The sequence below is a fragment of the Alicyclobacillus sp. ALC3 genome (genome assembly GCF_028751195.1).
Classification (GTDB): Bacteria; Bacillota; Bacilli; order Alicyclobacillales; family Alicyclobacillaceae; genus Alicyclobacillus_L.
Map to the genome: position 1 here is coordinate 4146083 of NZ_CP066784.1, position 57671 is coordinate 4203753.

Here is a 57671-nt window from a genome sequence, read left to right on the forward strand (position 1 = left end):
TTTTCCACATGTCTTGGTGTAGCCGTGATTGCTTATGAAACTGTCTAGATACGTACCAATACAATAATGGTGTGGTGACCGCCAGAAGCCATGCAGAATGTACTACGTGTTCAAGAGCCCTGCGGGAATGCCACGCGGTACCAAATATATAGTTACCTAACCACTCGTAGACGACTACCTCGAAAACTATTTCTATCAATAGGAGACCCGCAAACATCTTAAATTGCCCTATGAAGTCGTTCGTCCATGACCTGGTCACAACGTGCTCTCCTCTCAATTCGACAACGATTGACAGAAGTCTAGCACAGTCGCGGTCGGTGCATTCGATTGCGGACGAGGGTAATGGGATAAAATTTTCACCCTAGTCAAGGAATAGGAAACAATTATAAGCTGAGCGCATTTAATGCCATGGGACTTTTTCCAACAGTGGATTCTGATGGGTACATGAGCTCTATTCCATCTGAGTCGCGATTTCAAGGTCTGTGTTCTTTGTTCTTCCACATCACATTTCGTTAGACTCTCGTCATGAGTACATCATGCAGTGCCAGAATCCTAATATTAGTGATCGCTGGGCTGCCAGCATACTCACCCATGTAGCAGTCGTCCGCACTCCCACGAACTTTTGGTTTAGTTCAATGGACAGATAGAGATGATGTAGAATATGCTTTGGAAGCGTTGAATGGGTGGTAGGGGTGACAGGGGTTCGTGGATGACTATAGATACATAGCTGGGAGCAGTCCGACGTTCTTTTGTGTGGCTGGGCACATTTGTCCTAGAAGTGAAGCGTGCAAAATATTTTCGACCGTTTATCATGTTGCGAGCGACGCAATCATTCCCTATGGAGTTTGTAAGATCCATGAAGACGACTCGAGACAATCGATGAACGACAGCTCAGTTTAGGACAAAAGTCCTATAGACACTCTAGCCGTGCCGTATCATTATGTTTCTATAGATAAATATTCCAGTTTCAAAATACTATCGGGGTAGGGGTATGTGATGGCAACAGACCAAGTCTGGTGCTTGTTTCGTTCTATGCTTGTGCAAGCATCTGAGTGTAAGTGGCACTTCACAACAGGGTATCGCAGAGTCGGGGACGTGGATTACCCTCTTGGGATGTGCAATTCAATCCGCGAATGCCCTTATATTGAGTTGAGTTCAAAGTGTCCCGAACGCAGAATGAACCCCGCAGGAGTTTCTCCCAATAGTCGAAAGCCAACTGTCGATTGAAGTCGTCCGGTATCCCCAGCACCAGGATCGAAAGCTAGTCGAAATGAAAAGTCTCCGGTTTGAATACTGTCAATGCGACGACGTCGTGGGATGCGTGGTCTATTCAATGAAGCAAGCGAATGCCAGCCACCACCACCACCAGCCGCCGTACCAACCGCCGTAGCCAGGGGCGCCGCGTCCGTAACCGCGCCCGTAGCCTCCGTAGCCGGACCAAGCTGCGAGTGCGATGTCGAGTTTACTGGTGTCGTCTGTTTCACCTGCCGTGGAGTGGCTCGTGAGCCCGACCGGAGCATACTGGCGCGGCATACGCACAAGCACCGCTCGCTGATTGACAGACTCAACGATTCCGCGGTGTACGCCCCATCGAGTTTGAAATCGGACCCACTGTCCCATGGCCTGTGAACAATCATCTCGGGAACACATTCACCGTCGCCCTCCCTTCAAGTTGACTTGTTTCAGGGTATTCGGCGAGACGAGCGACAGTGGCGGTATTTGGCCATACCTACGCATCCAATCAGCAGAACTACCGACACGAACCCATACACTGCATGGCTGGAGTGTGTATGTGACTGCAAGGAGTGGTCGGCTACTCAGTGCGAAGCTTCCGCATCGCCGCACGCGGCCATTGAACAAACCACTGGATGATAGCGGCGGCGTAGGTGGGGATGAATTCTATCGGCATGTACGGGAAAAACTCCCGGGGCGTCAATGAACCAAGAGTTTGAATGGACACGGAAAGGTAGAAAACGGATAAGTCGCCCGCGAGCGCTGCGAAGGGAATTAAAGGTATCGGATACCAAGGTCGGAGCATCGGTGATGACAAGAGGAAAGTCATGCCGAGGATAGTGACCTTCTGTTCAAACGTCAACGCGCGTCCACGCTTGGATAGCATATAGGTCCAAGCGAGCAACTCCATCACAGCCAAGATGACCGTCGCCCCGTGGCGTGTGTGTTGTATAAAGTGCCGCACTGGGAAGTAGAGACTTTCGTCAAAGAACAGGTCCTTATGATAGAACGCGAATACATGGCCGTGCCCCAGCAGCATAAAGGGTGCGAAACCAGCGACTAAGGTGACGCCTCCGCTCGCGATCATTAGAGTGTTTGGCTTTTTCTGCCCCCAGCGCCAGAATGCTGGGATAAGAACGATCGGCCATAGTTTAATCAGCGTCGCGAGGCCAATGGCTATGCCTACAACCAGCGGCCTGTCTTCGAGCCACATCCACCAAGCCAGCAGCAGCCACGGAACTGCGAAGGTGTCTACGTGTGAGGCTCCAATCAACTCGTTGATGACAGGGGGAAACAGGGCAAACAACGCAAACGCGAAGATATCCTTGCGCTGCAGTCCGTGCGGTCGCGCCCGCTTTTTTAGAACGATGAGGTACAAGACGAGAGAGATGCACTGGTTGGCAAACGCGATGGTGCGGTAGGGCCACAGAGCCCCATCCTTAATCGCCGCTGCTGCAACGAAGTAGATCTGACTGAGGGGCGGATAGGCGTCTGGTGTGGTCTTCCAACCCACGAGTGGCCAATAGCGGAAGTTACGGTATGCGTCTAGCACTGGGGAGAGTGGGACGGCCCGATAGGGGCTGACACCGTGGACGAGTAGATGCCCGTCCCACAAATAGCGATAGGTGTCTAAAGACAGTGTGAGGGGTCTGGAAATCACCCACAGGCTTACGCAAAACGAAATGACCCCAATCACGATGAGTTGCAGTTTCACCGACTTGAGTGCAGGCAACTGCAGGCAGAAGACAACGCACAACACAATCGCTAGGGTGAGGGGGAGAATATACGTCGAGAGCGCGACGTGTGATTGGTAGGTGGATGTGGTCGGAACCATGCCAATTCCAAGTGCCACTGCTCGCGAATAGGCATATCCGTAACTCGCGATATACGCGGCACCTGTCAAAAACAAAAGGAATATTCTAATTGGCTGCCTCATCATCTGTACTTTGAACCCCCAGGTAGCACGACTGTGTAGTGAAGCGTCGGTATGTAGCGTTGGCACGAGTCGGACGGCTGTGCCTATCCACAGACGTCGTCATCATACACCTCACTATAGACGAAGCAAAAGGGTAATCTGTTCGATCCCGGAGATGGACATCCATCGTCTGTGCACCTGTGGTATGTTGGACAGTAAGAAGGAGGGGACTTGGATCGACGTGACCACATCCACGCACGAAGGACGAGGGCAAGGAGACGAAACTCGTAAGTTGGGTTCGTCGATTTTGCTGGGACTCCTGTCATCACTCTTTTTCGCCGTGACATTTGTCCTCAACCAGCGCATGGCGCAGGCGGGGGGGAGTTGGCAGTGGAGTGCCTCCCTGCGTTACCTGTTCATGTTCCCAATGCTGCTTGTCGTGGTGTCTGTTCGCGGGACACTGCCGATTGTTGTGCGAGAGTTGGCACGTGCACCCATCCGCTGGTTGATTTGGAGCACAGTTGGTTTCGGATTGTTTTACATCCCGCTTTGCGTCAGTGCGAAGTATGCGCCTTCTTGGCTGGTAGCCGCGACTTGGCAGTTTACCATTGTCGCTGGTTCTCTTTTATCGCCCCTGTTTCGCCAGTCGAATGGTCACCCTGCTCCAGGACAGAGACATCGCATTCCGGTACGGGGACTTTTGATGTCTTTGGTGATTTTGGGCGGCATTGTGCTTGTTGAATTGGGACATACGAGTACAGTCAGTGCGCGTGTGTTGTGGCTGACACTAGTACTCATGGGGGTCGGCACGTTCGCTTATCCGCTTGGAAACCGCAAAATGATGGAGGTCTGCGGTAATCGGTTAGCTGCTCTTGAGCGCGTGTTTGGGATGACCTTGGCAAGCTTGCCCCTGTGGCTCGTTCTGTCTGTGTATGGCCTCCTGCGGACAGGACCGCCGACCCAAGCACAGGTCGTTCAGTGCGTAGTGGTTGCGCTCTCTTCTGGCGTCATCGCGACGGCGTTGTTTTTTGCCGCGACTGACCGGACGCGAGGGGATGTCCGTCACTTGGCCGTCGTTGAAGCGACTCAATCCGGTGAAGTTGTGTTCACAGTGTTGCTTGGGCTCCTGTTCACCAATACACACATGCCGTCATGGCTGTCCGTTTGCGGTATCATTCTAATTGTCCTTGGTATGGTCGGTCATAGCCTCTTTTCCAGGCGAAACCTATCGAAAGGTGGTAAGTACGGACAAGGCCACGGCGTAACGGGCTCGAATTCGGTGCAGTAGAGAGAAAAGGGGGGCGGCAGAGTGAGTTTTATAGAACAGCCGTTGGACGGATTTTTGGGCTTTACATATGAACGCGTAAGTTCCAGTCGAGTCAACGTCCGCTTGACTTTGCAACCACTTCACATGAACAGTGTCGGCGTTGTGCATGGTGGAATTATCTCTACACTTGCGGACGTCGCCATGTCTAATCTCGTAGAGTCAGACGAGGGCGTACAACGGGCTGTCACGATTGACCTCCATACTACCTATTTGCAGCCCGCGCGCGGACACCAGCTCGTTGCAGAAGCGCAAGTGGCGAAACAGGGCAAGACGTTGTTGTATGCTGACTGTCTTGTGTATGATGATGAATGGCAACTTGTGGCGAAGTCATCCGGGACGTTTTTTATGCGCGCAGCTACCTTCGTTCCAGAGCCAACCTTGTAACGCACATCCTTTTCGGATTGTGACGGAAAATTTGAAGGAGGGTCTGATGACATGACGCCACATCACTCAGATGGTCATCCACATCGCTTTGATCCCGCAAACAAGCACGTACTCGACTCTGCGGAGCGTCGACAAGCGCTGCCGCCAGAAGCAACACTCTCGTCAATCCCGGTTGGGCCACACGATACAGTGGTAGACCTGGGGGCCGGTACTGGGTATTTTTCCATTCCAGCTGCTGCGATGACGAACGAAACTGTGCACGCGGTCGATGTCTCGACAGAAATGCTGGATGAGTTGAAGCAGCGCCAAGATGCGGCTGGGGTTAAGAACATTGAACTCGTTCAGGGTACCATTGAAAACGTTCCACTCGATGACCAGCTAGCCGATGTCGTGATAGCGTCACTCGTCCTACATGAGGTGGAGCCGCTTGAACAAGGGATTCAAGAGATCCACCGTCTGTTGAAACAAGGTGGCAAATTGCTGTGCATTGACTGGGAAGCTGTAGACAGCCCGATGGGGCCTCCGCTTCACATTCGCATTGCCAGTGACAAAATGAGCGCCGCTCTTGAGTCGCAGGGTTTCTCCATCACCGCTCGGCACGTTCCGGCTCCGGCCCTATACACGTTGGTCGCTGAAAAACTGTAGTGCACCACATGGCCTCGAGTCAACGACTGCGAGCCGTACAGAAAAAAAGGGACCGCCGAGTCATCGGCGGCCTTAGTTATATTCAAAAGGGGGTCAAGGTGAAAAGGTCAGATTCAGCTGGCTGAGAGGCCCAACAATTAGTTTGTTAAGTACTACTTGTCCTTACATGGTTCTCACCCCTGACGTTTGAATTGCTGGCGGCCCCGGCCTGCGCCGGCCAGCACTGATGGCCCCAATTGCCACCCCGCCTGAGACATAGGTTACTCGACGTAGCTTGAATTTTGCTTAAAAGCATAGACAATGTTTTGGACAGCGTCAGACACGAGTTCCGTCGACGGTAGCGTTCACAGTTGCGATTCAGAAGCCCTGATGTGGAGGTCGATCACATGTTCTACCACAAAGTAGACGACGAAATTCATCTGAAATTGCTGGAACTGCGAGACGCAGAGCAGGTGTTTGGCCTCATTGACGCCGGCAGGTCCTACTTGCGGGAGTGGCTGCCGTGGGTGGATGCGAGCGTCTCTGCCGAGCAGACTCGGGAATTCATCTCGATGACACTGCAGCAGTTCGCATCGAACCACGGGTTTCAGGCCGGAATTACTTATCAGGGACAGTTGGCCGGCGTGATTGGCTTCCACCACGTCAATTGGGAGCACAACCAGGTGTCGATTGGCTACTGGTTAGGCGAGGACTTTCAGAGGCGTGGCATTATGACTCGCGCCTGCCGCGCGATGGTCAATATCGCCTTCTGGGAGTACGGCTTACATCGGATCGAGATTCGTGCGGGCGTCGGGAATCAAAAGAGCCGTGCCATTCCGGAACGGCTCGGGTTTACCTTGGAAGGCGTATGTCGCCAGGTGGAGCGCCACTCAAGCGGTTATATCGATCACGCAGTTTACGGCTTGCTCGCACAGGAGTGGAAGGGTCGTCGCTAGTTTCCCTGACTCCGGAATTGGGACGTCAGCGTGCTCTGCAGGGCGGGGGCGGAGCCACTGTTCAGCGTCGTTCCATGAATCGTCAATGTCCCGAAATACGGAGAAAACGTGGCACTGATAACTGTCCCGTTTTGCTCGTAAAATTTGGCCACGATGTTGACCAGCGGTGTCGTGATTGCAGTACCTCCAGCCTGGACAGACGGTGTTTCTACCTGCAGCGAGTTGATTTCGGAGATGACGTTGGCGATTAACTTTGCGTCTGTCATGGTCTTGGTCGTTTTGCCTTCGGTCAACACTACCCGTACTACATCTGTCGGGAGGTAGGAGTTCTTCGGACGGGGCGGCACAACGATGTAAGAGGCCATCAGTTTGAACACAGTGTCTCCGGATTGACGTTGAGCGAGGAAACCCACGTTGATCTCGGGAAACTGCGTCGGATTGCCGGGAATGGTCTTGTGCTTGGTAAAGTCAAAGTACTCTGATGTCGTTTTACCGTACTTGCTGGAACTGCCTTGGACGCCAATCGAGTACCCTAATCTGCCGAGTTGCTGCTTGTACCAGTTCAAAATTTTCGTCTGGGAGTTCTTTGAACGAAAGTATACGATTCCATCGACAAGGTCTGCGTCCATTGCTCTACCCACGTCTCCAATGCCGGAGACAGGCGCGGTGCTCACAGCACCGGGATAGATGGGCAAGTAGACCTGAACCCCTTTTGACGGAGGATGGACGTTTGAGAAACTACGCCCGACAAGCGGGTCAGGTTTTAGCGGAATTTCAATGGCTGGTGACGAACTGTTTTGAAAAAAAGTGACCGTATTGGCGGGGCGAACTCCGGCAGCGGGGGCGACTACGGTCGTTCCTACGGAATGAGTCTGGTTGTCCGTCGCTCCGCAACCACTGAGTGCCACAGTGAGCAATCCCGGGATGGCAAAAAACACGGCCTTCTTCATCTGAATCCACCTCCTAGTGCTTCAGACGAAGCGTAGTGGCTCGTTGTTGCACCTGTGTTGAAACATTCGCCAACGTTGTATGCGCGGCACCTCGTTTGTCTGGGCAGTTGACGCACGCCGTGCAAATTGGGCAGATGGCTTGACAGCCGTATCGAGTCATTCCCCGCTTTGATAAGATGAAGTTGGATGACTGTCCGGCACGTCAAGATTTGAGGGAGCGCGAGGTGGCGTCGGTGTACATACCAAAGTCATTTGCGATGAGCGAAGCCAGAATGAAGGAATTTATCGAAATCCACAGTTTTGGGTTGTTGATGAGTCAGCACGAAGGGCAACAGTGCGGAACACATTTACCGTTTCTGTTCGACAATGATGGAGGCGCTTTATACGGTCACGTAGCCAAAGCGAATCCGCAGTGGCAGGACATCGACGGGCAGGACGTCATGGCCGTGTTTTCTGGTGCACACAGTTACATTTCCCCTTCGTGGTACGGGATTGGCGAGTCGGTTCCCACGTGGAACTACGTGGCGGTGCACGTGTACGGGACTTGTCACGTGATGAACGATGTGGAGGAACTCGCGGCGGTTCTGGAGCGGATGGTGCGCTTTTACGACCCTGACTCGCCGGTATCGAGCGAGTCCGGAGAACCGTATTTTCGGCGCATGACACAAGCCATCGTGGGGTTCCGGATTGACATCGCGCGCATGGAAGGCGCCGCAAAGTTGAGCCAGAACAAGCCGGCTGAGGTACGAGAGCGCGTCATCGACCAACTGCAGCAGGCCGACGACTCTGATGCACAAACGATTGCTCGCTGGATGACGCAGGACTGGAACAAGTAGGAGGTGGGGCAAATCGCGCAGTCACATTCGTGTACTGTCGAAGCAGTGCTCATTGCCAATCAGGCAGAAAGCTTCATCACAAGCCGTCTGCCGCAGATTGACGTTACATACGGCGGCATTGCAGGCGACCGCCACTTCGGTCTGACGAAGCGAGCTGGTGTTCGCGAGTCGATGTACCCGCGTGGGATGGAGATTTTCAACCGTCGGCAGATCACGGTCGTGTCGATGGAAGAGTGTGCAGCCGTGGCTGAGGCCCTTGGCGTGCCAGAGATTCGACCAGAGTGGCTCGGCGCAAACGTTGTCGTCAGAGGCTTCCCGGACCTCACTCGACTGTCAAACGGAAGCCGCATTCTGTTCCCAAGCGGCGCGGGGCTCCTCTGTGAAGGAGAAAACCAACCCTGCCGCTATCCTGGCGACGTAATCCAGTCGCACTACCCGGACGTTGCGAAGCTGTCTGCACGCTTCGTGCAACACGCGCAAAGACGCCGTGGCATCATTTGCATCGTGGAACGTCCCGGGGCAATCGCGGCTGGCGAAGAGGCGACAGTGACAGTCTACGAAGATTGATGAATGGAAGGGAATGCTAGGCCACCGTGATCGACAGTCGACAAGAATTCACCTTTGCTAAGCTGGGCGAGCACGACCGAGCGGACTTGCAGCAACTTGCGGAGCGGGTCGGTTGGCACTTTGCGGACGAACAGGTTGCGCTGTTGATGGCTGCAGGTACGGTCTACGGCCTTCATGCTGCCGGCGCCGGCAGGCGGGAACTTATCGGAGCGTCCGCAATCTATCCGTACGGCCGCAACCTCGCGTCACTCGGAATTGTCATGGTCAGCCCGGAACACCAGCGTCAAGGCATTGGCACCGCTGTTGTTCGCCGCTGTCTTGCTGACGTGGACCCGCAGGCGCACGTGATGCTCATCGCCACACCGCAGGGTAGACCTGTCTATGAATCCCTCGGCTTTCGCATCGTAGAACAGGTTCACCGGTATGAACTTGATCTCGCATCTGTAGCGGATGGCCGACGCTCGCATGTCGCGACCGCTCTGCGGCAGGATGACCTGGCAGCTGTCGTCGCGCTCGACGAGACAGCGTCTGGTGGGAGGCGCGAGGCTGCGTATCAGGCGCTATGGCAAATTGCGCGGATTGGCGTTGCGGTGCGAGATGACGGTGGCCATGTGCGTGGCTTCACATTCGCCCTGCGCGGGACTGACCGCTGGCTGATGGGTCCGGTCATCGCGGACAGTGTCCACATGGCTGCCGAACTGGTTCAAGCCGTTGTGGAGAGACTGCACACGGAGGCCTTCGCCTGCAAACCTGAGCTTACCGGCGGAGGAACTGTCCGTCTCGACGTGCCAGGTCAGCAGGCGGAGTTTCAGGCGAGCCTGCAGGGGTTGGGGTTTCAGGAGACGCGCCAGTCGCCAGTAATGAGTTTCGGCGGCAAGACGCTGCCGGGCCACCGTGACCGGATGTTTGCCATGATTGACCCTGCATTAGGTTGAATGTGTCCGGCATGGAACGATTGACCACTGTGCCTCAGGGACGTGACGGAACCCGTCATCGACCGAGGTCTGAATCGCGAAGTGCCACCTACTGAGCGAGCTACGCTGCTGTCTTTCAACTCGACGGCTTTTTCGCTCTTTATGATTTTTGTGTTTCCACTGTTTGGGTTGGTTGCAAATCGTCTCGGCGTGTTACGGACTGCGGAAATCACGAGCATTGCCGGGGCGGTGACAATCCTGTTGTCTGCTAGTTGGTGGTACTTTGCGAGACGCGAGGCAATGCTCTCGCAGAGAAAGTTGATGTATCGTGAGCGTGCAGAGGTCCCGGCGCTGTTCAGGCGCCGGGAAAGAGCGCCAATAGCTCCTTAGCTTTGCCGCGGTGGTCACCGTCACAACTGATAAACCGCTGTACGTCAAATGAAGTGACGACTGCACCTTGGTAGACTTTGCGCGTAAATTCGTTGTCGTGGTTGGAGATGACGACTGGGACGCCGCGAGCTGCCGTTTCGGCGGCAACTCGCGCAAGGCGGACCTGTTCGGACTGAGAGAACCCGTCCGAGTTGTAGCCCGTAAAGTTGGCCGTTGCCGACAGAGGCACGTATGGCGGGTCGCAGTAAATCACGTCTCCAGGGCGGGCTCCTCGCATTACCACTTCAAAATCTATGGAGGAAAATTCAGCGGTTTGTGACTTGTGGTAGAACATCATCATTTCCTCGTATGGGAAATACGTTTTCTTGTATCGACCGAACGGCACGTTAAATCCGCCTATTTTGTTGTATCGACACAGCCCGTTGTACCCGTGTCGGTTCAAGTACAGAAAGAGTGCCGCCTTGCGGAAAGGGTCGACCGACGAGTTGAATTCTTCGCGCAAGGCATAATACGCATCGGCGTTATTGAACTCATTTCCAAACAGGCCTTTACACTCATCAATAAAGGTCGGTCCGTATTGTTTAAGCGTTACAAATACATGAATCAGGTCGGGGTTCGAGTCATTAATGACATTGTCTTGGTAGTCTGTGTTGAGAAACACGGCTGCAGCCCCAGCAAACGGTTCAATCAACCGATCCGCGGGTGGGAGCAGAGCGCGGATTTTTTCAATTAGGCGGTACTTGTTTCCGGCCCACTTCAGGAATGGTTTCATGTTTGCCTCCATTGTAAACTCTGGTCTATGATTCGACGGGAAAGGGGAAAATCCCTTGCCGCTGTTCGGAACCTGGTGTCAATTTGGTAACATAGGCTAGAGACAATCTAGGCTGTGCAAAGGGAGAGGTTGAAGGTGACAGAACACCATACAGCGTTGTTGGTAATGGACGTCCAAAATGGCATTGTGTCGCGTTTTGCGAAAGATGAGAGCACACTCACACCAATCGTGACCGCCGTCGCTGCAGCCCGGGCCGCGAACATTCCCGTGATGTTTGTGCGAGTGGCATTTCGCCCAGGGTTCGCAGAGGTCAGCCCGAACAACAAGTCGTTCTCAGCCATAGCGGGAGCAGGTGGAATGACTGCGGATGACGATTTGACTCAGGTCCACGCGTCCGTTGCACCGCGGGATGGCGAACCGGTCATCACCAAACGGCGAGTGAGCGCCTTCTCAGGTAGCGACCTCGAGGTCATTTTACGGGCACAGGGTATTGATACGTTGGTCCTGTGCGGAATCGCGACGAGCGGAGTCGTGCTGTCGACGTTGCGAGAGGCAGCTGACAAAGACTACCGAATCACGGTGTTAGCGGATGCCTGTCTCGATGCCGATCCGGAAGTTCACCGTGTGCTGACCGAGAAGGTCTTTCCGCGCCAAGCAGATGTGCTGTCAGCCGCGGACTGGATAAAGGGTTTAGCAAGCTCGAACCTGGCAAATTAAGCGCAGACTGATTTGGGGGAGAAGATGGTGGAGAGCGTGCGCGAGGCTGGGTTCATGCTGCTGTTTCGTTACCCGCGGTACGGCAGGTTGTGGCTCAGTAGGGTCGTGTCTGGTTTTGGTGACCAAGCAGGGTGGATTGCTTTCTTCCAGCAGTTGTACGGTAGCCATGGGGCTAGTCTCGTACGTCTGGCCAAGTTTTCGATCCGTTGACTCTGTGGAGGCGGCTGTCTGATCAGAATGCCGGTCCGCCTCAGTTTTGTCCTGCATAGGTTGTGAACGGGAATCAAGCGACCCAGGACGGATATGAGGAGACGGTTCTAGATGAAGATCGCGATTGTTGCGCCAGAGGACTTGCCGATTCCTCCCACGCGAGGCGGTTCGGTCCAAATCTATGTGCATGCGCTGGCGCGGGCTTTGACCGAGGTTGATGGGGTTCAACTCGTTCTCATCAGTCCTAAGCGCGGTAGGTCAGATGACAGTGCCAACACAGGCAGTCAGCTAAAGGGTGCACAACACCTGCGACTGGACGCGAGCACCCCCAAGGCATATCAGAAGGCAGTGCTCGCAACACTTTCCTCACTGCAGCCGGACATCATTCAAGTTGAAAACCGCCCACTGCTCGCAGCAGCAGTGAAACGCAGGCTGCGATGCCCAACACTGCTCAACCTCCACTCGCTCACCTTTTTGGGCCCTGCTCACACCACGCCACAAGGAGCTGTGAGTGCCTTGCGCACAGTTGATGGCGTGGTGTGTAATAGCCGCTATCTGCGGCGAGCCATCGTCCGACGGTTCACTTTACAGGGCGACCGACAACGATTCAATGTTATTTTCCCCGGTATTGACCTCGCACGGTTCAGGTATCACAGACGAACCGTCACTACCTTTTCTCGCCAACGTCCGCTGCGAATTCTGTTTGTCGGTCGGGTGATTCATCAAAAAGGCGTGCTCATTCTGATTCGGTCGATTCGTCAACTTCATGAGGCGGGCTACCCCGTCCGTCTGACTCTCGTCGGGCGGACTCCACCGTGGGAAAAAAACTATGGCGCTTTAGTCCGCCGCGAGGCCCGGTCCTGCCCAGTAAAGTGGGTTGGTTTCGTCTCCCCTGAGGCACTTCCTGGCTACTACCGCCGCCACGACGTGTTCGTCTGTCCTTCGCAGGAAAAGGAAGCGTTCGGGTTGGTCAACTTGGAAGCTCTTGCGACAGGATTGCCCGTGATTGCCAGTCGCGTGGGCGGTATTCCGGAGGCAGTGACGAACGGCACGGGGATTTTGGTTGACAACCCACGGCGGCCAGAATCCTTCCGGCGCGCCATCGAGACGTGTCTGGAGGACCCGGAGAAGTTGGCAAATTGGTCAGAAGTCGGAAGGATACACGCACAGGGATTCTCTTGGGGGCGTACAGCGCGCGAATTCGTCAAACTGTACCAGAAAGTGAACGGCAGGTAGTCAACGTCGGTGATTCTGCAGTGTTGCGACATATCCGACAAGGCGCTCGGCCCAGCGATGTACCTCCTCGTCTGACAGGAGGTCGCGTCCGGGTCGACTGTTACAATCGTAGACGTAGCAAGATCCGTTAGCAGGAGCGGCGTCGACTCCAAGGTACGCAAGGTCAGGGTACGCACGTTCAAGTGCGCGCGCGGCTTGCAGAGCGGCCTGCTCGACCATCGCGAGTTCTTGCACAGTGGTGTTGGTCTCGGACAACCACCGTCTGCCCGTGGATGTGCGCAGTGAGCGCGCGATGGCACCTGCATGGACATTGGTGACGACAGCGCCGCGCGCACTCTTGCGCAGGGTGAGGGCAGTCGTTGCCCACTCTCCTCGTTCGTTCTTTTGTACGGTGACTCGAAAGTCGACGCGCCGTCCGTCCGCTGTCTGTGGTAGTCGAATGTTCTCCTGGAGCAGGTAGCGCCGAGCCCGAAGCTGCCGTCGAACGAGCACTGTCAACTGAGACTGCGTCAACACAGCGGCTACTCGCTTCCCACGCAGCCTGTCTGCCTGTGCGTGAAATTGGTCGATACCAATGCGTTCAATGCGCAGGAGATTGCGTCCACCCGATCCAAGCTCCGGTTTCAGCCAAACGACCGGTTGGGTTTTGAGAAAGTCAAATACGTCCCGAACTCGGACCGCCTTCTCTGTGAGAGGCAAGCGGCCGGGGGAAATGTCCGCCCGGCGCAACAAGTCATAGACTTTGCGCTTGCCAGGGAGTACCGGGTTGATGCAGGGCCAGTTCTGTTCACGAATTCTGCGCCGTAGGAGCGGGTACGACACGTCTGCACTTCGCAACTCGCGGAGGTACATGAGGTCAACCCAAATGGGACGCACAATCTTGACAGCCGTGGCGCGCCAGACCTTGTCGCTCAACTGATAGGCACGCATGCGATGCGGCCGTCCACGTCGGTAAAGGACATCCGTCGGTAGTACAACGTACATCGCGAGGTCGTGTGCCGCCGCAAGCTGAGCCAGGTCACGCAATGTCCTGTCTCGACGCCTTCCAAGCCGGCGGGTCGGGGGTGCCCCCGTGATGACGATCAGCATGTCAATTCTCCTTCGCACGGCCCATCAATCGACTTCGATCGCGCCAATTGACGCGTCAAAATCCAAACATTTGCCGCCGTCTGTGAGGTCATAGCGCCACCGATGGCGAGGGCAGACTAAGTAACGATCTTGTTCCACCCAGCCATGGGACAGGTCTGCGTGTTGGTGTGGGCAGTAGCGCAACGTGCTGTACGTCCGCTCACCCGCCTCAACGACAATCCGTTCAGTGTGTGATTCGGCGTCGAGAACTTTGGCACAGAACCAATTCATATCAGCGACATCAAGTGTCAGGAAGCCATGAATTAACGTGTGGTAGATGTCGGGATTGCGGTGCAGACGAACGCGTAGAGACAGCATGAGGTCTTCCCAAGACGTCCGTCCGGATAGTACAGCAGCTACATCCTGTGTTCTGGCTTCCAGAGAGTAGTAATTGTCCTCTGTGATTTCTGCTGCTTCTGTCACGATTTGCTTGGGAAAGTCGACGCGAATACGTCGGCTTGGTGCCTCGGTCAGCTGAAAGTAGAGTGGAATCAAAATGCGGTCCCGCAACGTCAGCATGGCTAGCTTGTCTCTCAGTGCCTGCGTCAACTGCTCTACCGTATGCAATACCGCCGTTGGTTCTGTAGGCATTTGCCGTGCCTCAAACAGAGACTGCATGCGTAAGGCGTAAGCGCGAACATACGACTCAAACATTTCGTCGGATACTCTGTCGGGTGCGAGATGGAGCGCCGTCCCCGTGGCTGCGTCGAACCGGTCACCTGGCATTGGTTCCACCCAACAAGGGGGCGTGTGCTTCAGCCGGCGCGAAAGATAGGCGAACAGTTCTGACGCGCGTGGGAAGATATTGACCGGTTCGAAGTTGATGTCAAGTAAGTCCGGGTCGAGAAAACAGGCTGGGCCGGCAGACGTGAGGTAGAGGCGAGGTTGTACAACTTGCAACGCGCGCGCAATGGCCTCGAATTTGCTGAACTTCTTTCTGCGAGAGATTCCTTGATACTGCTTTTGCGGGTAGTCATAACACACCGGGTGCCACCCGGCGCCGGAGAACTGAGCGGTAAAGAGGTCGATCGGCGTATCTGCGACAATCTCCGGCAACCTGTCAAACACCTTGCAGTCGTTTAAATTCAGCATCGATTGCCCGTCGCTTTCGAGCAAAACCGCGGAATCTCGGTCAAGCTCTGCATCTTCAAGGAACAGTGTAAGGGTACCGCCAGGGATTTGCACCGGATCGGCGTCGTTGCACAGGATGATGGACTGGCACCGGTTTCGCCGCAGTTGGTCATACAGATAGGTTCTGCGGTAGCGTGGAATGACAAACGAAAAGTCATCCGTCGTGAGGCTGGAGAGAAAGCGCCAGTCAAAGTGGTCCTTGTGCTCGTGACTGATATAGATGAACTTTGCTTTTTTCGTAAACCTCAATTTCGCATCTATGAACCCACCCAGGTGATGATTGGCTGGGAACTGAAACCAAGCCGAATCGAAGGCGCCAGAGGGAGACAACCATGGATCCATGATGATGACGGCCTCATTTGTCTCTACGCAAAACCCCGCATGACCGAGATAAGTCACCTCCACGTGGACTCACCCCTTCTCTTCACTTTGATGTGAGCAGAGTACGCCTACGGGAACAAGGCAGTAACGGACAATCGCCAACCTCGTGTCCGACATCGGGTCAAAGCCGGGATCAACCTGTGCAAGCGCGCATAGTGTAGCGGAAGGCGGACAGGAGGGACACAGAGTGCGCATCTGGATGGGGGTTCAACGGTTGTGGCGCGGAGGTGGAACAGAGACACACGTCATAACGCTAGCACAGGCTTTACGGCAGAAAGGGCATCAGGTCACGTTCTGCACCTCTGGCGGAGCGTGGGTCAACAAGGTTCGTCGCCTTGGATTTCCTGTCCACGTCGTGGCGATGAACCAGGGTAGCGGTGTGGCTTTGTTGCGCAACAAGCTGCTCTTCAGTCAGGTCGATGTTTTGCACGCACACGACAGTTCTAGTCTACAGGCTTTCGCCGCGGCAGTGGGGCCACTTCTAAGGAGTCCAAAGCTCGTCTACACCGTCCACGGGACGTATGTTTCGAAGCGCGCTCTGGTGCTTGCGCGCCGGCGTGCCAATGAAGTCATTGTAGTTTCTGCAACAGCGGCCAACCTGGTTGCGAAGTCAATCCCGCGAACGCGTCTAACGGTAGTACCAAACGGAGTCGACACAACCGTGTTTCGCCCCGCGCCAGAGCGTGGGCAACAGTTCCGGCAGCAGTACAGGATTCCGCTTGGCGCACGCGTGATTGGTTACAGTGGTCGCTTCACTTTCGACAAAATCAATCTAGGACGACGCACAGTGCGGGTACTCGCCAAGTACGCAGAGAAAAACCCGGGTGTTCACATTCTTGTCGCAGGGCGCGGGTCAGGACGGCTTGGTATTCGCGTTCCACGCGTTCATGTGGTGGGGCACATCGAATCGATGCAGAATTTCTTCAATGCCTGCGATGGAGTGATTGCGACTGGCCGTACTGCTGTGGAGGCTGCACTGTGCGGAGCGAATGTGGTTGCGCTAGGCACCGCAGGGCTGCAAGGTCGCTTAACTCTCGCGACGCTCTCACGCCTTTCCCGGACCAACTTTGGCGATCACGGTCCTCATCGTGCGTGGTCGGACCAGCAATTGTGGACGGAATTGGCTTCGTTGCGTCATCGCAGGACGCAAGCGTCGGAGTTGTCGCAGTTGCGGCAGGTACTTGCCGGTCGGTTGTCTGCTATGCAGATGGCGAACAGGATTGTGGCGGTTTATCGGCATGGGTAGACGGCCCTCGCGGCAGTGATGCCAGCGCGCATGAGCTGTACTCAGATGGGGCGGAGGAGTGTTCTGGACTGGAGTGTCCGGGATTCTCCTCCTATCATAATGGGGATGGACGTGTAACATCCTCCACCACGGTGTGCAAAGGATGATGACATCAATGCATTCGGAAAGTTGCGCGCAAGTGGTCGATGTAGGGTATTATGATGCTACTGTGAATACCGATAAACGCGGAGGATAGTAGACTGTGGAGGATATAGAGAAAATCGGGCTTCGAACCTCAACGCTTAGCAGTCAAGGGCGTTTTCGGTTGATAGGTAACCAGATTTGGCGTTCGCGCTGGACGGCGGATATCTCGTTGCTGCTTGTTGCTTTGGTTTGGGGAACGACCTATGTCGCGTCTAAAGCTGTTGTCTCTAGCGTGCCTGTAATGGAATTCCTGTTCATTCGCTTTCTACTGACGACAGTCCTCATGTTGCCTCTAACCTTCACTGCGATCCGCAGAGCAGACGGCTCCACATGGATAACCGGGATCGTGTTTGGAGTGTTCCTGTTAGCCATATTTACACTCGAAACCTATGGTGTGGCAAACACGTCTGCGGCAAATGCGGGATTCATCATCAGTCTCTTTGCGGTGATGGTTCCTTTGATTCACAGTGTTCTGTACCGGAAACGTCCCAAATTGACTTTGCTTGGTGCTGTAATACTTTCGGTACTGGGAACAGCCCTATTGACCCTTCGTGGATATCACATCAACATGGGCGACTTCTTGGTTCTTGGGGCAGCTTTTTGTCGTGCTGTGCAAATGACCGCTACGAAGAGGTTGACGGACGGTAAAGAAATGAATTCAGGGGCATTAACGACAATCCAATTGGGGGTTGTCGCTGTTGGATCCGGATTTGTGACATTGATTCAGCATCCTTCATACACCCACCTGACTCTCTCCTTCTGGCTGATTACAGGTTACTTGGCTGTGTTCGCGACAATGTTCGCGTTTTTTGTTCAACTGACCATGATTCGCAGAACTTCACCTTCAAGGGTTGCTGTTCTGATGAGTAGTGAACCAATTTTTGCGGCGCTAGCTTCAGTACTCATTCTTGGAGAGAGTCTCTCCGTGACGGCAATGATTGGAGGAGCATGTATTATTGCAGGAATGTTATGGGCGCGGAACTTAACGTAGACTTCTTCAGCTAACATTAAAATGTCGAGTGGTCGGTTGGGGAGAGGTATGGATATGACGGAACGACGGATGTATGTAGACAAAGAAGTTCATAAGAAACTGGCCGTCGATCTATTTAATTTGACATGGGACCTAATAGAAAAAATCAACCGAAGCGAAATTGACAATGGAGAGATGGTGAACGCAGCCCATGCGTCGCGCTTTCATTGGGGACTAGTAGGCTCCCCTTTGAACCTTGCAAGAGGTGAATGGCAGATCTCACGGGTATATTCCGTTTTGGGCAGGTCTGAACCTTCTCTGTTTCACGCTAAAAAGTCTTTGGAAATCTGCTTGGACAGTCAACTTGGGGATTTCGATTTAGGCTTTGCCTACGAAGCGATGGCACGTGCATACGCAGTGCAGGGTGACTCGATGCAACGTGATCAAAACATTCGGCTTGCCAAGTATGCCGCCGACCGTATTGGCAAAGAAGACGATAGGACATGGTTGCTCAAGAACGTGGATACTGTGACTTCGCTTTCACTGCCCGACTTGGGAGAGAACTGAGATTGGTTGTGCTACTGCACCAGTATGTTTTGCTGAGTGCAAATATTTCGAGGATTAATCTGCTTCCAAGCGCCGGGCAATGTTGAGAGTTCCATCTCCAATGCCTGAGGAAGGAGGAAAAAATGTGCAGAATCAGTGGCTCATTCGACTGGCAAGTGACAGCGACTACGAACACATGGCAAGAGTTCACGTCGACAGTTGGCGAACGACGTACAAAGGTATCGTACCTGACCACTTTCTTGCTGAGCTGTCGTACGAAACAAGCGAGGCAAGGTGGCGTCGAATCTCAGAGCAAAGCGGCCCCGATTATGCCTTGCTCGTAGCGGAAAACAAAGATGGCCAGATTGTCGGGTTTGCAAACGGCGGAAGAGAACGGTCGGGAGACACCCTCTACGATGGAGAGCTATATGCGATTTACTTGGTCGAATCTCACCAACGTCAGGGGATTGGCAGGGGGCTGTTCCAGCGCATCGTTCGGCACTTGGTTGAAACAAGTCGTCATTCGATGCTGATATGGGTTCTGGCCGATAATCCAGCGTGTCGCTTTTACGAATCGATGGGTGGCGTTCCCATCATGGAACAGGCCGTCGAAATTGGCGGGAAGCACCTCAGAGAGATTGGGTATGGGTGGACGGATGTGCGAACAACATCGGACTGTTGTACAATTTGACACTTAGGCGTGGGCATCCGCTGCTGTAGGTGTCAATTTGACACTTACACGTGAGGACGCCGCGCTCACTCGGCCCAGAGGATCTGCTGAAGACTGTGACCATCCGTCTATCCGTCTGAGCCGCACTCCGTTGTCAAAGGGATTGAGCGGCAGGTGTATCACCTCTCAAACCATACGGGCCAGTTCGTCTACCTGACCAAGCAAATTCGTGGAGCGGATTGGGAGACGCTTCCTATTCCAGGTGGCAATTAAAAGGATTATATGAAAAATATGGTAAACCACTTTGGCGAGGCTGCGTTGGGGAGGAGAATAGGCACTTGCAGGAGATCGTATGAAGGCTCTGACTAGCACGACACAATTTCTGATACCAGGATTGGATGATTAGATAATCACTGTGAGACTCGGGTAGCGGTGCATTAGACTTGGGGCGTCAAGCTAGGGGGAAGGGGATTCCAACATGCTTTCGGAGCATTCATTCTACGGCATCGATCACGTCCAACTTGCTGGTCCCGCAAATTGCGAGGATGCGGCACGCCGTTTCTTCGGCGACATTCTTGGTATGGAGGAGGTCGAAAAGCCGGAGGCATTGAAACGAAACGGTGGTGTGTGGTTTCGTTGCGGCGGCCATCAAGTCCACATCGGGATCGACAAAAACTTCCTCCCAGCGAAAAAGGCGCATCCAGCGATTCATGTGCAGAATTTGGCGGCGTTGAAGGAACGGATCATCAGCTATGGCATCCACGTCAAGGATGATGAGCTACTGCCCGGTGCAGATCGATTCTACGTGGATGATCCATTCGGCAATCGACTCGAGTTCCTGGAGTGGATGGAGTGACCAGTATGCCAATCAACTTCCACGACGAGAAAATCACCACTGTACCGCTCTCCACGATAAGAGGGATTTCTTTGCCTGATTTGTGGCACTTTTTCATCTACCCGTATCCATTTGACCATCTTAATCGTTAATCTGGTGTCAGCAGAAAGGAGGGGCTACGGTGACCCAACCAGGCTTCTTTACGCAACCATCCGAATCAGCCGACCAGGAGAGCTATCAGGCGATCCCGCACTTGCGACGGAAGTTGCTGCGATACTGTGAATTTCTGAGTGGATCCCGACACGATGCGGAGGATTTAGTCCAGACGACGATGCTCAAGGCACTGCCGGTATTGAAAGGCACTCAAGAGCATCCCAATGTAACCGGGTTTCTGCGCCGAATTGCTAAGAACACATGGCTTGACCAGGTCCGCAAAACTGGCAAGTATCAGCTCTGTGATGTGGAGGACTTGGCAGGTCTCGCAAGTGTGGATTTAGCGGATCAATCCCCACTGGAAGAGGCCATGCAGGTACTGATTCGGAGACTGACGCCACAACAGCGCGCAGTCATTCTTCTCTGTGACGTGTTTCAATACACGGATCAGGAAGGGGCGGAACTGCTACGAATCAGTCTTGGCGCAGTCAAGGCCACATTGCATCGGGCGAGGTTACGACTGCAACATATCACGGAAGATGGCAAAGTTCCCTGTAATGACGAATTGCAGAAAGACATTCTGCAAGCCTACGTCTCAGCATTTCAAGCATCGGATATCAGGATGCTGGTCCATCTTTGTCAAGGCGGGGTTCTCGATCCGGTTTTGGCTACAACAAAGGTTCTTACCTTTCCAGAGAGACAGGGTGAAGGGACAGACGCTGACAGCCACAATGCGACATCAATGCTGGCCGCAGCATAACACGATTGCGAGGGTGATTCGGTTATGAGCCTGATTCCATATGTGATTGAGCAAACAAGCCGTGGTGAACGCAGCTACGACATCTATTCCCGCCTGCTGAAAGACCGCATTGTACTGGTTGGTTCTGCCATTGACGATGATCTATCCAATTCAATTGTGGCACAACTTCTTTTCCTTGCAGCGGATGATCCCGATAGAGATATCCAGATGTACATCAACAGCCCCGGTGGCTCGGTTACGGCTGGCTTCGCCATCTACGATACCATGCAACACATCAAGCCGGCTGTGTCGACCATCTGCATTGGGATGGCAGCGAGTTTTGGGGCCGTACTACTCACGGCAGGCGCAACAGGCAAACGATTTGCGCTACCGAACAGTGAAGTGATGATCCATCAGCCGCTCGGTGGAGCTCGAGGGCAGGCGTCCGACATCAAAATCCATGCGGATTGGATTTTGAAGACACGGGAGAAAATCAACGCCCTCTTGGCGAGACACACAGGGCAACCTGTCGAACGAATCGCAGCGGACACTGACCGGGATCGGTTCCTGAGCGCCGATGAAGCAAAGGCGTATGGTCTCATAGACGACGTGATCGCAAGATAGACCTGGGGACGGAGATAGGCCATGCGAAAGCGACGGTCGTTAGCTGGCATATGCACAACAGTTCGACCGTCGCATCAATGGTAAACGACTGATCAATCCTTGCTACAAGTCAATTGGTCCGTCCACGCAATTACTGGTTCTCTTTCGAGTTAAGTTCAACAATTGAAACATCCCCATTACCCGCCACGTATGCTCCGTTTGCAGTCACATCGCCAATCTGTTCTCCAGACTTGATCACTACATGCCACCTACCCCAACTTTGTCCGTTGTCATTGGAATCATAGATGGTCGTCCCATCCGTGAGGTATATCGTTCCTTTCACGACTGACATGCTCACCACTTGAGACACTGGAACTGGAGTAGAGGATTGCCACGATTGACCACCGTTCTGCGTAGTGTAAATTACAGTTTTCCCATTGCTGAAGACAACGGGCATTAGACCTTTTTGTGCAGATGAGAAGGTTGGTGCTAAAGGACGTGCATAGTACTTCTTCAAACTGCGTGGAACAGGCACACTTTGAAGTTGCCAAGAATGCCCGCCATCGTGTGTGATATACAGCACGACTTGTCCGGGATGTTGCCCATTGTCTACTGTTATCCATCCCGTAGAACTGTTTACGAAGGCCATCCCCGTTTTTATTCCAAGGAGAAGTTTGTTCGACTCAGCTTTACTAAGTACTTGCGACCATGTTTTCCCACTGTCTGATGTGTGGTACAGGTCAATTGGTTCCTGTGCTGTTGCTGGTCCTTGTGAAGCCAGCAGCCAACCGTGGTGCGCATCGGAGAAGCTGACATCGGCTAAGATGTACGGCTTTGGAATTGATGTAGATGTCCACGAAGTACCACCGTTTGATGTGTAGAACAGCATTGTTTTCTTACTGTTGGATACGAAAAACCACGCGCGCTGGCGTTGACTTGAAGAGGTGCTGGGGAATTCGAAGAAGTGTTATTGCCAACATGACCGGAACTGCTCGCTTGGTTAGATAATTCATGTTTACTTTTAGATGATCCAAGTTGCACGACGGCATTTTGTGTTTGGTTCGACACTTGCGTACCGCAACCAGATAAGAGAAGACCCGCAGTCGCGATGATGACCATTGTTGCTGCACTCGAATTCAAAAGCAGACTCCTTTCTTCGTGTAGCCACACAGACTTTAAACAATGTACTTTAGACGATCCGAAATGGGATTGTGCTTCATCGGAGTACCACCACTTCCACAGCCCGTAGTGGATGACGCCAGTCTTTAGTGCAAGCTGGTCGTACGCGGAAAGCAGGAGAGAGGTCATGCCTATGTAGACCAGTTGTTTCGGTCGAGACGCGGAAGAAGTTCAGCAACATAGCGTTGAGAGTGGGATACATGCCAAGGAATCAAGCTGACTGTGGACTGTGCTTGGATCGGGTCGGTGATTATCGGGCGAACCGCAGATGGGTATCGTGATAAGACAGGGTGGATTCGGCCTCCACCAACGATTTGCAATTGCATAGAGAGATGTGATGCTGGCCAGGACTTCTGACCATATTTTGTCGAGGGCAGGCGATGATGGCAGGGGTGTTCAGGAGCATTATTGTATTTAATGGGTTGAATCTTAGAGGCTGAGCCCTACACCTCTCAAGAAGGGCTATAATTTAGGAATCAAAGAACCACACGAAGGGACTGTATGTCATGGCTGAACTCGTTCGAGAAGGAGACAATATCGTTTTACGAATGTCTACGATAGAGAAATTGGAGGGCGTTCACGGGGATATAGAAGTGCCTGTTTCCGCCATCCAGTCTGTCACCGCACTTGATGATGTAATTCATGCTGTGCATGGATTAAAGATGCCGGGCAGCCGACTTCCTGGAGTATTTGCGATGGGAACATTTCTCTCGAACGAGGGCACAACTTTTGCGATTGTTCACCATCAGAATAAACGGGGATTGAAGCTTACGTTGAATGGGACACCATACGGCGCACTCATCGTCGGTGTCGATGATCCGGAGCAAGTCGCCGCTAGATTAGGATTCAAGTCTGATTGACCTTGGAGGTGGGAGTGGGGCTCGGTAATCATAGCGTCAGGATTGGGGGCTACCTAAATGGTCAGCCCTCTCTGTGCTTAACGGATAACATGTACTGAGCAGCAAATGGGGGAGCTTGGCTACAGAGATCCTACCTCGCACGGCAGCTGGAGAACCCGTCGTAAGGATCGAATTTATAAACCTGAAGGGGATTAGTCCTTTTTCGCGACAGATATGTTTCACCTGCAACCTGAAGAAGGACGGAATACAGGCTAAGTTCGACTAAAATAAATTGTCATCCGTCGACTGCAACCGTTGGCTTTCTTGATAGATACAAGCCAATTCCAAAGCCTAATTTTATGCTCCCATCCAATGTGCCTATCGCCCAAAATGGGATTGAGTTGTCCGCTATCCCCGCTATGGAAAGTGCGGCCAACGGAATAGCCAGGAACAAGAAAGAGCGTCCGTGAACACACGAAAAGGGGATGAAATGTATTGGAGTAGCCAAAAGTGCCCCCAGCCAAATCATTCGAAAGTTCATTGTCGCAAAGTAACGTCCCGAAAATACAGACATGAGGACAAACATGAAAATGATCGACAGAGATGCAATGTTTCTTTGAAAACTACTCGATGCCCCGAAAGACAACCAATCGCGTATTATTTTGCTACGAAGTATGAATCCGAATCCCACACCATAGCCAATGACAAAAACCACTGGATTAATCATGTAGTGACCGCCAAATATGGTTCCAAAAAAAATTATCATTCCAATCCACATAAGCCATAGTCCAGCAATTCTCTTGTTTAAGAAGACGAGTCTTTCACCCTGCTTTAGACCCAGCTTTCGGAGCATGACGTTCATTTGGTGCCTCCCTATTTGCTTCCAGTGGAAGCAGTACGGATAATGAGATACTACGCGCATTCTCACATGTCTCATTCATCTCACACAGCTGGCGACGGAACACGAACTCGTTCTTGCGCTATCGTCCGGAAGTGCGCAAGAAGGGCTGACTCTACATACTGCATAAACATCAGCATCTTTGAATCAATTGGAAGCTACCGCTCGCAGGAACACTGAACTTTGGCTGAACGAGTCTGACGGCAGGAAATGTATGTAGAAGTACGGAAAGAGTCTGCAAACATAGAACTGTGCGAGCTTGATGAAAGCCGAAATGGGAAAGGCAAGTGAGAAATGTTCTATTACATAGTGCGGCACGACATTCACCTGACACTGCGTGGATTACGAGACGCACATGATATGTTTATTTTGACAGACAACAATGGGTAAGCGAGGCGAGGTACAAGGAATGAAACACATATATATCGTACGCCACTGTTCGGCCGAAGGTCAGTCGTCAGATGCCCCTTTGACTCGGGAAGGTACAAATCAAGCCGAACTTCTGGCGGATTTTCTCGAGGACCGACACATAGACAAAATCCTCTCCAGTCCATATGCTCGAGCCATGACAAGCATCGAGCCGCTGGCACAAGGTCTCAGACTGCAGATTCATGAGGACCCTCGATTGTCCGAAAGAGTTTTGAGTTCGGAGCCCTTGCATAACTGGTTGGACTGCCTGGAACAAACATTTGCGGACTTTGAGTTGGCGTACAACGGTGGAGAAACCAGTGCACAGGCGATGAATCGAGCCATTCAAGTGGTAAACGAAGTCTTGGCGGGGAGTCACCATGACGTTGTGATCGTAACGCATGGGAACTTAATGACGCTCATGTTGAGACATTTCGACGAACGATTCGGGATTGAAGCATGGGCAGCTCTGACCAATCCGGATGTGTACCGCATTACTGTTGATGAATCTGAAACGACTGTGGAACGAGTCTGGAGATAATGCAACGGGCCTAGGGAGGTGAACTTATGTGGGAGAGAGCGCTTCACGGGCATTGAGGTCTTCCATCTGGACCGCCTGTTTTGGAAACCAGGGTGGGTGGAAACGCCAAGTCAGGAATGGATAGCGCTACAACGGAGGCTAGTGGAGCAACCAAGGTGGATCATCGACGGAAACTACGGAGCCACGATGGATATCCGCATTCAAGCGGCCGACACACTGAGAATCCTCGATTTCCCACGCCGAGTATGTTTGTGGCGAGGTGTCAAAAGAGCAATCCGTTACCGGGGACAAACGAGGTCGGACATGGGAGAGGATTGTCCGGAGAAGATTGACGTGGAGTTTTTGCGATACATATGGAGGTTTCGAAAGCGGGAGCAGGACCGGATTGAAAAGCGGCTAGTTGAGGCGAAAACAGTGGGAAAACAAGTGATATGGTTGAAGACAAGACAAGAGGTTAAGAGTTACCTGGCTTTGCTCGAGTCCAATTCTGCAATCATGTGAGAGGTTCTATGCAGATGGATCACGGGAGAGGGAGGACGGGAGCAATGATTAACGTAGCCAAGGTACCTGAACCACCGTATTACGCAGTCATTTTCACTTCACGTCGTACGCTGGACGATAAGGGATATGCCGAGATGGCTGATGAAATGGTGACCCTGGCGAAGCTACAACCAGGTTTCTTGGGAATCGAAAGTGCTCGAGACGCTGACGGAGTTGGAATCACTGTGTCCTACTGGGACTCCGAGGAATCGATTCGAGCTTGGAAAGAGAATGAGCGTCACCGTGTTGCGCAGGAACTTGGCCATAAGAAATGGTACGAGCGTTTTGAGACCAGGATATGTCGAGTGGAAAGGGAGTATGGCTTCAAAAAAAGCCCATCAGAGGATGCTGACGGATGAAGTTTGCATCTCAGCCAATGACACTGGGCCATGCTAGTAAAATCTCTCGGTGGGCATATGAGCCTCCTTACGACTTCTACAACATGGATACCAGTGACGAGTCAATCAACGAACTCCTAAGCGGAGCGTACAGAATCGTCCAATCGAGCAGCGAGGTCTACGGGTTCTATTGTGTTGGCGAGTCTGCACAGGTGCCGTCAGGCCATGAGGCGGGAGCTTATTTGAGCCAGCGGAACGTGGTGGATTTGGGGATCGGCATGCGGCCGGAATTCACGGGCCAGGGATTGGGCAGCAAGTTCCTTGCACATGTCTTGTGTCAAATCGTTTCTGATTGCCCCTGTGCAAATGTTCGGCTGACGGTGGCTACCTTCAACAAGCGAGCCATCAGGCTGTACGAAAGGTTTGGGTTTCGACCAGTGTCTGAATTCGTTCACGCCGGCGTCACGTTCCAGGTTATGACACGACCAACCGAGGACCTTCCTCCAGAGCAGGAATGGAGCCTGCGTTGATTCATTACGTGAAACAGGATTGGTGGTGACGGGGTGAAAGTGACAGGGCAAGGAATTCACCTGCGTTTTTTGAATGAGTCAGATGCCCCATCGATGGTGGCGCTGAATCGACGGAATCGTGCCTTCTTCGGACCGTATTTGATTGACCGACCGGAGGAGTTTTACACAGTAGAATATCAGCAGGCATCCATCCGCTCGGGACTTGCTTTGATGGAAAAAGACCAAAAGTATTCGTTCGGTGTCTTTCTCAAGGAAAGTCGGGAACTCATTGGACTCTTGTCTTTGACGGAGATTGTTCGTGGCCCCTATCAGTCATGCTGGCTTGGATACTATTTAGATCAGGAACGTGACCACTCCCCATGCCTAAAGGCAGGGGGCTTCTCAGAACACGCATGACGCAACCGCCTACGTTATGTTCTGAAGGCTCAGTCCAAGCCAAGTGGAAAGGCTAGGCTAATGCACGTTTCAAGATATTTTGTGCGGCGTTTACGTCCCGGTCCTGAACATAGCCACAATGTTCGCACCTGTGTATACGCTCAGACAGTTTCTTGGGGACGATTTTACCGCAATTCGAACATTGTTGACTCGTGTTTTTGGGATCGACCAGCACGACACGACGACCAGCTTCTTCCGCTTTGTACGTGGTGTACTGTACAAGTTGATTCCAAGACGCATCAACGATGCTTTTGGCAAGGTGGTGATTTCTCACCATTCCTTGCACGTTCAGATTTTCAAAAGCAAGGAGTCCGTAGCCATTTACCAGTTTCCGAGACACTTTGTGCGCGTAGTCCCTGCGTTGATTCGCGATATGCTCATGCAATCTCGCCAGTTCTCTGATGTTTTTGCGCCGACGAACAGACCCCTTCTTCTTGCGTGATACTGACCGTTGTTTTCTGTGCAATGTCCGTTCTGATTCACGCAGGAACTTCGGATGTTCGTAAAACTCCCCATCAGACGTGATGGCAAGATGCTTGACTCCAAGATCGATCCCGACGGCTTCCTTGGACTCTGGCAGCGCATTCGGCTCCACTTCACACGACAGACTGGCGTAATACTTCCCATTTTTCACGGTGACCGTACACGTTTTGATTGTTCCTTGCGGCTGACGGTGGAGTTTGATTTTTACTCCGCCAATCTTCGAGAGTGTTATCTGATTCCCATTGATTGAATAGCCACTCTGTGGGTACGTAAAAGAGTCATATCGCCCTGCTGATTTAAAACGCGGATAGCCGGGTGTCTCGCCTGCCTTCACGCGACGAAAGAAGGCTTGAAACGCTTTGTCCAGTCGTTTCACCACATCTTGCAACACCTGCGAGTGAACCTGTGTTAACGCTGGAATGTACTTCTTGCGCTCATTCAGTGTGTTTGCCTGAGCGTAGTAATTCAGTGTGGTCTTGTCCGTTTCATAGACAAACCGCCGTTCGTCCAGCAGGCGATTGTAGAGCAGGCGACAGCGCTCTAAAGTGAACTGTATTTTCTCTTCTTGTTCTTTCGTGGGGTAAAGTCTGTACTTGTACGCTTTTCGCATGAGATCATCTCGATTTCTGCGCTTCGATACACCTCTTGATTACGTCCAGTTGGAACCGTGCCCACCGCGAAAGCAACACCTTTAACCTCGCGTCAATGGGTTCAACAAGCACTTTACGGCGATATTTCGGACAAAAGACAACATGGTATTTACAGTCGAACGTGATACTGTGGTTTGAATCCACATCTCTACTCATGACGAATCACTAAGAAATAGCATAGTAAAAAACGGAAGATACAACAATAGTATCTAGTGTTTTGACTAAAGAGAAAAGATTCGCCTGACGGCGAACGCCTTATATCCCCATAGCTAAAGCAAGGGGTTTTACGGCGCGTTTGATAACGGTCATGGGTACACCACAGAAGCCGTAAGACCTGCCGTGAAGTACGCCTTTCAAGTTTTGGGTTTTCATCGAATCGAAGCCGGTGTCATGCCACACAACACCGGCTCTATTCGTGTACTTCAAAAAGCTGGCTTTCACTCGGAGGGGCTTAACAAGAAGAACGTCCTGATCAATGGCAGGTGGGAGGACCATCTATATTTTGCAATTGTAAATTCAATCCGGCGTGCCAGGACGGATGAAGGTCCGATTTTGAGCGATCTTGCTTTTCGTTCGAAAGCCGTGTGGGGGGGCGCCACGATGGTTAGCCGTGGTCGTGTATTTCATCTCGCTGACCTGAATTCACTGATCGCCAAATCCGGCGGTGAGTATGTGGGGGCCGTCACGTATCGTTTTGAGGACAATGGTGACTGTGAGCTGATAAGCATCAATACCACAGGAAGGGGTACCGGAGTGGGAACGAACCTGCTGGCCGCAGTCGAAGGTGAAGCACGTCACGTCGAAACGCAGCCAGACGTTCTTGGCGCCAGCGCTTTGTCTCCCCTTGTCCCGGATACGTGCAGCTAACCGGGCCCACGTGTCAGTCACGGTTGGGACCCCACTTAACAATGGGAATTTGAACTCCTCACACTTAACCATTCAGAGGCACACGAGGTCATTTTCGAACACGTTCGCTGTCCCGATCTCGGTGACAACCATTGCTACGTTGAATAACTCCTTGTATTTGGACGCTTGACTTGGAGTGTACTCCAAGTTGTATCGTTATGGTAAATCAACTAAACATCACGTTGAGGGGGGATATCCGATGGATAATTCCAAAACAGTCTTGATCACAGGTGGGAATAAAGGTATTGGGTTGGAAACTGGTCGGCAGTTGGGACATCTCGGATTCACAATTTTACTTGGTTCACGAGATGAAACCAGAGGACAGGAAGCTGCGGCTGCGTTGAACGCTGAGAACATAATTGCTCAGGCAATTACTCTTGACGTTACAGATCCAGATACAATTCAATCCGCAGTACAGCAAATTGATGATCAGTATGGATTGCTTGACGTTCTCATTAATAATGCCGGGGTAAGCTTGGATGGAGGCGTTCCGCCAAGTCAACTGGACTTGATCAATCTGCGAAGGACATATGAGACGAACGTTTTCGGCATGTTTTCTGTCACCAAGGCGATGCTCCCTTTGATTAGAAAATCCCAATCAGGCAGAATTGTCAACCTGTCAAGTGGGCTAGCTTCCTTGAGCTTGAATAGTGACCCGGAATCTGAATTTTACGGATTAAATTTGCTCGCCTATATGAGTTCCAAAACAGCGGTCAATGCCTTGACAGTTTTGTTTGCAAGAGAACTGAGGGATACTTCGATTAAGGTTAATTCGGCCGATCCGGGCTTTACTTCGACCGACTTGAATGGGCATAGGGGTTATCGTTCCGTTGAAGAAGGTGCTTCGATTGTAGTGAAGCTCGCCACCCTTGCGGACGATGGTCCGAGTGGTGGTTTCTTTGATGAAAACGGAGTGATGCCATGGTAATTCAGCGGGAGGAGGCGGCAAACGTGGGGGACAATGCGGGAACTGTGAGCTCCATTAAGCAGGCGGTTGAATTCACTGGTCTATCGGAAGACACGATCCGTTACTACGAGAAAATCGGATTGCCTGCGACCCCATTGAAGAGTAATTTGAGCATGAACTCTCAAGCAACCAACAGGAAACTGAAAACCATGGGTCAATTGGGGACAATACAGGATGTGATATGGACCAGGACATCGGTCCATATTTCGTTTTCACGAAGGCTTGTATTGGTGGATACGATACATTGCGATGTTGCGGAAATTTGGAAAATCGTAAGCTGGATGACTCACATATGGCGAAGTTCTGCGTCACGTCGTCACCCACGAGATTCATCACACCATCAGGGTTCAGAGGCGGATGCTAGTTGTTCTGCAACCTATAACATCGTCTCTCGAGCAGCCCGAATAAATGCCTGCAGTGCTGGCGACATCCACTTGTCCTTGTGCCAACACATCTGTGTAACGACTGGGAATTCGGGCCCCACCCACGGAAGAGACACTAATGTTTCGTTGCGTAGCTCCTCCTTCACCGCCATTTTCGGCAGCAGCGTCACACCCAAACCCGCCATGACGCATTGTTTGATGGCCTCAACACTGGCAAACTCCACCTTGGGGTTGCGAAGCCCAGCGGCGGCCAGTGTGTTCTCAAACATCGTGCGATAGCTGCACCCTGGCTCCGTCACCAGGATTGTCTCTCCTTCCAGGTCGACGGGCTCCACAGCCTTCATGTCAGATAGGGGATGACCTTTGCGTACCAGTATCAACATCGACTCCCGCATCAAGACATCGAAAACAAGTGCCTCATCCGTGCCTACTTCCTCCAACGTAAAGGAGAGATCCAATTCTCCGTGCGATACCTGCTTGCGCAAGTCGGCGCAAATCCCCGTCTTGAAGACAAGTTCCACGTTTGGGTACTTGGTCCTGTACTCCATGAGAACAGGTGCTAGACGATACGTACATAAGCTTTCAACCGCACCAATGGTCAGTGTCCCAGTTGGGTTATCATTTCCAGGTACGAACAGGTACGCCTCCTCGGCTAATCCGAGCATCCGATCCGCATAGTGCAACAGTCGTTCCCCTGCCTCAGTCAACCGAACCCGTTTCCCGAGACGCTCAAATAACTGCACATCGAACTCCCGTTCCAAGACCTGAATCTGTGTCGTGACGCTGGACTGAGCGTAATTCAACCTCTGTGCCGTTCGAGTGAAATTCAGCTCCTCGGTCAAAACTTTGAAGGTCTGCAACTGTTTGAATTCCACTTCTGACGCTCCAATCACTTTGGTCGATGGTTACTATCGGTACTATCGTATGACAAGATAGTATCACCTATGTAAGCTGATGGGGAAGGTACCAGGCCGAGGAGTGGCGAAAATGGGCGAGCAACAGTTAAAGCGAACACTGACATGGGTACAAGGGACTGCGATGGCGATTGGCGCTGTTCTCGGATCCGGTGTCCTCATACTTCCTGCCATCACGGCACAGCAGGCTGGACCTGCTTCCATTCTCTCCTGGTTGCTCATGTCTCTCTTGGCATTTCCACTTGCCATCACCCTGGGAAGACTCGGCGCCAAGCACCCACACGCCGGTGGCATTGTGGAATATGCCCGTCTGGCATTCGGTGACATAGGAAGCCGTATCACCGCTTGGTTGTTTCTTGGGACAATTCCGATTGGTGTGCCTATCGTCGCCTTGGTTGGTGCCAACTATGTTGCGGGTACGTTTGGCCTGCCGCAATGGACCATTCCGGTGATGGCGGCTGTGATGTTATTTGCCTCCTTGGGCCTCCATCGACAAGGCGTTGATATTGCGTCATGGGTCCAAGTGCTCATCTTGTCTCTGATTGCCACCATGATGGTAGCCGCTATTATTGCCGCAGGACCACACATGCGCTCCACCAACTTTCATCCGTTCGTTCCGCATGGCTACCTCTCGATTGGAACTTCCTCCGTTCAGATCTTCTGGTGCTTCGTCGGTTGGGAGATGGTCGGGCACCTGGCGGAGGAGTTTCGTGATCCGGCAAGAGATTTGCGTCGGACATTCCTCCTTGCACCGACTTTGGTCGGCGTTCTGTACGTGGCGTTGTCTATCGTCACAGTTGGAACGCATGCCTATGGTTCGGTTGGTGGCGTAGCGCCACTGAGCCAACTTGTGGCAATCGGTCTGGGAAGAGGAGGAGCGATGATGACGGGAGGTGCAGCCCTCTTGATCACGATGGTCGCCATCCATGGGAACGTAGCCGGCTTTTCCCGTTTGGTCTACAGTCAGGCTCGTGCTGGCGTGTTTCCGTCATTTCTCGGAAGACTGCACGAACGTTATCAGACTCCCATTGTGGCGCTCGCTGCGTTAGGCGTGGACTTTGCCGCCGTTCTCACAATCTACACAACGTTTCACGTTAATCTCGGCGCACTCATCACCTGGCCAAGCACAGTGTTTCTGGCATTGTACGGGATTGCCATGATGTCTGCGCTCAAGTTGATGAGGGAAGGATGGCGGCAGCGGATTGTGCCATTGATTCCGCTACTGGTGTGTGCAGGCTTGTATGCACTAAGCGGATGGGCGATGGGGTATCCAGTCATCCTTGGAACGGCAGGCTGGGTGATGTACCGGATACATGGCAGGACCCATGCATCCGGTAAGCGTCTCGATGGTACACCGGTAGAGAGTTCTGGAACATCTCATACTTGAGCCCAAAAAACGAATTTAGACTTCCGCCCGGAACGTCTTTCCCAGCTCTTCTCCAAGACCAAAATAATGCCGGAAATTGTAGATGAGTGGACTCCATGTCACCGGGTCAATATGCGACTCGTCCACCACGATTCTCTCATGGGCATGAACAGTCAATGCTTCTACTTCAATAATCCCGAAGCTTGTACCTTCGCCCGTAGTTCGAATGTCCACAACCTTGGCTTCGATTTGTAGCGGGCATTCAGCAATACGAGTGGGGAGCACTTGGTGTGACTCTATCGCAGTCAAACCGGACTCCGCGAACTTATCCTTGGCATGGCGAAACACGCCTTTCTTGTGATTGGGAACTGGATTCGCCCCAGTCAAAGTAGCCAGCGCCTCTACCTTTTTCCAGAGTGATGGCTCCGGCAGGTTGACAACACACTCACCATGTCGTCGCAGATTAGTGAGCCCGTGACCGCCTTCACCCAGACCAAGAACAATTCGGTTTCCGAGTGCCCACGCAGATGACATCGGCGTGATGTTGCTCGTTCCGTCCTTGTTCAGCGTTGTGAGCAACACGATAGGTGTGCCGAAATACAAAATTTTCGGGTGAACTATCCGGGTCCGAACTAATTCGTCGACACGCTGATTCATTAAGTTTGGCCTCCCATACATCTGTCTACTTCTCAGCCATTGTAAGACGTAAAGAATTCGACCATCATCGAAGTATGGATGTGTGTTCGCCGGTTCGTTCGCTCCGCGAGTCGGACCAGTCAAAGGCACTCCATTTTGCCCGTCAGTGCTTAGACTGGAGTGAGCGGCGGCATCATATGGCCGGGGCGCTTGGGGCTGCAGTTACGAAGGTAAGGTTTCGTTCCCTATGGACCATCTCGTGCTGGTGCTGAGTCACTGTCTTACATTATGGCAGAAGACCTGCAACCGTATGGAAAACGTAAGAGGTGGCGTTCAAATGTAAATGTGGTGCATCTTGGATAACTCTATGGTACGATTCAGTAGCATGATTTCTAAAATCACGAAAAGGGCAAACTCACCGAAAGGCGAGGACGCAAAACCACGGGTCTAAGGCGCAGAGCGTTGTGATGGCCGAGGTGCCGTGAGAGGGGTTGCCGCATCAAAGTGAGGTACATCATGGCTCGTTTGTACTCTCGGCTTCGACAGGACCCGCTAGAAATTTACTTCCTCTCGTATGTAGCCCTCTTTCTCGTATGCGTAGTACGCACGGCATCACCAATTCAATTCAAGCAATGGACGGATATTATCCTCTTTGCAGTTCTCATTTCAGTCTTTGAGTCAAATTTGGTCGATGTCTCAAACGATCGTGTTTCTCTAACGATGACCTCGGCTCTATTATTTGCCGAATCCACAAACATTGGGTTGTTCCCTGCTCTGTGCAGTATTATCTTAAGCTCTCCAGTCGTTTTTATTCGATATCGCAAGCCGTCATATCGCCCAGCCCTTGTGGCTTTCAACCTCAGCCACATTGGCATAGAAATGTCATTGGCCGTATTGGCGTGGCATACATTTGGTGGCGAGTTAGGGACTTACAAGAACATCTTGGCACTAACAGTTTATTTAGTCGTATACTGCGCAGCCAATGTCGGTATTATGACGATTGAGATAAAATTGCAATTTGAATCTGGATGGAGAGAAACCTTGATAGGGGTCTTTGATTTACAAGCAGTGATCCTATACATAGTTGATATCAGTCTGGGTGTCTTCATGGGACTGGCCTTTCAAATCTATCACATATGGGCTGTCCCCACCATTGCGGGGATTCTGTGGATGATATCCGTTAGCTATAAACAGTACTTTCACACTGTCAATGATGCACGCAGAGATGAGTTAACAGGTCTTTTGAACCGCAAGGAATTCAAACGACAGTTACATATGTTTATGAAACGTGGCAAACCATTTTCGGTCATGATGCTAGACCTCGATCGTTTCAAACAGGTCAACGATACCCTTGGGCATCTACAAGGAGACCAGGTGTTACGGGCTGTCGGGACACTCATCTTCGCAGAAATGGGTGGGGACGGGATTGTTGCTCGCTACGGCGGCGAGGAGTTTTGCGTGATTGTCCCGGACGTAAGAAAAGGCAGTTGGGATATAGCCGACCACATCCGGAGCCGAGTGGAGGAGCACAAGTTTGATGAGCTTCCGGATCGGCAGCAGGGAGGAGTGACGGTTTCCATTGGCCTTGCATCATTTCCGGATGATGGAACCACTGCAGACGCGCTAATGGAACATGCTGACCAAGCACTGTATGCAGCGAAGACTGTCAGGAACTCCGTGGTGGAGTACGATGATAGCATACAAGCAAACCGTCACGATGCCCCTGACGACGAAAATGAGCCGTCCATTGTCCCCACCGTCTCCCAGGTGGCGTCTTCATCGGGTTTCCATGGGAATCGAAAGTGAGACGCTGAAGGAGTAAGGATCACGATGTCCTACTGCGAGTCCGAGGAGACTGACGGATGAAGTTTGCATCTCAGCCAATGACACTGGGCCATGCTAATAAAATCTCTCGGTGGGCATATGAGCCTCCTTACGACTTCTACGACATGGATACCAGTGACGAGTCAATCATTATTTGAGCCAGCGGGACGTGGTGGATTTCGGGATCGGCATGCGGCCGGAATTCACGGGCCAGGGATTGGGCAGCGAGTTCTTGGCACATGTCTTGCGTCAAGTCGTTGTTGATTACCCCTCTGCAAATATTCGGGTGTCTTTCTCAAGGAGAGTCGGGAACTCATTGGACTTTTATCTTTGACGGAGATTGTCCGTGGCCCCTATCAGTCATGCTGGATTTACCACATGCGAGGCTATCGGATCACGTCCGTCCACACAGGTGCCATCGATAAAGCGAGACACATCAAATCGTCGCTCTCGCTCATCGGCGATTACGGCATCGAGATCCACGATGAGATGGAACTGGAGAAGTCCTTTGGAGGTGGCATGGCTACATTCTCTAAGGCGCAGTTGTGAAACTGCCAAGGTTGCCCGTCTCCGGTGCCATTCTTATAGGAAACTGCCCTGGCACCCGGATGCCAAGTTGCATGACACAAAGGTAAAAGTTCAAGCAAAGTCGACCCGCTTGTAGTGATCATGTGACCTACGACTGATGGAGTATAGAATTGACAGAAGTATGAGGGTAGGATGGTTCCAATGCGGGTGCCAGAGATTCGTGGTCATGGTTAGGTACTCAAGAGCGCATTGGCTTTGCACGGTTACGCTCTACCATAGTACTTTAACGGGACTCTCATTCAGTGGCCAGAGCCGAGAGTATCTTCAACACATGATGCAACGGTGCGAACACCACGACACGACGGAAGGGGGTACATTGTGATGATTCCAAGTCGGTTGTTCCATTTGCATTTCTATGTTGCGGATCCCGAAGGGACTGAGAGAGCCTTCGTCGAGCGTCTTGGGATGCAAGTGATTGCGAGATACGGACTTGTCGGGTCCAAGGAGGTTCGCTTTGAACCAGAGGTTGGATGGCGAGCACTCATCGACGCTGGCGCACGATTTCGCTTGACGCAACTCAAAAAGGGCACATTTGACCTAGTGTTGGGTCCTGGAACTCAGCCCGAACCTCTGTTAGAGCACTTTGGACTTCGAGTTGATGAAGAAACTTACGAACTGTGCAAAAGGACCTTCGTCGCCCGTGAGTTGGCGTATCGAGAAGGGGAAAGACGGTCTTTCTTTACTACTCCGTTTGGCGTCCGGATGGAACTTGTGGCCCCACACCATGCTGTAACCTACCCGGATGCAGATCACGCTGGTCTGCAACTTGAGAAGGTTCGATTTGGCGTGCCTGATCCATTGGCTTGTGAGCGATTTTTTGCCGATGCTCTCGGCCAGCAGGTCTTGAGCCAATTGGAGTTCGAGGTGTCGAGGGAGAAGGCTAGGTTCCGGACGGTGGAAGTGCAGTTATCTTCACCGAAGAAGGAAAAGAACACCGTATTCGAGATTTTACCAGGAACTCGCTGGATTTTTTAGGGTGCATCATGAGTCACAGTTAAAAATGCCCGTATCACACCTCACGATTGTGGAGGTCATCAACTTGGCTATCTCGACGAAAATACTATGAGTCTGACAGCAACCGAATAGACCTTCAGGGCAGGGTGAGGCCACTTGATACTGGCCAATTCCCGATCGGTGGTTGATGCAGCAGCGTCTGATGAGCCCACGAGCTCGTAGGTTGTCGTCGCCTTTGCGAGGATAGCCGAGAGCAGGAACGGGTGAGAATCCCGTGCCGACGGTATAGTCCGGATGGAAGAAGGTTGGCGACCAAGAGCAGCGTTTGAGCCGAGTTTGTCGGTGTTCAAGCGCCTGTTCAAGTTGCTATTGTACCCTGAAGAGTCTCCAGAGAGGAGACTCATTTTGTTTCCTGTTGCCATTTTCTCGTTGTCATGTCTGGACTTCTGCATGCAGTCTGGAACCTGTTCGCGAAACAGAGTCGTAACAAGGTCGTGTTCCTCTGGTCTTTTCAATGGGTCGCTGTATTCGCATTTCTACCTTCGGCACTTATAGCCATGGAGCACCACAACATTCCGACCGAGGGATGGCTGTTTCTTGCTGTTACCGCCGCATTGCACGGTGTCTATGTGATGGTGCTTTCCCGGACTTATACAGCCGGTGAACTCTCGCAGGTCTATCCGCTGATGCGTGGCGTGAGTCCGTTGCTTGTGCTGCTCCTTGGAGTGTCAATCCTTGGCGAAAGACTGACGACACTGGGCTGGCTCGGTGTTGCTTGTGTCGTAGCCGGTATCTGGATCCTTGGGAACTGGCGATTTGGAGGATGTAGCACCGGGCGATCACTTGCTCCACATGCAACCAGTCTAGCACTGGCGGTGGGGCTCTCCGTCACGGCCTACACAACGTTCGACAAGATCACTTTGCAGTACATACCAGCCGTGACACTCAATGATGCGAGCAACCTTGGTAACCTGATCGTTTTGTCGTGGTGGGCCGTTAGATCCAGGGCTGTTCGAGTAGAATGGAGAGTTAATTGGAGGACAATCATCTTGGGTGGACTCATTTCTCCCGGAGGATATCTACTCTTTCTATTGGCCCTTCGTATGGCCCCGGTAGCACAGCTTGCCCCGATGCGGGAGATTGGGACTGTTTTTGGCACAATTTTAGGGATTGTGGTGCTCAAGGAGACACAAGGGCGACGACGGATCACTGCGGCTGGGCTCATTAGCGCGGGCGTGATTTTACTCGGGATATTCGGGTGAAAAGGAGAGTGAACTGGTGAAGCAGAGGACCGCTGGGTCGCCGACTCATTGGCACGGCGTGACGCCTGGAGAACCTGGAATCCAGTGGCAGAGGATTTTGCACAACATGTGCTGAATCCTCCCATAGAGGGGCCGTGATGGCACACAATCCTGCAGGGAGGTGAACATTTGCCTACCATACCGACGGACCTGCTTTCCTTTCTCTCCTCAACGTTTGGTCCAATCGCCGAAGCAGTACCATTGTCCGGTATCGCAGGTGACGGAGGTGCAGTTCGCCTCAACTTCACGGATGGCAAGTCTGTTATCGTGAAGTCCTCCACCACTCCAAGAGAACGCAACTTTTACGAACACCACGCCGATCCCCTTTGTCATGTCGGCATAGGCATAGCAACCCTCTATTGGTCAGGCTGTGACGACGCCGGACGGCATTGGATTTCCATCGAAGACATCCCAAACCCTTTTCCGCACGAGCGTTGGAAGAACTGCGACTGGGAACAGATCGAAATGTTGTTTCGCCTACATGCAGGGACCTGGCAAGACAGGCGTCGAACTTTGCCTACCGATGCATACCAACCGAGGTGGGACAAAGAGATGACCAGGCGAGCATCGGAATGGTTCGCCGACGGCTCGGAGCGAGAACACGTGGTAGAGCGGCTGACTCGCATCCAGCACGAAGCTGAGCGTCTCTTTCAACCGCTATGCTGCATATCAGCAGATCCGAATCCGACAAACTGGCGCATCCGGGAGAACGGCGAACTGGTCCTCATCGACTGGGAACGCTTTTCATATGGGCATCCTGCAATTGACCTGGGAATCACAATGCCTGGTCTAGGTAGCAAGGACGGGACAATGGAGAACGGTATCGCTGAAGTGTATCGGGCATGTTGGACGAAGTACACCGGCTGCGTTCCGACCGGTTTTGATGATTTAGACAGGCTGATACGGGTTGCCAAGCTGTGGTCGGTGGTGGAATTCCTCTGCAATGCTTGGAGGAAGCCAGAACTATACCCAGAGAAGACGGTGTCGTATATTGTGCGGGAACTGTCGGAATACATAGACTGAGTTGTGTACCTCACGGGTGAACTGGTTTCCTTGGGGCCCCGAGGCCTTTCAGAAGGCCCAACGAGAACGTCGGCGGATGCGGATTCAGGAGTTCACTGGTGTCAGTAAGGCAACGTTGTATCGTGCAATCGTGCGTCGAAAGGAATCGTGAGGCGAAAGGAGACCCCCTCCACGGGTGGAAGGCGGGCTTCAAGCTGGGGAGCAAGCGATAAACCTTTGATGGTGTTGTTGCTGTTTTCGTCGTCGCTTTCCTATCGTCCGCACCCCCCAATGGTTGATGTGAGGGAACCGAGTTTTCCCTCTGCCCGGCACACCGCGTTTTGGCATGTGGGTGTGATATGGCGGAGGATTTACTGCAGTTGGGATATACTGACGTTGTAGATTTCGATACTGAAAGGAGTTCGATTGCGATGACGGATAAAAAGCCGAATCGTTTGATACACGAGAATTCGCCATATTTACTTCAACATGCGTACAATCCCGTAGACTGGTTTCCGTGGGGAACAGAGGCGTTTCAGAAGGCTGAAAGAGAGTCCAAGGCTGTATTCCTGTCCATCGGCTATTCGTAGCCCTGCGGGGCTATGAATAGAAAACCCACAAAGAGAGCTTCCTATGCCGACATGTCATTGATGCCGAGTCCATATATTACTCCATTGGAGGAAGATGGACGGAAGTTAGCAAAGATTTAACTAATTCGATGCACCGTTCTTTCGAATTGACCTCGGGATTATACCATCATTTGTCCACTTGACAATCTAGCTCTACAATTGCATTCAAAATCCGTTAGAAGTAAAATACTGTTAACGATGCGAATGTGATTGAGAGGGTTAGTTACATTTGAAACGGCTATCGAATGATGACACCCTGGCCAAATTAGGCGATACTTATCATTACCTCGTTGTACTAGAACATTGCCTTGAGTTAGACGAGGGCGAAGCCATCTATGTAGAAGAACATGGTGACCTGAGCAAGGTCTCTCCGCATGACGCCTCTAACATCGAAGTGAAAAGCCACCTTGTGGAACATCATCTCTCGAATCGCGATAGCGAGTTTTGGAATACACTGAAAAACTGGATCATGAATCGTGACCATCTCGCGGTGTATAAGCGTCTCATCCTGCTAACCACTTCAACGATTTCGGATGAATCCGCATTCTATGGGTGGGACAAGCTGGATGTACAAAAGCGGGTTGAGAGGTTGAGGGAAATCGGTGGCATCAAAAAGGAACAGGAAAAAACCTTTCGTCCCTTATTCGATGCGGTATTTGGATGTCCAAATGACGCGTTAATTCACATCGTCGGACGTGTTGAGCTATGCACGGGAAATCCATCGGTTGCAACGAAGGCGGAATCACTTTGTAAACATAAAGTATTGAATAACGTCCCTCAGGAACAAATCCCTTTTTATATAGAGGGGCTTCTAGGATACATTCTCTTGAAGCCGACACTGCCTCCCCATAGTTGGAGGATTAATCACGGTGAATTCAGCGATCTTCTCGTGAAATTGAGAGATAAATTCGTGAGCGGGAAAATCCCCATCCCGATTAACCCTCCTGATGTCGGTCATAAGACCAGTGATGGACATGGTAAGTATCGATTCGTTAAGGAAATTCTGCGGATTGAATATCATGAAGAAGTGAATGAGGCGGTCGAGAATTATTGGCAAGCCATGGCAATCGTCAGCAGTTATTTTCGCAACAGCTACGTGTACACACAGGAACTCCTCAGCTACGAAAATGACCTAAAAAAGTACCTGCATCGAAGGAAACGCATACAGAGACGGAACATGCAAGTGCAAGGTGGGGATTCCGTTCGTTCTTCACAGACGTATTATGACGAAGCAATGACGCTCACGCCACGGTCACTGAGTTCGTTCAGTGACAATCAACAATATTTTCAAAACGGAATCATTCACTCGATCGTTGATGATGGCAGCCTAACATGGCATTTGGAGGATTCTGATGGGAATTGAAAACCTCGCGGAGCTATCATTTAATCCCTTTCATATGGCACGCATTATGACATACTTCTTAAGCGGGGCAGGGGGTAGAACAACCTTCCCCCGGGTGTACTTGGTGTTGCCGATGGTGCTGTATGAGCCTTCTCGTACGGTCTTGGCGGGGGCAAACAAGCGGAGTTCTTTGTACAGCTTGTTTCTTGACGATCAAAGGAAAAGAGAAAACCTCGCAGGACTTCAGCGCCGCTATTTGTTGTATAAGACGCTGACGAATGAATCCCTCGTAGTTGGGGCTACCCGAAATGCGTTCCATGTGGATACGACAGTTGCGGTAAATTCGCAGGTTCGATTCCAAGACTGTACCGACCGTGACCTGCGGGAGCTATACAAGGCGGCACATTATTTCGGCGTCGTCCTTCAAAAGGAATCTCATGACGCAGCGGTGTTTATGAAAATGGGAGTGTATCCTTTATGACGACATTTATTCGAGGGATTGCGGTTTTCAATAGCCAAGGCGATAAGCGATACATCGAACTCAAAGAGGGTTTGAACATCATAACGGGTGATTCTAAATCGGGCAAAAGTGCCCTTCTTGAGATCATTGACTACTGTCTAGGGAGTTCACAAGCGACGCTTCCAAAGGGTGTTATCACGAACTTTGGTTTTCTGTACTGCATTATATTACAGATTCGTAAGACAAGCGTAATTCTGGGCAGGCACTCCTTTGCTCATGATGGTCGTACCAAAATGTTTCTTGGGGTTGAACCGAACGTCAAGAGCATTAGGGAGATTTCGCTTGATGATTTCGACCCTAATGGCTTTGCACAGATTCGTCGGATTCTCGATCAAGTGGGGAGCTTGCTGGGCTTGACCGTTACGGACATGAGCGAGGTGTCCGATGAGCGGAAAGAAGGCAAACCGAGCATCCGAAATATGATGTCATTTCTCCTTCAGCATCAGAATTTGATTGCAAACAAGTTTGCATTATTTTATCGCTTTGATAAAGCGGAAAAGCGACAGGCGGTCATCCGCCAACTACCTGTGTTTGCGGGATGGGTAGACCAAAAGTATTACACTATGCAGTATGAACTGGATACCAAGCAAAAGCAGCTTCGTCGGCTGGAACGCGAAACGCAGATTAATGAACGATATATGAGTGAAAAACAAAGAGAACTTGTTAATACGTTCCGTAAGTATTACATGCTTGTCGGGGAGAAACTGGATGACCAACTGCCCCTCGAAAAACTGTTGGAACTACAGGACCACTTACCTGGATTTAATTATAGTCGGTACTTAACTGCAGAAACGCAAAACGAATGGTTGAGTTTGAAAAGCGATTTGGAAGATCTGCGCCGAGAGAAACAAATCCTTGAAATCAAAATCCATGAATTGAAAGCTAGCCAAAACCATGGCAGTGAATATGCACAAGAACTACGTCGATTAAGAAAAATTGCGGCGGTACCTGAAGAGTTAGAGGGAGTAATTGTATGTCCCGTATGTGGTAAACCCCACGACGAACTGCCCGTTAAGACAATGCGCGTTCAGCAATCTTTATCTTGGCTCCAAGAGCAACTGCTACAGATTGATTATCATCAAAATGATTTCGACGAGCAAATCGGGAAGCTAACGCATCAGCGCGATGAGGTATCTCGTGACATTCAACGCGTGACACGTCGACTGGATGAAATTGAACGGGTTCACAAGGAAGTACACGAAAAAAGTAAGACCTTACAGGAGCAGAGCTTGTATGCAAAAGCGCAAATTGATTTACATGTCGATGTGGTAAGAAATAACCTTCGTGTATTTGGACAGTCGGATGACCTTGACACGTTGCGTGCAGAAGTTGCGACCCTTAAAGACCTGATTTCGGGGTATGACTTGGCGCATTACTATCGCGAAGCCATAGCCGCAATGAGTAAGGACATGAATCGAATCGTAGCACAACTCGATTTTGAAGACGAGTTTAATCCACCGAATCTGGTCATTGACTTGCAGGAGACGTTTGACTTATATCAGCAGGACCGTTCCCACCATCAAAAGATATATCTCAGTGAAATGGGGAGTGGCGCAAACTGGCTATCCTGTCACTTAGCTGTATTTTTGGGCTTTCTACATTTGTTTGCGCGTGAGCCCGAGTCGAAGGTGCCCAATTTTCTGTTTCTTGATCAACCAAGTCAAGTTTATTTCCCTAATTCAGATGCGGTACTGGATGAGGGCAATGAAGATAGTGACTTTGAGAAGGTCCGAAGGATCTATACGACGATCTTGAAAGAAATTGATTTAGTCGCCGCGAAAACCGGCGTTCGTCCCCAAGTCATTGTTACCGATCATGTCGGTGATTTGAGACTTCGCGGTTACGAGTTCAAACACTTTGTTCGGGCTGATTGGCACGGCTCAAAATTCATTTAAGGAACGCAGGACGTCCACTAGGAGTCCTGTGACAAATGTTCCTTATTTGTCTGTTCTAGTTTTTGGGGAGTTTGCATTTCCTTAATATGTAAATTAGTAGCGCAGGTGAGTAAGTGTATTCAGTATTTGTTTCGGGTGATGCGCTGAGCCAGCAAGTGGGGAATTCTGTGCATGAAATTTGAGTCTACTACCAAGGGAGAAATCCCGGTTCTTCAAACTCTGTCGACTTTCTGTTGATTGATTAATCAATTTTATCTGGGAGAGATCTATACAGAACCGTCACGAACAGGTCTTGCCATGTTGTCGGACAATTTTCTCCATAGCCGTAAGATGTGGAGCTGGTCTGTATGCCCAGAACACTATCTTCGTCGACTTCATTTAGCCACGTGTTTACATCGTGCTCTAAGACTTTTACGTTTTTATTCTCACTTTGAAAAATCCTTATTTGAAGCGTCATAGTCTCACCTTCCTCGTTTCTTGTTTAATTAATACGACTCGGTAGTGTGGAATATGATTAGCTTCGTTTGTGATATGATAGTAGAAACTTCTGGATTTGGATGTGTTGTTTCCATGGTATGGGACAGTAATACGCATTTTTATCGTATGGGAACGAAAACAAGTGATAGTGAACCTGAATTAAGCGATATCCTGAAATATAAAAGAGATATAGAACCTTGGCTATCTTCCGTCTTCCAATCGGAGCACTTGTCCTTGTTACTTGGAAGTGGTTTTACTAGTGCGTTAGCGAATTTGGCGGGCGCCTCACAAACGAATATGAACCGAGTATCGTTTGGTCATCCGGACCCATTGCCATATGAAGACCGTGTCAATATTGTGGCAGAGCAAAGTGCAATTGCGTGCGAGCGCGGAAGTGCCAACATAGAGGACCAAATTCGTGGTGCTTTAAATCTTGTTGAAGGTTTGCGAATTACTCAAGATCCTGCGGTTGATGAATGGACTTCTGCGTTGAATCGTGTGTTTAGGAGTTTGCTTGAATCGGTACTAATCACTGAGGCTGGAATCCTCAAGAGTGTTCATGAGAATATGAATGAAGTGGAGCAAACATTGGTTTCGTTCCTCCTGAGTTTTGCAAGCCGCACGGCTTCAAGAGAACGACTCAACGTTTTTACAACGAATTATGATCGTTTAATTGAATATGGATGTGACCTTGTTGGACTTCGGACAATCGACCGGTTTGTTGGAACATTAACTCCATTGTTCCGCTCATCCCGTATCGCTGTTGACATGCATTATAATCCTCCAGGTATTCGTGGAGAACCACGGTATTTAGAGGGAGTAGTTCGACTCACTAAACTTCACGGTTCGTTGGATTGGCGATTCGAAAAGAATCAGTTGAAGAGGTACGGTATCCCGTTTGGAGCGTCGGCCAATCATTCGGATTTTTCCGGCGATCCTTTACATTCGGTGATGATTTATCCTAATCCAGCCAAAGATGTTGAGACCCTACTGTTTCCTTATGCAGAGCTCTTTCGTGACTTCTCTTCTGCCTTGTGCAGACCTAATTCCGCACTTGTCGTCTATGGATATGGTTTTGGAGATGATCATATCAATCGTGTAATCTCAGACATGCTTTCCATTTCGTCAACGCATCTCGTTGTCATTTCATGGGATCATGCTGGCGGAAGACTAGAGACATTTTTGAAAAGAGTGGGGCGTCAGGCGCAAATATCTTTATTGGTGGGGCATCATTACGGGGATATAAAGAATTTGGTGAATTACTATCTGCCAAAACCATCAATTGATGATATCTCAATTCGTAGGACCGCATTGGAGGCAAGGCGAGCCTATGCAATCGAACCTGAAGGCGATGCAGAACAAGGGAGCAATGATAAATGAACTCATATATCGAAGAAGTCGCTTCATTGACGGTTGGAACAATTGAGTCAGTTGCTCCCAATGAATTTAGAGTTCTGCTCGATATTGATGCTCCGCAAACAACTGCACTCAATGCAGTCGTTCCACAGGGATTCCCGAGATTAAATGGCTATGTCCTCATTCCCAATGAAGTTGGTTCAATTGTCGGAATGGTTACTTGGCTTGGCATTGAAAGGTCAGCTTATCCTAGACGCAGTGGTTTCAAGGACTTTGGATTGTTAGATTTACCGTTCCCACTTCGGAAAATGACTGTCTTGCCACTTGGAACACTTCAACAGACCGTGGATCGTGAATACCCAGATAAACTTATATACCAGTTAAACCGTGGACTGAGTGTATATCCGTCGGTTGGAGATAAGGTGATTTTACCTTCCGTAAGCCAACTAAGGAATATTATTGAGGGAGGTGAAGCGGAACAAGGAGTAGTGATTGGAACTTCGGTTCTTGCTGCAGATGCCACTATTTCTGTTCACCCAAATAGAATTTTTGGAAGACACTTGGCTATACTCGGAAATACGGGAAGCGGGAAATCTTGTACGGTTACAGGGGTAATTAGATGGACGTTGGAGCGTGCTGAAGAGGAGCGCAGAAAACGAGAGTCAGAAAAACCTCTCAACTGCCGTTTTATTGTATTAGATCCGAATGGCGAATATCGTAATACTTTTGGTGATTTACATGCGCGTGTGTTTCAGGTGCAAGGGGGGCACAATGAATCCACAGATACTAATTCTGCACGAAACATACAAGTCCCTGCCTGGCTGTGGGACGAACAGGAATGGGTAGCATTTACTGGTGCAAGACCTGGTGTACAGCGTCCAATGTTATTACGCGCCTTACGGGAATTAAAAGCTGGAGGCAAGTTGGACCTAACCGAAGTAGATGCAGTAAGACGATACTTCTCTTTCGTCAGGCAGAAACTCCAATTTATCGTAAATGATCCTACTCAGTATACCGAGTATACAAAATACAAGGATGTTGGCGGGCTTCTCGTCTCTGTTCAAGATAAATGTATGAGATTTCAAGTAGCAGATGAAGGCTTGTCGACGGCGATACAAGAAGTAGTCAACCAATGTGGAGAGATTATTAGACGCCGGAGAAACGACAAGGGGTATTGGTCTTCATTCGTCGAATCAGAATTATTGGAGTTACTGAATCGTACGAATGCCGTGATAGCCCAGTGTGGAGAAAGTGTTCAACAAATACCAGAGGTGGATGCAAATTCTCCAATTCCCTTCAATGTGCACGCCTTAGCAGACTATTTGGATGACATGACCCTACAAGAGAGTCCGGGTAATGTTCAGCACATACAAACATTGAGCGCACGTATCCGGGCACTTCTTAAAGATGCGAAGCTCGGGGCAATTATCGCACCGTCTGAAATCGTAACTTTGGAACAATGGCTTCATAGTTACATTGGTTCTGGTGATGAGGAAGATAGCGCGATTACAGTTTTAGACCTATCGCTCGTACCTAGCAATGTCGTCCATATAGTAACCGCAGTTATCGCACGGATGGTTTTCGAACTGGTCCAACGTTATCGTCGTACCCACAATGGTAGAACGCTACCAACTGTACTCGTACTTGAAGAAGCACATTCGTTTATCAAACGTTCTCGTGAGCATACAGATGAGGGTGCGATTGATGCTGCAGACGTTTGTCGAGAAGTTTTCGAACGAATCGCGCGAGAGGGACGTAAGTTTGGTCTTGGGCTAGTGCTTTCGTCGCAGCGTCCATCAGAGCTTTCTCCAACAGTCTTATCCCAATGTAATACGTTTTTGCTGCACCGTATAGTGAACGATAGGGACCAAGAGCTAGTTAGTCGACTCATTCCGGATAACTTAGGCGGCTTTTTGCAGGAGCTTCCAAGTCTGCCGACTGGTGAAGCCATCTTGATGGGCTGGGCTGCACCAATCCCTGTTCAAGTCAGCATCAATCGGCTCAAGGACGAGCACAGGCCACTATCCGACGACCCGAAGTTCTGGGAAGTTTGGGTTGGTGAAGAACCCCGTGAGTTAAATTGGAAACAAATTGCCCGGGATTGGACGGCACAACTGGAATGAGTGGGGACTTGAAGAATCCTCGAACACGCATCTTGAATTAAATTTGAAAACTGAAAATGTGGAATCAACTTAGGGGCGAGTTGGATAGTGAATGGTGGACGCCAGTGTCCTAAATGTAGTAAGCAAATGGTTTTGCGTCATGGAAAGTACGGTTCGTTTTTCCGCTGTTCTGGGTTTCCGGATTGTCGACAGACACAATCAATTCCTCCTAGCATTTCTAAAGAAGATGATTTTAAGTTGGCTTTGTTGACCGCCGAGATCCTCAAAGTAAAGCATGATGAGGAATGGAGAACTAGAGCGTTTCGGGAATCGATTGCCAAACGGGAAGTTCATGTGACGAATGTTTCAGGTCGGAGAGTTTTGCTAAAAATTCAACTTCTCATAGGGACTGAATTAGGCGATAGAATAGGCGACGAATACGTGTTTTCAGCACTGAGGGCACGAAAAAACTACTATACAAGTCCTTCATGGATTATTGATGGTCAAGAGTTCATAGACATTGAGTTTGTTAAAGTGACAACGCACTCTGAACAGAAGACCAAGAGGCGACTAATGTCGGAAATGAACTATTGGGCAAATGTTGGTATATATCAGGAAGATTGCGGGTGTAAGTTTGGATTTACCTATTGCCTTACGTCAAGAGAAAATGAATTGGGCGGATCTTCTTCGTTATTAACCGAAGCCCCGTTCCCCATAGCGGTAGACGTGCTGGGATATTACTCAACGCACGGGTTGTGGAAAGGAGATGGGTTACTATGAAAATTGACCCTTTGAGCAGCTTCTTACTTGAAGAAGAATGTGTTTTCAGTAATGGAGAGCTATTTTAGGACATGGTAAAATTACAGGCTCTTCGTCGCTTAAATGGGTACCGAATTCTGAACGGCGTTATTAACGCAAGGGGTTAGGAAGAATGCCTTATGATGGTCGGCATTCTTTAGGCGTAAATTATGCTTCAATCCTTGCCCGTCAAGGACTTTCGCGGCATATGCTCGCTTCACTACGATATTCCACGATTCGTTTAACGGGACATCAAAAATGTCACCCGTGTCGTGCAAGAATTCAGGTGTCCTAATTCATTACCCACTCAACGTGACGAAGAGGCAAATTACCTGTTGAGCCAATGTATAGAGTGCCTACACTCATTAGGAGCTTTGCTAAATCAGATTTACAGGTTTCGGAGTTTAATCAGGATTGTCTGCGTTTGGCCATTTCGATGAAACGTACAATACGTCCAAATGTCTCGTCAAAATTTCGTTTCACTTCGTGCTCCCAAACTCGAAGCACGTTCCAACCATGCTGATTGTAGTACTGGCACACGTTTGCATCTTGCGTTCGATTATGTTGAATCTTTTGCTGCCAATAGTCTGCGTTTGCATTCGGCATCCAGCAATGCTCGGCATACCCGTGGCAAAAAAGAATCAAGGAATAATGCCACTTTATACTTCTTGATTGCAATATAAGGTTTTCCCATTAAGGTTTGCACATTGTTGCGAGACCGGCTGCCCCGGCGCCAGAGCCCTTTACGCACCCGGTTCTCAAAAGAAGTATTATTTGATTTGATGGCTTGCATGGTTTTTCGGCGGACTTCCCGGCTAACGTTGTCTGCCAGTGCAATCACCGCCTTGGCGCTCACTGAAGGTTTGCGTTTATTTCAATAAGTAATGAACGATCCGTCTCAACAGCTAAAAACCCGTTCGTTGTATTTTTCCAATAAGACCTTCCATCCATGCGAAAGGTGGCCTCGCGCGAATTCACTGATTTCCTCAATGTTTTGCCCAATGAAAGCCTAGCGGATCACGGCCTTTATCCTCACATGGTCCAAATATATCTCTCATTACCGCACTCCTGTGCAATCGTTCTGGGAACTCACAGTTGCTTGCTGCTTTCCGCATCGACAATCGGCATGCAGTCGTAGTTCCCTGAAATGGAAGGGATCTTATTTTCTCACTGAACCCGTCGTCGAATCTCCTCAACTTCCTCTCGCGTCAGGCCCGTAAACTTCGCAATTGTATCCAAGTCCTGATCTGCATCAATCATTCTCTTTATAATGTCCCGAATAGCTTCCTTACGAGCTATTTGTTCCCGCAACTCCGCTTCTCGGATGGCAGCGGCCTCGTCCAGGATCGCCATGCGCCTGGAGTGGTACTCGGCCAATGCCTGGGGATCGCGACTGATGCCCTCCCATTTTTCGAATGCCTCTTTCATGACAGGATCCTCCTTTGCAATCGTCTCCAACTCATCCCGGATTTCATCGTCTTCCGCCGCTTCCAATAGTAGTAGCCATCGGACGAGTCGGTCCTCATGGAGATTAACGGTACGTTTTCGCCAGTTTGTCAACAACTTTGGAATCTCCATGAAGTGGATTTCCAGCGCCTCGGTGAGCAAGAACTGGTCCGTGTCCTCATACAAATGAAATGTCGTATGATACCGCTCGGTCGCTCTTACGTAGCGGAAATTCAAGATGTTTATTGTGATCGTCTGTGCCAGTTCGGAATACGACATGCCCTTTTGCATCTGGTCTGAAAAGATACACGACCAATAGTACAATGTGCGCTTCTCCATGTCATGACGGTTGGCAAGCTGGATCTCGATGTTGATCCTGGTACCATCTTTAGTACGCGCATGAATGTCCAATATGGACTTTTTATCGTCCATGTACTTTGGGCCAAGCTCTGGATTGATTAAATCAACGGAGGTAATCTCTCCGCTCTCCGAGCGCTTCAAAGCGGCGTTCAAAAACGCGATTAAAATGGGTTCGCTGCCGGGGCTGCCGAATAATGCTTTGAACGCGAAATCAATTTTCAAATCCATGAGTGCCATGTTATTCACACCTTTGAGAACTACCTTGGAGATATTGTACCATGGTTGTTCGTGAATGTGTCCGGGCAGGCGAGCCTAGCGGAATTTTACTCGCACGTTGATCCCATATCCGTTTCGCGTGTACTCAACCCGCTCAATGATCTGTTTGAGCAACCGATTCTTTTCATCTGGTTTTTTGTCGAGGAGTTTCCACACGTTGTTCAGTTTTTCGATTCGTTCTAACCTATCCCGGTCGGATACAGGCCCACCAAGCTGCAACGTTTCCTTTAGCTGCTGAATTTCGTTCTCTTTTTTCGTGATGAGATCTTTCTGACGATCCAGTCGCGATCGATACTCCTGCTTTGTCAAGTCTCCGGAGACATAGAGGTCTTTAAGCCGGGTTACACCTTCGTGCAAAGTGTCCAGTTCTGTCTCTCTCAACCGCAAAACCATTTGCGGTGTCATGTCGGGGGAAGCCGTTATTTGAATGGGTTTCGAACGGATTTCTTCTTCGTAGTCCCGTAGGCTTTCAACCACCGCTAGATCCACATGTTCAAGGTCGGCACCAGGATTACCGCAGCGGTTCCCGTACGGATCGATTTTCTGACATTTCTTCACCAGAATGCGGCCATTCTCCTTGGGCTGAAATTGCATGGAGGAACCACACTTGCCGCAGAATACAAGCCCGGAGTACACGTAGGTCCCATGTCTCGTTCGTTTGTTCTGGATTCGACGCTGTTCCAAAAGTTTGACGATCTTCGCATGTTCTTCTGGAGTTTTCACGGCGGGATGCGCGTTTTCGACGACCACCCAATTCTCTCGTGAATTGATGCGAAAAGGAGCCGTTTTTCGGTTCTTGTGCAGCCCACCGCTCGTCTTGCCGTAGACTATGCGCCCGAGGTGAACTTCGTTGAGTGCAAGGCGGTATAACACGCTCTCCTGCCACAACTTGCCCTTGGGCGAAGGAATGCCCATGCGGTTTAGCTCCCAGCAGATTGCAGCACACGTGGCTCCACTGAGGAGTCGTTTCTTGATAAGTTGGTAAATCTCGAATTTATCGGGGTCGATGGCAAGAGATTTTGCTTCGGAGTTGTAGACGTAGGGGAAGGGGGCGGGACCATTTGTCCAGTGTCCGAGCCGTGCTCCAATCTTCTTGCCGCGTTGAAAACGCTTCTTGATCATTCGGTATTCATACCTTGCAAAGACGCCTTCGATATCGGTGATCAGTTCCTGGTCTTCGTCGTTTAGGTCGTACACCCGACTGGGCGTCACCACCAGGGTGTTCGAGAGCTTGAGGACTTTTTCCACTCGGGCGCGGTCTTCCTTATCGCCGCGACTCAAGCGATCATAGTCCATTACCACGACCGCGTCGTAAAAGTCGTTCTCTACGTCCTTTAGGAGTCGCTTGAATTCCGTGCGATAGTCGATGCTGTCGGAACTGCCGATTTCCCGGTAGATTACATATCGCCAGTTGTTCTTTCGAACGAGATCGGTGAGCGCGGTTTCGTGCTTTAGCAAAACGTCTTCTTCTCCATCGGTGTCGTCGCGGCTTTTACGCAGGTAGACCGCGACTTCGTAGATCTTTTTTTGTTCCATTTGGGATCACCTCCGGTGACGTGTAGAAGTTTCCGACGGCGTGTATTCCGCATTCGCCGGGTGGCTCCATCACACGTCCCTTCTCTTGTCCGGTCATGGAGCCCCGATTGGATGTCCAACTTAGCTCTGCGTGTTTGGACAGTCAACGGCAGGAGATGGAAGCAGGCAGATGTGCACTCTTCACTTGAATGTAGTGTGTGTAGATTCGGCGCGCGGCGATGGGCGATGATCTTCGCCGATAGGGGAACTGTCGGTGCGTTCAGGTTTCGCGTTGTCCGTCACCGCCAGGTCGCAATGCACGATGGTGGACTCCTGACACACCGAGCAGCGGATGACGATGTCACCATGGTGTATGGAGAACAGTTCAGGGCTCACGAAGGAGTAGTGGCCCTTGGGGCAAATGAATATGGGTTTGCTCATTATCATCCCTCTTTCGATGAATGGTGTGTGCGACGTGGCCGCTCCAGAGAGTGGGTGGTCAAAAGTCCATGCCACCTCTGTACTTGCGTTCTTCATATGCCCAATCGATGTCGTGATCGTGAAAGCAGGCGTATACGTTGTCGACGACCGGGCGATATTTCGCAGCCGGTAGACCCCCGTCCCAACCGCGGTCGTAGTTGACTAGGGCATGAAAAAGGCCGTCCCCTTTTTTCGGGACGACCATCAGGGCGGAAATTCTGCCATCGTTGATGCCAAACTTCGAAGGCTCGTCAAACACACGCGCGTGAATGTAATATCCGTCGACGTACCCTTCATACCACGTCCCGCCGAAATGGCTCGGCTTGACTATGAAATCGTATTGCATGAGCGATGCCTCCTGTTCTTTATTCCTCGGGCTCGATGCCGTACATCACGCCTTCCACGTACTCGTGTTTGTGATCCATCAACCAAGAGACCGTATCCCGGTTGTTTAGCATATTGGCCAGTTGCACCACCGCGCGGTAGTCCAACATATTGGTGGCTCCAGACTGACGGATTGCTTCCAGGCCTTGAAATACAGATTTGGGTACTCGAATCTTGTCCATCTTGCTTCTCCTCCTCCAATGGGTGATTGGTTGCCGTCTCGGACGGATGATTTATATACGTGATGCGCTTCGACGTACAGACGATTCCAGACCTTTATTCCTATCGCGAACCGTTTGCACTTTCATCTCAGAATTCCTGTGGCGGGTCAGTCCTCATCGATGACCAGGTAGTAGAAACTTGTATGACCCATTCGGAATTGGTAGCCATACATGAGTTGCGCGTACGTGATCAGTTCCAATGCTTCTGCTTTACTCTCCACCTCGAGACTGCCTTCCTTGCGCACGCGCCGTACTTTGTCTTTCATGTCTGTATGTTCCACGTTTGTATCCTCCTCGTTCAGTGAGTCATCGTAGCTCTGGGTACAGATAAAGACAAGTCGCAAATTGCAGAGCAGATGAGCAGGATTCCAGGTGCGTCACGGACCGCTTTGGGGTGGGGATGAGGTACTCAATACCGGTGTCTGCGCGAGGCTTGGCGGCATGGGGCTGACGGACCAAAGTACAGGTAGTAGGGTGGCCTGTTCCTGGATTGAAATGGTCACGCCGTGGACACCTGCGGTACCGAGCGATTCCCCGGCGTGTACCCCTTCGGCTGACGTAACCGACGGCTGAAGACCTTGTTCGGTCACGGTGAGCCCATCTGCAAGATCAAGTCGGATTGTCGTCCCGGTGACTGAGGCTACAGTTCCTTGATGGATGGCACGGACTATTGTGCCGGGTGGGCAATGAATCGCAATGCTGAATGGGTCGCTGCCGCCAGTAGAAACAGAACGGAATGAATCCCTCGTGTCCGCTACTGGCCATACCCAATCGGAACTCAGTGGATTCCACGTCTGATAGATGGTTGCCAACTGGAGAACTTCTCGCACATAGTCGCTCGAGTGGTTGTATTGAAAGACCGCCTGAGCTGGGTTCTTCTTCGCATCGTTGGCGGACAAATACTTCGCCGCGGAGAAGATCGCGTCCACCGGATCGTACGGGTCGGCTTTGCCGTCGCCGTCTGCATCGACGCCATATGCAGCCCAGGTCGCCGGTTCAAACTGCATCCACCCGATGGCTCCCGCGGAGGACAAGGCTAAATCACGGCCGAAGTTCGTTTCCACCCGGTTGATCCCCGCCAAAATGGCCCAAGGCACGTGATACTTCGCACCCGCGGCGTGATAGATCGGAATGAGCTGTGGTGGGATCGGCTCCACGGCAACTGCAGCCGACAACGGGAGCGCATTGTCACGGGACGAAATGATCGCCCCAAGCGATACGATGAGCAGAAGGGACAGGAACAGGACCATCACGACACCCCAGAAGCCCAGCACCCCAATTCCCCACAGGACAATCTTCCGGGCGGGATGTTTCAATCGTCCTCACCACCATCGCCACCACGGTTCTTCGGCCGTAGACGGCGATAGAGATTCTTGGCAAAATCCGATGATCGGTTGACCGAGGTCGTGGTCTCCCGCCAATGTTCGCGCACGTATACGGCCGACGTGCGCATCATCTCGTGGGGCGTCGGCGCGCCCACCTTCGAGAGGATGGCACCGAGAATTCGTTTACGAAACAGGAAGGCGAGAAAAAACAGCAGTGACACGAATACCTGTTGCAGGATGAGCAGCCCGGTCGTGCGGGTCAACACATCTGCGAGGAGTAGTGTGATGCCGAAATAAAACCCATAGACGACTTTGGTGCCGAGTGCCCCGATGAGCCAGCCGAGCCAGGAGCGGACAAATGCAAATCCACGTCCCGGTATGAGACCGACCAGAAACACAATGGGCGAGACGAGGATGAGCGCGAGCGCCATCTCCTGTGCTGCCACCAGCATACCAGCGATGACGACCACAAAAATTAGGAACATGACGGAGGCGACGAGGGAGAACAACGCGATCACCATCCTTGGCACCACGCTGCCTGCGCCCAGTACATCCGGCATATCCGGGTGCCCACCATGATTAATGGAAGGGTCCCCGAGGGTGGTGGCGAGGATGGTGCGCTGCTGGGATCCGTCCGGATAAGCGCGCATCAGGGTCATCCAGTCTTCCTCCGGTGTTACGGTCAGAGAGAGGTTGTCCGATGCAGCGGCTTTCGTAATCGCGGTGGCCTCTGCGGGTGTGACGCGGATCGGCTGTTGTTCTGTTCGGTTGAACTCCCCGATGGTCCATGGCCGCGTCACAAACAAATCCCACACCTGATTCCCCGTGACAATCAGTTCCGTATCGGCAGCTTGCTTTGGGGAGAGAGAAGACGTCCCCTCGATTTGCTGAAACGGCTGTGCCAAAGCCCCCATCGTCACTTGCGAGAGATGGTCCATCGTGTTCGACAAAAACCGGATGTCCGGTCCGCTGTTCGTCATGAAGAAGAATCCCCCTGCCAGCACCACGACACTGGCGAGGATGCCGGACCACACCCGCGCGGGCTGGTTATCCACCATCCCCTTTTTGACGGCCCACGCGGCGAGTGCGATGAGGCTGAAGGGGAGGAAGCGGCCAAATAGACTCTGGCGCAGGCCAATGAGTAGCGGCGTCACCGCTGCTAACTGGTCGTTGACAAGTTGCGTATGAAACCCTAGTTCCGAAAGAAAGATACCAAAGCGCGTGATGAATCCGGAGCCGATGAATATCCAACTGGCGATCGCGTTGCCAAGGTACGGGATCGGGTCGCCCAGACTCGGTTTCAAACCGCCCCATTCCCACGTGACTAGGCTGTATCCGAGGTCGAAGGCGTATCGGTCCGGCGGATAGATACGGTAGGTCGGTGTCGTTGTTACAGTGACCCCAATTTGGCTTTCGGTCGGCAGAATCTGATTCATCATCGTCGAGGTCGGGGTGGTGGATGCGAACGCTGGCTTGATGCTGAATAGCAAGGTTGCAGTAGAGCAGGCAACGACGGCAATCAGGATACTTGGCCACACCCCTCGTTTTCGTTTCATAATGTTGCCCTCCCGCCAACTGACGTGTTGAAGACGTCGAGCAGGTCGTCCGGGGTTGGGTCGATGTAGATGCGGCCGACGCGCCCTTCAATGTCCTTCATAAAACAGTCACCGGAACGCAGGCTGCGGAACTCTTGCCAGAGTGTTGCTTCGTCCGGATCGAGGCCGAGAAGGATGGCGTTGTCGGAGCTGGCACGCGGGTCCTCGGTGCGAAAACAGAAGATGGCGCCGAGGTTGTTCCTCAGTTCCTCCTCGGCAATGTCACCGGGGTTTTGCGTGACCAGGATGGGCACGACACCGTAGGAACGGCCCATGCGCACCGTCTCGTCGATGAGTTGCCGCCCTTCCGGGAACGATCGTAGGAGCCACGCTTCATCGATGCCAAACAACTTGAGAGTCCCGGGTTCCGCATGAAACAGGCGTTCCCGACCGAGCGTCGCCATGAGATACATCATGCCGACACCGAACCGTTCATTGGGCGTCAGGGATACGGTTTCACCGGGGGCGCGTTTGGGGAGGGGAAGGCTGGCGAGACTGGCCACGACGAAGCGTGTACTTGGCAGTGAACTCTGTCCTTCGTCCCGGGCAAACACCAAGCGACCATACGGACTTTTCATATACCCCTGAAGCCTTGTGTAACAACGGCGTGCCTCCACGCGAAGCGCCTCGTGCCCGCCGGTCTGGGCCAGGCGCTGCATTTCGTTCATGAAGCGCGACAGGTCGCGGGGACCGTTCGTGAAGACCCTTTCGACAGCCTCCATGATGACGTCTGCACGTTCATCGCTACGTCCGCCATCCAAGAGCAAACTCAGGTAATCGAGGGCGACCGCCTGACAGCGCTCTTCGCTTTGGGCCAACCGAAACGGATTGATGCGGGTCCGAGACCCGGCAGACAAATCAAGCACGGTCAGGTCGCGTGCAATCTCAGGAATGCGGGAGAAACACTTATCCTCGTCTTTGGGGTCAATGCTGAAGATGCTGCCCCCCCGGTTGTAGGCCAGATAGAAGAGAAGTTTTTTCAGGACTGATTTCCCGCCGCCAAGTGTTCCGACAATGCCGATGGCTCCACTGCGGTTCATCTCGCTGGACATGGGGCGTGCCAAATCTAAAAGCACCGGCGTTCCTTGCTGCGTGCGGCCGATGTAGTCGCCGGTCGGATCCCCAGCATCTCGACTCCCATGGGGGACCCCTGCGGCCAGGTAACCTGGGTCCATGGGGAGGTCCCACGGCTTTTTTGCGATATCGGTTCCTGGAAAGAAGTCGAGAAACCCGCGCGCTTGGTCACCCGGAGAGCGGACGACCCGCAGGTGCTGGCTGCTGCACAGCTGTGCGAACTGCGTCGCACGCGCTTCTAATGCCTCGCGGGTGGGGGCAAAAACAGCGAAGGTGACCGTCGCATGAACGAGCGGCATGCCGCGCTGCAGTTTGTGTTCCAGCAGTCGGCCGCGATCACCTGCCCATTCGAGCGTGAGGGGGAGATCACCTGTGCCCTCGACATACTCACGTTGTTGATCCTTCAGTGCCTTGCGGCTGCGCTCCAGCCCCGCGGCTGCCGTATGCGGCGCTTCGACATCCAGGTGGATGCTGTATTCGATCGGATCGTGTACGTCATCCAGGCGGTACAGCCACTCTTGCCCAACGTCCGAGACCTCTTCTGGTACGTCGACCAGGAAGTAAAACGCCTGCCAACT

Annotated in this window: 62 protein-coding genes, 5 pseudogenes and 2 riboswitches (2 of these 69 running past the window's edge); of the genes and pseudogenes, 43 read left to right on the forward strand and 24 right to left on the reverse strand. The window is 51.5% G+C overall.

The window, feature by feature from the left end:
• From JC200_RS19215 to JC200_RS19225, 3 genes are all read right to left on the reverse strand, one after another.
• Position 1, reverse strand: a 1-nt sliver of a protein-coding gene (locus tag JC200_RS19215) for a putative bifunctional diguanylate cyclase/phosphodiesterase (protein WP_274433332.1). The gene continues 1277 nt to the left of window position 1, outside the view; just 1 of its 1278 coding nucleotides falls inside the window; the start codon is cut by the window's left edge — 1 of its three bases falls inside, at position 1; its stop codon lies off the left edge, out of view.
• A 1325-nt stretch (positions 2-1326) separates the two neighbouring features.
• On the reverse strand, positions 1327-1650 hold the full coding sequence (locus JC200_RS19220) for a hypothetical protein (protein WP_274433333.1): 324 nt from the start codon (positions 1648-1650) through the stop codon (positions 1327-1329).
• Positions 1651-1813: 163 nt separating this feature from the next.
• Complete coding sequence (locus tag JC200_RS19225; protein WP_274433334.1) at positions 1814-3172, reverse strand: glycosyltransferase family 87 protein; 1359 nt, start codon at positions 3170-3172, stop codon at positions 1814-1816.
• A gap of 217 nt (positions 3173-3389) precedes the next feature.
• On the opposite strand from JC200_RS19225, the gene JC200_RS19230 reads away from it, so the two are divergent.
• The 4 genes from JC200_RS19230 to JC200_RS19245 all read left to right on the forward strand — a co-directional run bounded on the left by JC200_RS19230 (position 3390) and on the right by JC200_RS19245 (position 6439).
• Positions 3390-4436, forward strand: coding sequence for a DMT family transporter (locus tag JC200_RS19230; RefSeq protein ID WP_274433335.1), 1047 nt, complete (start codon positions 3390-3392; stop codon positions 4434-4436).
• 21 nt (positions 4437-4457) lie between these two features.
• Positions 4458-4859, forward strand: a complete 402-nt coding sequence (locus JC200_RS19235) for a PaaI family thioesterase (protein WP_274433336.1) — start codon at positions 4458-4460, stop codon at positions 4857-4859.
• Positions 4860-4910: 51 nt separating this feature from the next.
• Positions 4911-5504 carry a class I SAM-dependent methyltransferase gene (locus tag JC200_RS19240; RefSeq protein WP_274433337.1) on the forward strand — a complete coding sequence of 198 codons (594 nt, stop codon included), beginning with the start codon at positions 4911-4913 and terminating at the stop codon, positions 5502-5504.
• 386 nt (positions 5505-5890) lie between these two features.
• Positions 5891-6439, forward strand: coding sequence for a GNAT family N-acetyltransferase (locus JC200_RS19245; protein ID WP_274433338.1), 549 nt, complete (start codon positions 5891-5893; stop codon positions 6437-6439).
• Here JC200_RS19245 and JC200_RS19250 read toward each other — a convergent pair.
• Positions 6436-7389 carry a hypothetical protein gene (locus JC200_RS19250; RefSeq protein ID WP_274433339.1) on the reverse strand — a complete coding sequence of 318 codons (954 nt, stop codon included), beginning with the start codon at positions 7387-7389 and terminating at the stop codon, positions 6436-6438. The genes JC200_RS19245 and JC200_RS19250 overlap by 4 nt on opposite strands.
• A 233-nt stretch (positions 7390-7622) precedes the next feature.
• Between JC200_RS19250 and JC200_RS19255 the strand changes: the two genes are divergently transcribed.
• From JC200_RS19255 to JC200_RS19265, 3 genes are read left to right on the forward strand one after another with little or no spacing between them, the layout of a single operon-like run.
• On the forward strand, positions 7623-8225 hold the full coding sequence (locus JC200_RS19255) for an FMN-binding negative transcriptional regulator (RefSeq protein WP_274433341.1): 603 nt from the start codon (positions 7623-7625) through the stop codon (positions 8223-8225).
• A 12-nt stretch (positions 8226-8237) separates the two neighbouring features.
• Positions 8238-8792: an MOSC domain-containing protein gene (locus JC200_RS19260; protein WP_274436600.1), complete on the forward strand. Its 555-nt coding sequence runs from the start codon at positions 8238-8240 to the stop codon at positions 8790-8792.
• A gap of 26 nt (positions 8793-8818) precedes the next feature.
• Positions 8819-9727: a GNAT family N-acetyltransferase gene (locus JC200_RS19265; protein ID WP_274433342.1), complete on the forward strand. Its 909-nt coding sequence runs from the start codon at positions 8819-8821 to the stop codon at positions 9725-9727.
• Between the two features lie 334 nt (positions 9728-10061).
• Here JC200_RS19265 and JC200_RS19270 read toward each other — a convergent pair whose 3' ends face one another.
• A complete protein-coding gene (locus tag JC200_RS19270; RefSeq protein ID WP_274433343.1) occupies positions 10062-10868 on the reverse strand; it encodes a Dam family site-specific DNA-(adenine-N6)-methyltransferase in 807 nt (268 codons plus the stop codon).
• Positions 10869-10997: 129 nt separating this feature from the next.
• Here JC200_RS19270 and JC200_RS19275 point away from each other — a divergent pair, with 129 nt between their 5' ends.
• From JC200_RS19275 to JC200_RS19285, 3 genes are all read left to right on the forward strand, one after another.
• Positions 10998-11585, forward strand: a complete 588-nt coding sequence (locus JC200_RS19275) for a cysteine hydrolase family protein (protein ID WP_443111837.1) — start codon at positions 10998-11000, stop codon at positions 11583-11585.
• A gap of 27 nt (positions 11586-11612) precedes the next feature.
• Positions 11613-11795 (forward strand): hypothetical protein, encoded by a 183-nt coding sequence (locus JC200_RS19280; RefSeq protein WP_274433346.1) that lies wholly within the window; start codon positions 11613-11615, stop codon positions 11793-11795.
• A 111-nt stretch (positions 11796-11906) separates the two neighbouring features.
• Positions 11907-13031, forward strand: coding sequence for a glycosyltransferase family 4 protein (locus tag JC200_RS19285; protein ID WP_274433347.1), 1125 nt, complete (start codon positions 11907-11909; stop codon positions 13029-13031).
• Here JC200_RS19285 and JC200_RS19290 read toward each other — a convergent pair whose 3' ends face one another.
• Both JC200_RS19290 and JC200_RS19295 read right to left on the reverse strand, forming a co-directional pair.
• Positions 13032-14120, reverse strand: a complete 1089-nt coding sequence (locus tag JC200_RS19290; RefSeq protein WP_274433348.1) for a YheC/YheD family protein — start codon at positions 14118-14120, stop codon at positions 13032-13034. It lies immediately after the preceding gene.
• A 24-nt stretch (positions 14121-14144) separates the two neighbouring features.
• The gene (locus JC200_RS19295; RefSeq protein WP_274433349.1) at positions 14145-15695 is read right to left on the reverse strand and encodes a Rieske 2Fe-2S domain-containing protein; all 1551 of its coding nucleotides are present in this window, start codon (positions 15693-15695) and stop codon (positions 14145-14147) included.
• A gap of 163 nt (positions 15696-15858) precedes the next feature.
• Between JC200_RS19295 and JC200_RS19300 the strand changes: the two genes are divergently transcribed.
• The 9 genes from JC200_RS19300 (at position 15859) to clpP (ending at position 21637) form a co-directional block, all read left to right on the forward strand.
• Positions 15859-16917 carry a glycosyltransferase gene (locus tag JC200_RS19300; RefSeq protein WP_274433351.1) on the forward strand — a complete coding sequence of 353 codons (1059 nt, stop codon included), beginning with the start codon at positions 15859-15861 and terminating at the stop codon, positions 16915-16917.
• A gap of 241 nt (positions 16918-17158) precedes the next feature.
• On the forward strand, positions 17159-18091 hold the full coding sequence (locus tag JC200_RS19305; RefSeq protein WP_274433352.1) for a DMT family transporter: 933 nt from the start codon (positions 17159-17161) through the stop codon (positions 18089-18091).
• Positions 18092-18145: 54 nt separating this feature from the next.
• The gene (locus tag JC200_RS19310; RefSeq protein ID WP_274433353.1) at positions 18146-18637 is read left to right on the forward strand and encodes a hypothetical protein; all 492 of its coding nucleotides are present in this window, start codon (positions 18146-18148) and stop codon (positions 18635-18637) included.
• A gap of 124 nt (positions 18638-18761) precedes the next feature.
• Complete coding sequence (locus tag JC200_RS19315; RefSeq protein WP_274433354.1) at positions 18762-19307, forward strand: GNAT family N-acetyltransferase; 546 nt, start codon at positions 18762-18764, stop codon at positions 19305-19307.
• A gap of 153 nt (positions 19308-19460) precedes the next feature.
• Positions 19461-19559: a DUF1572 family protein gene (locus JC200_RS19320; protein WP_274433355.1), complete on the forward strand. Its 99-nt coding sequence runs from the start codon at positions 19461-19463 to the stop codon at positions 19557-19559.
• A 205-nt stretch (positions 19560-19764) separates the two neighbouring features.
• On the forward strand, positions 19765-20142 hold the full coding sequence (locus JC200_RS19325) for a VOC family protein (protein ID WP_274433356.1): 378 nt from the start codon (positions 19765-19767) through the stop codon (positions 20140-20142).
• A 5-nt stretch (positions 20143-20147) separates the two neighbouring features.
• A complete protein-coding gene (locus JC200_RS19330) occupies positions 20148-20273 on the forward strand; it encodes a hypothetical protein (RefSeq protein ID WP_274433357.1) in 126 nt (41 codons plus the stop codon).
• 29 nt (positions 20274-20302) lie between these two features.
• Complete coding sequence (locus tag JC200_RS19335) at positions 20303-21034, forward strand: RNA polymerase sigma factor (RefSeq protein ID WP_274433358.1); 732 nt, start codon at positions 20303-20305, stop codon at positions 21032-21034.
• A 24-nt stretch (positions 21035-21058) separates the two neighbouring features.
• Positions 21059-21637, forward strand: coding sequence for an ATP-dependent Clp endopeptidase proteolytic subunit ClpP (gene clpP / locus JC200_RS19340; protein ID WP_274433359.1), 579 nt, complete (start codon positions 21059-21061; stop codon positions 21635-21637).
• A 130-nt stretch (positions 21638-21767) separates the two neighbouring features.
• On the opposite strand, the gene JC200_RS19345 is transcribed toward clpP, so the two are convergent.
• A complete protein-coding gene (locus JC200_RS19345) occupies positions 21768-22505 on the reverse strand; it encodes a YCF48-related protein (RefSeq protein WP_274433360.1) in 738 nt (245 codons plus the stop codon).
• Positions 22506-23301: 796 nt separating this feature from the next.
• On the opposite strand from JC200_RS19345, the gene JC200_RS19350 reads away from it, so the two are divergent.
• Positions 23302-23655 (forward strand): hypothetical protein, encoded by a 354-nt coding sequence (locus JC200_RS19350; RefSeq protein ID WP_274433361.1) that lies wholly within the window; start codon positions 23302-23304, stop codon positions 23653-23655.
• Positions 23656-23929: 274 nt separating this feature from the next.
• On the opposite strand, the gene JC200_RS19355 is transcribed toward JC200_RS19350, so the two are convergent.
• Complete coding sequence (locus JC200_RS19355) at positions 23930-24496, reverse strand: DUF6609 family protein (RefSeq protein ID WP_274433362.1); 567 nt, start codon at positions 24494-24496, stop codon at positions 23930-23932.
• Between the two features lie 445 nt (positions 24497-24941).
• Between JC200_RS19355 and JC200_RS19360 the strand changes: the two genes are divergently transcribed.
• The 5 genes from JC200_RS19360 to JC200_RS19380 all read left to right on the forward strand — a co-directional run bounded on the left by JC200_RS19360 (position 24942) and on the right by JC200_RS19380 (position 27285).
• Positions 24942-25481 (forward strand): histidine phosphatase family protein, encoded by a 540-nt coding sequence (locus JC200_RS19360; protein ID WP_274433363.1) that lies wholly within the window; start codon positions 24942-24944, stop codon positions 25479-25481.
• Between the two features lie 303 nt (positions 25482-25784).
• Positions 25785-25982, forward strand: a complete 198-nt coding sequence (locus JC200_RS19365) for a P-loop NTPase family protein (RefSeq protein WP_274433364.1) — start codon at positions 25785-25787, stop codon at positions 25980-25982.
• 44 nt (positions 25983-26026) lie between these two features.
• Positions 26027-26380 carry an antibiotic biosynthesis monooxygenase family protein gene (locus JC200_RS19370; RefSeq protein ID WP_274433365.1) on the forward strand — a complete coding sequence of 118 codons (354 nt, stop codon included), beginning with the start codon at positions 26027-26029 and terminating at the stop codon, positions 26378-26380.
• Complete coding sequence (locus JC200_RS19375) at positions 26377-26889, forward strand: GNAT family N-acetyltransferase (protein WP_274433366.1); 513 nt, start codon at positions 26377-26379, stop codon at positions 26887-26889. The genes JC200_RS19370 and JC200_RS19375 overlap by 4 nt, the downstream gene beginning before the upstream one ends.
• A 33-nt stretch (positions 26890-26922) precedes the next feature.
• Entirely contained in the window at positions 26923-27285 is a 363-nt protein-coding gene (locus tag JC200_RS19380) for a GNAT family N-acetyltransferase (protein WP_274433367.1), read from the forward strand.
• A 52-nt stretch (positions 27286-27337) separates the two neighbouring features.
• Here the strand turns inward: JC200_RS19380 and JC200_RS19385 are convergent, their stop codons facing one another.
• Positions 27338-28417: an RNA-guided endonuclease InsQ/TnpB family protein gene (locus JC200_RS19385; RefSeq protein ID WP_274433368.1), complete on the reverse strand. Its 1080-nt coding sequence runs from the start codon at positions 28415-28417 to the stop codon at positions 27338-27340.
• 4 nt (positions 28418-28421) lie between these two features.
• Positions 28422-28613: a transposase gene (locus tag JC200_RS19390; protein ID WP_274433369.1), complete on the reverse strand. Its 192-nt coding sequence runs from the start codon at positions 28611-28613 to the stop codon at positions 28422-28424.
• 156 nt (positions 28614-28769) lie between these two features.
• On the opposite strand from JC200_RS19390, the pseudogene JC200_RS24265 reads away from it, so the two are divergent.
• The 4 genes and pseudogenes from JC200_RS24265 to JC200_RS19405 all read left to right on the forward strand — a co-directional run.
• Positions 28770-28943 (forward strand): annotated as a pseudogene (locus JC200_RS24265) (GNAT family N-acetyltransferase); the annotation flags it as partial.
• A complete protein-coding gene (locus JC200_RS19395; protein ID WP_338000220.1) occupies positions 28929-29324 on the forward strand; it encodes a GNAT family N-acetyltransferase in 396 nt (131 codons plus the stop codon). The pseudogene JC200_RS24265 and the gene JC200_RS19395, both read left to right, overlap by 15 nt.
• 238 nt (positions 29325-29562) lie before the next feature.
• Positions 29563-30291, forward strand: a complete 729-nt coding sequence (locus tag JC200_RS19400) for an SDR family oxidoreductase (protein ID WP_274433370.1) — start codon at positions 29563-29565, stop codon at positions 30289-30291.
• Positions 30285-30413: pseudogene (locus JC200_RS19405) on the forward strand (MerR family DNA-binding transcriptional regulator); the annotation flags it as partial. The gene JC200_RS19400 and the pseudogene JC200_RS19405, both read left to right, overlap by 7 nt.
• 293 nt (positions 30414-30706) lie before the next feature.
• Here JC200_RS19405 and JC200_RS19410 read toward each other — a convergent pair.
• A complete protein-coding gene (locus tag JC200_RS19410) occupies positions 30707-31588 on the reverse strand; it encodes a LysR family transcriptional regulator (RefSeq protein ID WP_274433371.1) in 882 nt (293 codons plus the stop codon).
• A 112-nt stretch (positions 31589-31700) separates the two neighbouring features.
• Between JC200_RS19410 and JC200_RS19415 the strand changes: the two genes are divergently transcribed.
• The gene (locus JC200_RS19415) at positions 31701-33014 is read left to right on the forward strand and encodes an APC family permease (RefSeq protein WP_274433372.1); all 1314 of its coding nucleotides are present in this window, start codon (positions 31701-31703) and stop codon (positions 33012-33014) included.
• Positions 33015-33029: 15 nt separating this feature from the next.
• Here the strand turns inward: JC200_RS19415 and JC200_RS19420 are convergent, their stop codons facing one another.
• Positions 33030-33650, reverse strand: coding sequence for a flavin reductase family protein (locus tag JC200_RS19420; RefSeq protein WP_274433374.1), 621 nt, complete (start codon positions 33648-33650; stop codon positions 33030-33032).
• A gap of 377 nt (positions 33651-34027) precedes the next feature.
• Positions 34028-34113: riboswitch (cyclic di-GMP riboswitch) on the forward strand.
• Between the two features lie 32 nt (positions 34114-34145).
• Here JC200_RS19420 and JC200_RS19425 point away from each other — a divergent pair.
• The 13 genes and pseudogenes from JC200_RS19425 to JC200_RS19480 all read left to right on the forward strand — a co-directional run bounded on the left by JC200_RS19425 (position 34146) and on the right by JC200_RS19480 (position 48399).
• Positions 34146-35435 carry a GGDEF domain-containing protein gene (locus JC200_RS19425; RefSeq protein WP_274433375.1) on the forward strand — a complete coding sequence of 430 codons (1290 nt, stop codon included), beginning with the start codon at positions 34146-34148 and terminating at the stop codon, positions 35433-35435.
• Between the two features lie 348 nt (positions 35436-35783).
• Entirely contained in the window at positions 35784-36002 is a 219-nt protein-coding gene (locus tag JC200_RS19430; RefSeq protein WP_274433376.1) for a hypothetical protein, read from the forward strand.
• Between the two features lie 357 nt (positions 36003-36359).
• Positions 36360-37016, forward strand: coding sequence for a VOC family protein (locus JC200_RS19435; RefSeq protein ID WP_274433377.1), 657 nt, complete (start codon positions 36360-36362; stop codon positions 37014-37016).
• Positions 37017-37123: 107 nt separating this feature from the next.
• Positions 37124-37305, forward strand: a riboswitch (FMN riboswitch).
• Between the two features lie 121 nt (positions 37306-37426).
• A pseudogene (locus JC200_RS19440) lies at positions 37427-38257 on the forward strand (DMT family transporter); the annotation flags it as partial.
• 168 nt (positions 38258-38425) lie between these two features.
• Positions 38426-39319: a phosphotransferase family protein gene (locus JC200_RS19445; RefSeq protein ID WP_274433379.1), complete on the forward strand. Its 894-nt coding sequence runs from the start codon at positions 38426-38428 to the stop codon at positions 39317-39319.
• Positions 39320-39729: 410 nt separating this feature from the next.
• Positions 39730-39885, forward strand: a pseudogene (locus tag JC200_RS19450) (DUF255 domain-containing protein); the annotation flags it as partial.
• A gap of 271 nt (positions 39886-40156) precedes the next feature.
• A complete protein-coding gene (locus JC200_RS19455) occupies positions 40157-41290 on the forward strand; it encodes an ABC-three component system protein (protein ID WP_206652317.1) in 1134 nt (377 codons plus the stop codon).
• Complete coding sequence (locus JC200_RS19460) at positions 41280-41750, forward strand: three component ABC system middle component (protein ID WP_206652318.1); 471 nt, start codon at positions 41280-41282, stop codon at positions 41748-41750. Before JC200_RS19455 ends, JC200_RS19460 begins: the two co-directional genes overlap by 11 nt.
• Positions 41747-43684, forward strand: a complete 1938-nt coding sequence (locus JC200_RS19465; protein WP_206652319.1) for a DUF3732 domain-containing protein — start codon at positions 41747-41749, stop codon at positions 43682-43684. The genes JC200_RS19460 and JC200_RS19465 overlap by 4 nt, the downstream gene beginning before the upstream one ends.
• Before the next feature lie 510 nt (positions 43685-44194).
• Positions 44195-45541, forward strand: a complete 1347-nt coding sequence (locus JC200_RS19470) for an SIR2 family protein (RefSeq protein ID WP_206652320.1) — start codon at positions 44195-44197, stop codon at positions 45539-45541.
• Positions 45538-47640 (forward strand): ATP-binding protein, encoded by a 2103-nt coding sequence (locus JC200_RS19475; RefSeq protein WP_206652321.1) that lies wholly within the window; start codon positions 45538-45540, stop codon positions 47638-47640. Before JC200_RS19470 ends, JC200_RS19475 begins: the two co-directional genes overlap by 4 nt.
• Before the next feature lie 87 nt (positions 47641-47727).
• Positions 47728-47838: pseudogene (locus tag JC200_RS24515) on the forward strand (topoisomerase DNA-binding C4 zinc finger domain-containing protein); the annotation flags it as partial.
• 39 nt (positions 47839-47877) lie between these two features.
• The gene (locus tag JC200_RS19480; protein WP_274433380.1) at positions 47878-48399 is read left to right on the forward strand and encodes a hypothetical protein; all 522 of its coding nucleotides are present in this window, start codon (positions 47878-47880) and stop codon (positions 48397-48399) included.
• A gap of 426 nt (positions 48400-48825) precedes the next feature.
• On the opposite strand, the gene JC200_RS19485 is transcribed toward JC200_RS19480, so the two are convergent.
• From JC200_RS19485 to JC200_RS19535, 11 genes are all read right to left on the reverse strand, one after another.
• A complete protein-coding gene (locus tag JC200_RS19485) occupies positions 48826-49023 on the reverse strand; it encodes a DUF559 domain-containing protein (RefSeq protein ID WP_274433381.1) in 198 nt (65 codons plus the stop codon).
• Entirely contained in the window at positions 48977-49258 is a 282-nt protein-coding gene (locus JC200_RS19490) for a PDDEXK family nuclease (protein ID WP_274433382.1), read from the reverse strand. Before JC200_RS19490 ends, JC200_RS19485 begins: the two co-directional genes overlap by 47 nt.
• A 326-nt stretch (positions 49259-49584) precedes the next feature.
• On the reverse strand, positions 49585-50460 hold the full coding sequence (locus JC200_RS19495; protein ID WP_274433383.1) for an Rpn family recombination-promoting nuclease/putative transposase: 876 nt from the start codon (positions 50458-50460) through the stop codon (positions 49585-49587).
• Positions 50461-50535: 75 nt separating this feature from the next.
• Positions 50536-52035, reverse strand: a complete 1500-nt coding sequence (locus JC200_RS19500) for a recombinase family protein (protein ID WP_206652323.1) — start codon at positions 52033-52035, stop codon at positions 50536-50538.
• Positions 52036-52215: 180 nt separating this feature from the next.
• The gene (locus tag JC200_RS19505; protein WP_206652324.1) at positions 52216-52455 is read right to left on the reverse strand and encodes a hypothetical protein; all 240 of its coding nucleotides are present in this window, start codon (positions 52453-52455) and stop codon (positions 52216-52218) included.
• A 58-nt stretch (positions 52456-52513) separates the two neighbouring features.
• The gene (locus JC200_RS19510; protein ID WP_206652325.1) at positions 52514-52840 is read right to left on the reverse strand and encodes a DUF7678 domain-containing protein; all 327 of its coding nucleotides are present in this window, start codon (positions 52838-52840) and stop codon (positions 52514-52516) included.
• Positions 52841-52859: 19 nt separating this feature from the next.
• A complete protein-coding gene (locus JC200_RS19515; RefSeq protein ID WP_206652326.1) occupies positions 52860-53060 on the reverse strand; it encodes a DUF5049 domain-containing protein in 201 nt (66 codons plus the stop codon).
• Positions 53061-53206: 146 nt separating this feature from the next.
• On the reverse strand, positions 53207-53380 hold the full coding sequence (locus JC200_RS19520) for a hypothetical protein (protein WP_206652327.1): 174 nt from the start codon (positions 53378-53380) through the stop codon (positions 53207-53209).
• 96 nt (positions 53381-53476) lie between these two features.
• On the reverse strand, positions 53477-54415 hold the full coding sequence (locus JC200_RS19525) for a lytic transglycosylase domain-containing protein (RefSeq protein ID WP_274433384.1): 939 nt from the start codon (positions 54413-54415) through the stop codon (positions 53477-53479).
• Complete coding sequence (locus tag JC200_RS19530) at positions 54412-55980, reverse strand: hypothetical protein (protein WP_274433385.1); 1569 nt, start codon at positions 55978-55980, stop codon at positions 54412-54414. Before JC200_RS19530 ends, JC200_RS19525 begins: the two co-directional genes overlap by 4 nt.
• Positions 55977-57671 carry the 3' portion of an ATP-binding protein gene (locus tag JC200_RS19535; RefSeq protein WP_206652329.1) on the reverse strand. It continues 774 nt past the right edge of the window, so 1695 of the gene's 2469 nt are visible here — the last part of the coding sequence; the start codon falls outside the window, past its right edge; its stop codon occupies positions 55977-55979. The genes JC200_RS19530 and JC200_RS19535 overlap by 4 nt, the downstream gene beginning before the upstream one ends.

What these genes read in the sequence shown, in the direction of transcription:
- JC200_RS19465 (WP_206652319.1), top strand. Translation starts at nt 41,747, where the DNA reads ATGACGACATTTATTCGAGGGATTGCGGTTTTCAATAGCCAAGGCGAT.
- JC200_RS19425 (WP_274433375.1), top strand. Translation starts at nt 34,146, where the DNA reads ATGGCTCGTTTGTACTCTCGGCTTCGACAGGACCCGCTAGAAATTTAC.
- JC200_RS19350 (WP_274433361.1), top strand. Translation starts at nt 23,302, where the DNA reads ATGGCTGAACTCGTTCGAGAAGGAGACAATATCGTTTTACGAATGTCT.
- JC200_RS19400 (WP_274433370.1), top strand. Translation starts at nt 29,563, where the DNA reads ATGGATAATTCCAAAACAGTCTTGATCACAGGTGGGAATAAAGGTATT.
- JC200_RS19365 (WP_274433364.1), top strand. Translation starts at nt 25,785, where the DNA reads ATGGGAGAGGATTGTCCGGAGAAGATTGACGTGGAGTTTTTGCGATAC.
- JC200_RS19355 (WP_274433362.1), bottom strand. Translation starts at nt 24,496, where the DNA reads ATGAACGTCATGCTCCGAAAGCTGGGTCTAAAGCAGGGTGAAAGACTC.
- JC200_RS19270 (WP_274433343.1), bottom strand. Translation starts at nt 10,868, where the DNA reads ATGAAACCATTCCTGAAGTGGGCCGGAAACAAGTACCGCCTAATTGAA.
- JC200_RS19470 (WP_206652320.1), top strand. Translation starts at nt 44,195, where the DNA reads ATGATTAGCTTCGTTTGTGATATGATAGTAGAAACTTCTGGATTTGGA.
- JC200_RS19370 (WP_274433365.1), top strand. Translation starts at nt 26,027, where the DNA reads ATGATTAACGTAGCCAAGGTACCTGAACCACCGTATTACGCAGTCATT.
- JC200_RS19515 (WP_206652326.1), bottom strand. Translation starts at nt 53,060, where the DNA reads ATGGACAAGATTCGAGTACCCAAATCTGTATTTCAAGGCCTGGAAGCA.
- JC200_RS19385 (WP_274433368.1), bottom strand. Translation starts at nt 28,417, where the DNA reads ATGCGAAAAGCGTACAAGTACAGACTTTACCCCACGAAAGAACAAGAA.
- JC200_RS19330 (WP_274433357.1), top strand. Translation starts at nt 20,148, where the DNA reads ATGCCAATCAACTTCCACGACGAGAAAATCACCACTGTACCGCTCTCC.
- JC200_RS19245 (WP_274433338.1), top strand. Translation starts at nt 5,891, where the DNA reads ATGTTCTACCACAAAGTAGACGACGAAATTCATCTGAAATTGCTGGAA.
- JC200_RS19290 (WP_274433348.1), bottom strand. Translation starts at nt 14,120, where the DNA reads ATGCTGATCGTCATCACGGGGGCACCCCCGACCCGCCGGCTTGGAAGG.
- JC200_RS19390 (WP_274433369.1), bottom strand. Translation starts at nt 28,613, where the DNA reads ATGAGTAGAGATGTGGATTCAAACCACAGTATCACGTTCGACTGTAAA.
- JC200_RS19485 (WP_274433381.1), bottom strand. Translation starts at nt 49,023, where the DNA reads ATGCCGAATGCAAACGCAGACTATTGGCAGCAAAAGATTCAACATAAT.
- JC200_RS19240 (WP_274433337.1), top strand. Translation starts at nt 4,911, where the DNA reads ATGACGCCACATCACTCAGATGGTCATCCACATCGCTTTGATCCCGCA.
- JC200_RS19500 (WP_206652323.1), bottom strand. Translation starts at nt 52,035, where the DNA reads ATGGAACAAAAAAAGATCTACGAAGTCGCGGTCTACCTGCGTAAAAGC.
- JC200_RS19475 (WP_206652321.1), top strand. Translation starts at nt 45,538, where the DNA reads ATGAACTCATATATCGAAGAAGTCGCTTCATTGACGGTTGGAACAATT.
- JC200_RS19530 (WP_274433385.1), bottom strand. Translation starts at nt 55,980, where the DNA reads ATGAAACGAAAACGAGGGGTGTGGCCAAGTATCCTGATTGCCGTCGTT.
- JC200_RS19310 (WP_274433353.1), top strand. Translation starts at nt 18,146, where the DNA reads ATGACGGAACGACGGATGTATGTAGACAAAGAAGTTCATAAGAAACTG.
- JC200_RS19285 (WP_274433347.1), top strand. Translation starts at nt 11,907, where the DNA reads ATGAAGATCGCGATTGTTGCGCCAGAGGACTTGCCGATTCCTCCCACG.
- JC200_RS19495 (WP_274433383.1), bottom strand. Translation starts at nt 50,460, where the DNA reads ATGGCACTCATGGATTTGAAAATTGATTTCGCGTTCAAAGCATTATTC.
- JC200_RS19345 (WP_274433360.1), bottom strand. Translation starts at nt 22,505, where the DNA reads ATGCTGTTCTACACATCAAACGGTGGTACTTCGTGGACATCTACATCA.
- JC200_RS19420 (WP_274433374.1), bottom strand. Translation starts at nt 33,650, where the DNA reads ATGAATCAGCGTGTCGACGAATTAGTTCGGACCCGGATAGTTCACCCG.
- JC200_RS19220 (WP_274433333.1), bottom strand. Translation starts at nt 1,650, where the DNA reads ATGTGTTCCCGAGATGATTGTTCACAGGCCATGGGACAGTGGGTCCGA.
- JC200_RS19505 (WP_206652324.1), bottom strand. Translation starts at nt 52,455, where the DNA reads ATGAGCAAACCCATATTCATTTGCCCCAAGGGCCACTACTCCTTCGTG.
- JC200_RS19510 (WP_206652325.1), bottom strand. Translation starts at nt 52,840, where the DNA reads ATGCAATACGATTTCATAGTCAAGCCGAGCCATTTCGGCGGGACGTGG.
- JC200_RS19360 (WP_274433363.1), top strand. Translation starts at nt 24,942, where the DNA reads ATGAAACACATATATATCGTACGCCACTGTTCGGCCGAAGGTCAGTCG.
- JC200_RS19325 (WP_274433356.1), top strand. Translation starts at nt 19,765, where the DNA reads ATGCTTTCGGAGCATTCATTCTACGGCATCGATCACGTCCAACTTGCT.
- JC200_RS19225 (WP_274433334.1), bottom strand. Translation starts at nt 3,172, where the DNA reads ATGATGAGGCAGCCAATTAGAATATTCCTTTTGTTTTTGACAGGTGCC.
- JC200_RS19250 (WP_274433339.1), bottom strand. Translation starts at nt 7,389, where the DNA reads ATGAAGAAGGCCGTGTTTTTTGCCATCCCGGGATTGCTCACTGTGGCA.
- JC200_RS19460 (WP_206652318.1), top strand. Translation starts at nt 41,280, where the DNA reads ATGGGAATTGAAAACCTCGCGGAGCTATCATTTAATCCCTTTCATATG.
- clpP (WP_274433359.1), top strand. Translation starts at nt 21,059, where the DNA reads ATGAGCCTGATTCCATATGTGATTGAGCAAACAAGCCGTGGTGAACGC.
- JC200_RS19415 (WP_274433372.1), top strand. Translation starts at nt 31,701, where the DNA reads ATGGGCGAGCAACAGTTAAAGCGAACACTGACATGGGTACAAGGGACT.
- JC200_RS19375 (WP_274433366.1), top strand. Translation starts at nt 26,377, where the DNA reads ATGAAGTTTGCATCTCAGCCAATGACACTGGGCCATGCTAGTAAAATC.